The 56,241-nt window shown below is 49.4% G+C and carries 57 protein-coding genes and 2 pseudogenes (1 of these 59 running past the window's edge); 31 read left to right on the top strand and 28 right to left on the bottom strand.

From position 1 onward, the window contains the following. A protein-coding gene (locus BSZ32_RS01650; protein ID WP_105041802.1) for a lysophospholipid acyltransferase family protein crosses the window boundary here: on the top strand, positions 1-564 show its 3' portion. 54 nt of this gene lie to the left of the window's left edge; only the last 564 of its 618 coding nucleotides appear in the window; the start codon falls outside the window, past its left edge; its stop codon occupies positions 562-564. 101 nt (positions 565-665) lie between these two features. On the opposite strand, the gene BSZ32_RS01645 is transcribed toward BSZ32_RS01650, so the two are convergent. From BSZ32_RS01645 to BSZ32_RS01630, 3 genes are all read right to left on the bottom strand, one after another. Continuing rightward, entirely contained in the window at positions 666-1,127 is a 462-nt protein-coding gene (locus BSZ32_RS01645) for an NlpC/P60 family protein (RefSeq protein WP_276308447.1), read from the bottom strand. Between the two features lie 75 nt (positions 1,128-1,202). Further along, positions 1,203-1,388 carry a hypothetical protein gene (locus BSZ32_RS01640; RefSeq protein WP_129589531.1) on the bottom strand — a complete coding sequence of 62 codons (186 nt, stop codon included), beginning with the start codon at positions 1,386-1,388 and terminating at the stop codon, positions 1,203-1,205. Positions 1,389-1,700: 312 nt separating this feature from the next. Next, on the bottom strand, positions 1,701-2,528 hold the full coding sequence (locus BSZ32_RS01630) for a hypothetical protein (protein ID WP_105041798.1): 828 nt from the start codon (positions 2,526-2,528) through the stop codon (positions 1,701-1,703). Positions 2,529-2,615: 87 nt separating this feature from the next. On the opposite strand from BSZ32_RS01630, the gene BSZ32_RS01625 reads away from it, so the two are divergent. Beyond that, entirely contained in the window at positions 2,616-2,975 is a 360-nt protein-coding gene (locus tag BSZ32_RS01625; RefSeq protein ID WP_105041797.1) for a DUF3147 family protein, read from the top strand. A gap of 16 nt (positions 2,976-2,991) precedes the next feature. On the opposite strand, the gene BSZ32_RS01620 is transcribed toward BSZ32_RS01625, so the two are convergent. Together BSZ32_RS01620 and nspC are read right to left on the bottom strand one after the other, a co-directional pair. Continuing rightward, positions 2,992-3,729: a dienelactone hydrolase family protein gene (locus BSZ32_RS01620; protein WP_105041796.1), complete on the bottom strand. Its 738-nt coding sequence runs from the start codon at positions 3,727-3,729 to the stop codon at positions 2,992-2,994. 580 nt (positions 3,730-4,309) lie between these two features. Then, the gene (nspC, locus tag BSZ32_RS01610) at positions 4,310-5,494 is read right to left on the bottom strand and encodes a carboxynorspermidine decarboxylase (RefSeq protein ID WP_105041794.1); all 1,185 of its coding nucleotides are present in this window, start codon (positions 5,492-5,494) and stop codon (positions 4,310-4,312) included. Positions 5,495-5,772: 278 nt separating this feature from the next. Between nspC and BSZ32_RS20270 the strand changes: the two genes are divergently transcribed. Beyond that, positions 5,773-5,925 carry a toxin-antitoxin system HicB family antitoxin gene (locus BSZ32_RS20270; protein ID WP_206018691.1) on the top strand — a complete coding sequence of 51 codons (153 nt, stop codon included), beginning with the start codon at positions 5,773-5,775 and terminating at the stop codon, positions 5,923-5,925. 224 nt (positions 5,926-6,149) lie between these two features. On the opposite strand, the gene BSZ32_RS01600 is transcribed toward BSZ32_RS20270, so the two are convergent. Further along, positions 6,150-6,485 carry a hypothetical protein gene (locus BSZ32_RS01600; RefSeq protein WP_105041793.1) on the bottom strand — a complete coding sequence of 112 codons (336 nt, stop codon included), beginning with the start codon at positions 6,483-6,485 and terminating at the stop codon, positions 6,150-6,152. 69 nt (positions 6,486-6,554) lie between these two features. Next, positions 6,555-7,817, bottom strand: a complete 1,263-nt coding sequence (locus BSZ32_RS01595; protein WP_105041792.1) for a M48 family metallopeptidase — start codon at positions 7,815-7,817, stop codon at positions 6,555-6,557. Positions 7,818-7,940: 123 nt separating this feature from the next. On the opposite strand from BSZ32_RS01595, the gene BSZ32_RS01590 reads away from it, so the two are divergent. Next, positions 7,941-8,555: a hypothetical protein gene (locus tag BSZ32_RS01590; protein ID WP_206018690.1), complete on the top strand. Its 615-nt coding sequence runs from the start codon at positions 7,941-7,943 to the stop codon at positions 8,553-8,555. A 6-nt stretch (positions 8,556-8,561) separates the two neighbouring features. On the opposite strand, the gene BSZ32_RS01585 is transcribed toward BSZ32_RS01590, so the two are convergent. After that, complete coding sequence (locus BSZ32_RS01585; RefSeq protein WP_276308389.1) at positions 8,562-8,975, bottom strand: RrF2 family transcriptional regulator; 414 nt, start codon at positions 8,973-8,975, stop codon at positions 8,562-8,564. 20 nt (positions 8,976-8,995) lie between these two features. On the opposite strand from BSZ32_RS01585, the gene cysE reads away from it, so the two are divergent. Further along, positions 8,996-9,829 (top strand): serine O-acetyltransferase, encoded by an 834-nt coding sequence (gene cysE, locus BSZ32_RS01580; protein WP_105044742.1) that lies wholly within the window; start codon positions 8,996-8,998, stop codon positions 9,827-9,829. On the opposite strand, the gene gluQRS is transcribed toward cysE, so the two are convergent. The 4 genes from gluQRS to BSZ32_RS01560 all read right to left on the bottom strand — a co-directional run bounded on the left by gluQRS (position 9,826) and on the right by BSZ32_RS01560 (position 14,027). Beyond that, on the bottom strand, positions 9,826-10,686 hold the full coding sequence (gluQRS, locus tag BSZ32_RS01575) for a tRNA glutamyl-Q(34) synthetase GluQRS (protein WP_240610539.1): 861 nt from the start codon (positions 10,684-10,686) through the stop codon (positions 9,826-9,828). The two genes, cysE and gluQRS, sit on opposite strands and share 4 nt — an antisense overlap. A 13-nt stretch (positions 10,687-10,699) precedes the next feature. Beyond that, entirely contained in the window at positions 10,700-12,541 is a 1,842-nt protein-coding gene (rho, locus tag BSZ32_RS01570) for a transcription termination factor Rho (protein ID WP_105041789.1), read from the bottom strand. Between the two features lie 423 nt (positions 12,542-12,964). Next, a complete protein-coding gene (locus BSZ32_RS01565) occupies positions 12,965-13,633 on the bottom strand; it encodes a L,D-transpeptidase (RefSeq protein WP_105044740.1) in 669 nt (222 codons plus the stop codon). 76 nt (positions 13,634-13,709) lie between these two features. Further along, positions 13,710-14,027, bottom strand: a complete 318-nt coding sequence (locus BSZ32_RS01560; protein WP_105041788.1) for a hypothetical protein — start codon at positions 14,025-14,027, stop codon at positions 13,710-13,712. 237 nt (positions 14,028-14,264) lie between these two features. Here BSZ32_RS01560 and BSZ32_RS01555 point away from each other — a divergent pair, with 237 nt between their 5' ends. Next, entirely contained in the window at positions 14,265-14,555 is a 291-nt protein-coding gene (locus BSZ32_RS01555; RefSeq protein WP_105041787.1) for a 4a-hydroxytetrahydrobiopterin dehydratase, read from the top strand. Positions 14,556-14,628: 73 nt separating this feature from the next. Beyond that, positions 14,629-15,204, top strand: coding sequence for a hypothetical protein (locus tag BSZ32_RS01550; RefSeq protein ID WP_105041786.1), 576 nt, complete (start codon positions 14,629-14,631; stop codon positions 15,202-15,204). A 14-nt stretch (positions 15,205-15,218) separates the two neighbouring features. Here BSZ32_RS01550 and BSZ32_RS01545 read toward each other — a convergent pair whose 3' ends face one another. Beyond that, positions 15,219-15,713: a GNAT family N-acetyltransferase gene (locus tag BSZ32_RS01545; protein ID WP_206018689.1), complete on the bottom strand. Its 495-nt coding sequence runs from the start codon at positions 15,711-15,713 to the stop codon at positions 15,219-15,221. A gap of 187 nt (positions 15,714-15,900) precedes the next feature. Here BSZ32_RS01545 and rpmH point away from each other — a divergent pair, with 187 nt between their 5' ends. The 7 genes from rpmH (at position 15,901) to aqpZ (ending at position 20,797) form a co-directional block, all read left to right on the top strand. Then, complete coding sequence (rpmH, locus tag BSZ32_RS01540) at positions 15,901-16,083, top strand: 50S ribosomal protein L34 (protein WP_105041785.1); 183 nt, start codon at positions 15,901-15,903, stop codon at positions 16,081-16,083. Between the two features lie 80 nt (positions 16,084-16,163). After that, complete coding sequence (gene rnpA / locus BSZ32_RS20470) at positions 16,164-16,520, top strand: ribonuclease P protein component (protein ID WP_105041784.1); 357 nt, start codon at positions 16,164-16,166, stop codon at positions 16,518-16,520. After that, complete coding sequence (gene yidD, locus BSZ32_RS01530; protein WP_105041783.1) at positions 16,517-16,771, top strand: membrane protein insertion efficiency factor YidD; 255 nt, start codon at positions 16,517-16,519, stop codon at positions 16,769-16,771. Before rnpA ends, yidD begins: the two co-directional genes overlap by 4 nt. A gap of 26 nt (positions 16,772-16,797) precedes the next feature. After that, positions 16,798-18,699 (top strand): membrane protein insertase YidC, encoded by a 1,902-nt coding sequence (gene yidC, locus BSZ32_RS01525; RefSeq protein ID WP_105041782.1) that lies wholly within the window; start codon positions 16,798-16,800, stop codon positions 18,697-18,699. Positions 18,700-18,953: 254 nt separating this feature from the next. After that, entirely contained in the window at positions 18,954-19,085 is a 132-nt protein-coding gene (locus tag BSZ32_RS19960) for a hypothetical protein (protein ID WP_276308388.1), read from the top strand. A gap of 139 nt (positions 19,086-19,224) precedes the next feature. Next, positions 19,225-19,446 (top strand): hypothetical protein, encoded by a 222-nt coding sequence (locus tag BSZ32_RS01520; RefSeq protein WP_105041781.1) that lies wholly within the window; start codon positions 19,225-19,227, stop codon positions 19,444-19,446. Between the two features lie 661 nt (positions 19,447-20,107). After that, on the top strand, positions 20,108-20,797 hold the full coding sequence (gene aqpZ, locus BSZ32_RS01515) for an aquaporin Z (RefSeq protein ID WP_105041780.1): 690 nt from the start codon (positions 20,108-20,110) through the stop codon (positions 20,795-20,797). A gap of 72 nt (positions 20,798-20,869) precedes the next feature. On the opposite strand, the pseudogene BSZ32_RS01510 reads toward aqpZ, so the two are convergent. The 9 genes and pseudogenes from BSZ32_RS01510 to BSZ32_RS01465 all read right to left on the bottom strand — a co-directional run. Then, positions 20,870-21,163: pseudogene (locus tag BSZ32_RS01510) on the bottom strand (TlpA family protein disulfide reductase); the annotation flags it as partial. Between the two features lie 12 nt (positions 21,164-21,175). Next, the gene (locus BSZ32_RS01505) at positions 21,176-21,397 is read right to left on the bottom strand and encodes a hypothetical protein (RefSeq protein ID WP_105041778.1); all 222 of its coding nucleotides are present in this window, start codon (positions 21,395-21,397) and stop codon (positions 21,176-21,178) included. Positions 21,398-21,465: 68 nt separating this feature from the next. Then, complete coding sequence (locus BSZ32_RS01500; protein WP_240610538.1) at positions 21,466-22,962, bottom strand: DUF1501 domain-containing protein; 1,497 nt, start codon at positions 22,960-22,962, stop codon at positions 21,466-21,468. Between the two features lie 9 nt (positions 22,963-22,971). Then, positions 22,972-24,468 carry a DUF1553 domain-containing protein gene (locus tag BSZ32_RS01495; RefSeq protein WP_105041777.1) on the bottom strand — a complete coding sequence of 499 codons (1,497 nt, stop codon included), beginning with the start codon at positions 24,466-24,468 and terminating at the stop codon, positions 22,972-22,974. Beyond that, positions 24,417-26,216 (bottom strand): DUF1549 domain-containing protein, encoded by a 1,800-nt coding sequence (locus BSZ32_RS01490; protein WP_165788576.1) that lies wholly within the window; start codon positions 26,214-26,216, stop codon positions 24,417-24,419. Before BSZ32_RS01490 ends, BSZ32_RS01495 begins: the two co-directional genes overlap by 52 nt. 543 nt (positions 26,217-26,759) lie before the next feature. Continuing rightward, positions 26,760-27,698, bottom strand: a pseudogene (locus BSZ32_RS01485) (DUF1553 domain-containing protein). A gap of 125 nt (positions 27,699-27,823) precedes the next feature. Beyond that, positions 27,824-28,192, bottom strand: coding sequence for a LamG domain-containing protein (locus BSZ32_RS19955; RefSeq protein WP_165788575.1), 369 nt, complete (start codon positions 28,190-28,192; stop codon positions 27,824-27,826). Further along, a complete protein-coding gene (locus BSZ32_RS01470) occupies positions 28,189-29,646 on the bottom strand; it encodes a DUF1549 domain-containing protein (protein ID WP_105041772.1) in 1,458 nt (485 codons plus the stop codon). Before BSZ32_RS01470 ends, BSZ32_RS19955 begins: the two co-directional genes overlap by 4 nt. A 15-nt stretch (positions 29,647-29,661) precedes the next feature. Continuing rightward, the gene (locus BSZ32_RS01465; RefSeq protein WP_105041771.1) at positions 29,662-29,856 is read right to left on the bottom strand and encodes a c-type cytochrome domain-containing protein; all 195 of its coding nucleotides are present in this window, start codon (positions 29,854-29,856) and stop codon (positions 29,662-29,664) included. A 280-nt stretch (positions 29,857-30,136) separates the two neighbouring features. On the opposite strand from BSZ32_RS01465, the gene BSZ32_RS01460 reads away from it, so the two are divergent. Beyond that, positions 30,137-32,257 (top strand): thioredoxin domain-containing protein, encoded by a 2,121-nt coding sequence (locus BSZ32_RS01460; protein ID WP_105041770.1) that lies wholly within the window; start codon positions 30,137-30,139, stop codon positions 32,255-32,257. Positions 32,258-32,339: 82 nt separating this feature from the next. Next, a complete protein-coding gene (locus tag BSZ32_RS01455; RefSeq protein ID WP_105041769.1) occupies positions 32,340-32,630 on the top strand; it encodes a hypothetical protein in 291 nt (96 codons plus the stop codon). A 230-nt stretch (positions 32,631-32,860) separates the two neighbouring features. Here the strand turns inward: BSZ32_RS01455 and rpsI are convergent, their stop codons facing one another. Next, positions 32,861-33,259: a 30S ribosomal protein S9 gene (gene rpsI, locus BSZ32_RS01450; RefSeq protein ID WP_105041768.1), complete on the bottom strand. Its 399-nt coding sequence runs from the start codon at positions 33,257-33,259 to the stop codon at positions 32,861-32,863. Positions 33,260-33,286: 27 nt separating this feature from the next. Next, on the bottom strand, positions 33,287-33,718 hold the full coding sequence (gene rplM / locus BSZ32_RS01445; RefSeq protein WP_105041767.1) for a 50S ribosomal protein L13: 432 nt from the start codon (positions 33,716-33,718) through the stop codon (positions 33,287-33,289). Between the two features lie 240 nt (positions 33,719-33,958). Here rplM and BSZ32_RS01440 point away from each other — a divergent pair, with 240 nt between their 5' ends. Both BSZ32_RS01440 and BSZ32_RS01435 read left to right on the top strand, forming a co-directional pair. Next, complete coding sequence (locus tag BSZ32_RS01440; protein WP_105041766.1) at positions 33,959-34,183, top strand: hypothetical protein; 225 nt, start codon at positions 33,959-33,961, stop codon at positions 34,181-34,183. Continuing rightward, positions 34,180-36,831, top strand: coding sequence for a GNAT family N-acetyltransferase (locus tag BSZ32_RS01435; protein ID WP_105041765.1), 2,652 nt, complete (start codon positions 34,180-34,182; stop codon positions 36,829-36,831). Before BSZ32_RS01440 ends, BSZ32_RS01435 begins: the two co-directional genes overlap by 4 nt. On the opposite strand, the gene BSZ32_RS01430 is transcribed toward BSZ32_RS01435, so the two are convergent. Genes BSZ32_RS01430 through BSZ32_RS01420 form a run of 3 tightly spaced genes read right to left on the bottom strand, consistent with a single transcriptional unit; the run spans position 36,828 to position 39,535 of the window. Next, positions 36,828-37,715, bottom strand: coding sequence for a DUF3500 domain-containing protein (locus BSZ32_RS01430; RefSeq protein ID WP_105041764.1), 888 nt, complete (start codon positions 37,713-37,715; stop codon positions 36,828-36,830). The genes BSZ32_RS01435 and BSZ32_RS01430 overlap by 4 nt on opposite strands. Before the next feature lie 45 nt (positions 37,716-37,760). Next, positions 37,761-38,360, bottom strand: a complete 600-nt coding sequence (locus BSZ32_RS01425; RefSeq protein ID WP_105041763.1) for a 3'-5' exonuclease — start codon at positions 38,358-38,360, stop codon at positions 37,761-37,763. An 8-nt stretch (positions 38,361-38,368) separates the two neighbouring features. Continuing rightward, entirely contained in the window at positions 38,369-39,535 is a 1,167-nt protein-coding gene (locus tag BSZ32_RS01420; RefSeq protein ID WP_105041762.1) for a hypothetical protein, read from the bottom strand. Between the two features lie 166 nt (positions 39,536-39,701). On the opposite strand from BSZ32_RS01420, the gene trpE reads away from it, so the two are divergent. The 13 genes from trpE to BSZ32_RS19950 all read left to right on the top strand — a co-directional run bounded on the left by trpE (position 39,702) and on the right by BSZ32_RS19950 (position 53,555). Beyond that, a complete protein-coding gene (gene trpE / locus BSZ32_RS01415) occupies positions 39,702-41,204 on the top strand; it encodes an anthranilate synthase component I (protein WP_105041761.1) in 1,503 nt (500 codons plus the stop codon). A gap of 11 nt (positions 41,205-41,215) precedes the next feature. Further along, positions 41,216-41,779 carry an aminodeoxychorismate/anthranilate synthase component II gene (gene pabA / locus BSZ32_RS01410; protein WP_105041760.1) on the top strand — a complete coding sequence of 188 codons (564 nt, stop codon included), beginning with the start codon at positions 41,216-41,218 and terminating at the stop codon, positions 41,777-41,779. Positions 41,780-41,913: 134 nt separating this feature from the next. After that, complete coding sequence (locus tag BSZ32_RS01405) at positions 41,914-43,185, top strand: hypothetical protein (protein WP_165788574.1); 1,272 nt, start codon at positions 41,914-41,916, stop codon at positions 43,183-43,185. A 197-nt stretch (positions 43,186-43,382) separates the two neighbouring features. Next, entirely contained in the window at positions 43,383-44,339 is a 957-nt protein-coding gene (locus BSZ32_RS01400) for a mechanosensitive ion channel family protein (protein WP_105041759.1), read from the top strand. Between the two features lie 281 nt (positions 44,340-44,620). Further along, complete coding sequence (locus BSZ32_RS01395) at positions 44,621-45,160, top strand: TetR/AcrR family transcriptional regulator (protein ID WP_240610537.1); 540 nt, start codon at positions 44,621-44,623, stop codon at positions 45,158-45,160. Positions 45,161-45,175: 15 nt separating this feature from the next. Continuing rightward, complete coding sequence (locus tag BSZ32_RS01390; RefSeq protein ID WP_206018688.1) at positions 45,176-46,213, top strand: DUF1214 domain-containing protein; 1,038 nt, start codon at positions 45,176-45,178, stop codon at positions 46,211-46,213. A gap of 76 nt (positions 46,214-46,289) precedes the next feature. After that, on the top strand, positions 46,290-46,865 hold the full coding sequence (locus BSZ32_RS01385; protein ID WP_105041757.1) for an MBL fold metallo-hydrolase: 576 nt from the start codon (positions 46,290-46,292) through the stop codon (positions 46,863-46,865). 136 nt (positions 46,866-47,001) lie between these two features. Next, positions 47,002-48,138 (top strand): alkyl sulfatase dimerization domain-containing protein, encoded by a 1,137-nt coding sequence (locus tag BSZ32_RS01380; protein ID WP_105041756.1) that lies wholly within the window; start codon positions 47,002-47,004, stop codon positions 48,136-48,138. A 68-nt stretch (positions 48,139-48,206) separates the two neighbouring features. Further along, positions 48,207-49,691: a DUF1254 domain-containing protein gene (locus BSZ32_RS01375; protein ID WP_105041755.1), complete on the top strand. Its 1,485-nt coding sequence runs from the start codon at positions 48,207-48,209 to the stop codon at positions 49,689-49,691. A 9-nt stretch (positions 49,692-49,700) separates the two neighbouring features. Next, the gene (locus tag BSZ32_RS01370; protein ID WP_206018687.1) at positions 49,701-50,747 is read left to right on the top strand and encodes a DUF1214 domain-containing protein; all 1,047 of its coding nucleotides are present in this window, start codon (positions 49,701-49,703) and stop codon (positions 50,745-50,747) included. Positions 50,748-50,829: 82 nt separating this feature from the next. Beyond that, entirely contained in the window at positions 50,830-52,536 is a 1,707-nt protein-coding gene (locus tag BSZ32_RS01365; RefSeq protein ID WP_105041754.1) for an alkaline phosphatase family protein, read from the top strand. 58 nt (positions 52,537-52,594) lie between these two features. Further along, the gene (locus tag BSZ32_RS01360; protein ID WP_105041753.1) at positions 52,595-53,413 is read left to right on the top strand and encodes a bestrophin-like domain; all 819 of its coding nucleotides are present in this window, start codon (positions 52,595-52,597) and stop codon (positions 53,411-53,413) included. 7 nt (positions 53,414-53,420) lie between these two features. Then, a complete protein-coding gene (locus BSZ32_RS19950) occupies positions 53,421-53,555 on the top strand; it encodes a hypothetical protein (RefSeq protein ID WP_276308385.1) in 135 nt (44 codons plus the stop codon). Between the two features lie 292 nt (positions 53,556-53,847). On the opposite strand, the gene BSZ32_RS01355 is transcribed toward BSZ32_RS19950, so the two are convergent. Next, positions 53,848-55,392: a CIA30 family protein gene (locus BSZ32_RS01355; protein WP_165788572.1), complete on the bottom strand. Its 1,545-nt coding sequence runs from the start codon at positions 55,390-55,392 to the stop codon at positions 53,848-53,850. Between the last annotated feature and the right edge of the window lie 849 nt (positions 55,393-56,241).

Here is a 56,241-nt window from a genome sequence, read left to right as displayed (position 1 = left end):
TTCTTTAACCGCAGAGTTATCAACGATCATAAGCTCCTAGAGGAGGGTGGCGTACTCATGTGCGCCAACCACGAAAGCTTTTTGGATCCACCATTGATCGGTATTGTCCATCCACTCAATGTGACCTACCTCGCCCGAAAGACGCTTTTTACAGGCTTCGGTAAGTGGCTCTACACCCAGTGGGATGCTATCCCTATCGATCAGGATAATCCTGATATGACAGGTCTCAAAAATATCATCAGAGCCCTCAAGGCCGGCAAAAAAGTCGTGATGTTTCCTGAGGGTGAACGCACGCTTCACGGTGGACTCAATCCTGGTTTGCCTGGTGTCGGCTTAATTATTTCAAAGGCTCAAGCAGTTGTTCAACCAATGCGTATTTTCGGAGCTTATGATGCACTACCGCGTGGATCAGGAAAGATGAAGTGCAACCAAATCGACATCGTTGTCGGCGACCCAATTCATTTCACTAAAGAAGAGTTCAAAGAGCTCCGCGGCAAAGATGGTTACCAGAAAATTTCTAACAGGGTCATGCAGGCGATCAGCGAGCTGACTCCTGAAGGGTAGTTCAGCAGTTAGAAGAAACAGTTTCTACCGCGAAAGACGCGAAAGTAACGAAAAATGGCAGAACTCTGAAGTCGCCAGATCTTAAATAACGCACATAGAGTTTAGTCTAACAGAATACAATGGAGGATTTCCACTGGCATGTGGAACCAAATACTGTCACCTGTGTTTGATGAAGTGTGTACTTTACCCTCTGCTGGATCGGCTTGAATCCAGCGAGAGTCACCAAGGTAGACGATCACGTGGAGGCCGCTTTTTGTGACTGCTAGGTCTCTGGCTTGGGCGTCATTAGGTTCAAAATTCTTGATGAGGCCTGAAGTCCCTCGGGCTGTGGTATTATTTCGGTAGCTGCCTAATAATGACTTGGCGCTAGTATCTTGCCACCATTGTAAGAGCGCTTCGCGGCCCAGTGCTGGATTCATTTGCTTAATCGACTCTGCGGCAAGAGCGTCACGATAAGCTCGCCTAGGGAGTCCAGAGCAATCAATCCCTTGGTGGTTCTCTCCTCCCCAGTGGTAGTCAACGCCCTCATACTTTACTAGGTTTTGTAGGTAACTCGCATGGATAGCTTGCTTGTCGTAATGAGCTAATGGCCAGAAGAGCAGCGCTGCTACAGTGAGTGAAGAGAGAGAAATGAGAGTCTAGAATACTTTTCTATAGGTCGAGAGGAGTTGTAGTGCACAACACCAGACGATGAGCGCACTCAGGACCACGCTGATGCATAGCCGCTTGCTGTGCAAAGCTACCTGATAGAGAAGGCTGATACCTGCAATACCTAACAATAATAAAACCCAGGCAAGATTTTTCGATGGGAGTAGCTTAGTCATGAGTTTCATCTTGAGTCTGCATCCATCTAGTCGGAAAATGAAACACCGAAAGCAGAAAATCTTAATGCCTTGGCGTAAGTCTAACAACGATTATGCCAGACCGTTCTCCAGAAATCTGTGGTGAAAGAAACAACCTAGCCCCGCGTAGAACAAAGAGGCTGGAAGCACTCTTCTACGAATCATTAGCCGATCCGTGCTTTACTGGGCTTATAGTGCAAAGCTTTCGTTCCTTTCGAATCTTTCGCGGTAGATCCACTTCATCGTCCACTAGCATCTTCCGAGTCGGAAAAGGGAACACTGAAAGCGGAACACTTAAAAAGCTCTAGCGTAAGTCTCACAACGATTATGCCATCCCGCCTTCCAACGTTTCTCACCACGCTCTGCTGGGGAGTTTTTGATTCTTTGGTTGAGTGTGAGTTTGGCGCTGTCAGCGAATGCTCTGGCTGAGTCCTGACCACCTTTGCTGGGGCGCATGTTAGATAGCACTTGGAGGAGCCCCCATCCTTGATTGTTGTAGCGCTCACGTGGATTGATTCCTTCTCCCTTAAAGTTGACGTAATCGATGAGGGCGTAGGTGCCATTGGTGGTCGTGGCGACTAGGTGGTAGTTCGTCTGGGTGCGCTGGCGGTTTGCAGCTGGAGCGGCTTTGAGCATTTTTGGCAGAGCTGCCTGAGATTTCTGAATGATGAAATCGGTTTGAAGTGTGACGCTGTTAGCTAGGAAAGTTCTGAGGCCGCTGAGTTTGGCACCATTGAAGTCGGCTTGGAAGGCAGCCTTACTATTCCACGGGCAATCTTTGGCTTGGAGCACCCATGCTGGGATGTCCTTGCGGCCAGAGGCTTGGGCGTAGCGTACGAAATCCGGGAAGGATTCGGTCCAGCGTCCATTGAAGCCTTTAGGGTACCAAATGAAGTGGCCAATACCCATCGATGGAAATTCTTCACCTGTGTTCCAAGTGGTGAGTCCATTGATTGAGCCACCAGATTCATTTTGCCAGATCTTGTTACCAATCTTTTTCTTCTGAGATGGACTTAATTTTGACCCACTGTTTGTCTTAACTAGAACGGGCGAGGTGGCCTGAGTGGAGGAGCAGGAAAGCAGCGGTAGTAGGCTGAGGGCAAGAATGGGAACGAATTTCATGAGGTAGCAGTTGAAGGCTTTGAGATAAAGAGGTAAGAGTCTTCTAATTGCAATTGCACTGGATTTCAAATTCCTAATCTCAAAGTTATGCCAATTTTTCTAAAATACCTTATCACCGCTGGCATTATTGTGCTCGTTTCAGAGTTTGCCAAGCGTAGTGATAAGCTCGGAGCCTTGATTGCAGCCTTACCTGTCGTGACTACGATTGCGATGATCTGGATGTTTGTAGAACTGCGTGGGCAGGAACAGACTGACAAGATTGGCAACCACGCTTGGTTCACGTTCTGGTATGTGCTGCCGACTCTACCGATGTTTCTTGTGATCCCTTGGATGCTGAAAAGGGGGATTCATTTCGGCTGGACCATGGCGGCTTACTGCGTGGGCACGATGGTGCTTTTTGGCCTTCTCCATCTAGTGATGAAGAAGTTTGGGGTGCCGTTGATGTAGTGAGAAGTGAGAATTCCTAGCGCAGGGACCTGTGGAATAGATCGACAGTTAGCCTGTGGCAGATTGTGGCGAGTTCTGGATCATAGCGATCTCCCTCGTCACGCATGAAGGCGTGTTGGGCATTGAATTCGTGCCATGTGTAATTCGCATTCACTTCGTTCAAAGTGCTATAGAGGAGTTTGCGGCCCTTTAACGAAACGTGTGGGTCTTGTCTTCCCCAGATGAACATGATTTCGCCGGAGATATTTTCTAAAATCTCAATGGTTTGAGGTTTTGTGCCGGCAGGCATGGTCGAAGAATGGATGTCAGTAGCGTACAGGCAGGCTGCGGCTTGGACCCGTGGGTGGAGCGCGGCGCGGCAGGCTAAGTGACCACCTAGACAGACGCCGAAACTACCGATGCGGCCATTGCAAAATGCTTGCGTATCGACCCAGTCGACGATGGCTGCTGTGTCTGAGTCATGGCTGGTGAGAGGTTTGGTGAACTTGTCATCGTTACCTTTGTCCTTACCGACATCATCGTAGGCTAGAATGGTGCCGATCTCATTGAGTTCGTGAAAAACCTCAGGAACGATGACGACGTATCCGTGGCCAGCTAAATAGGAAGCTGTACGGGCAATAGGTTCCGTGATTTGGAATATTTCGGAGTAGAAAATGACAGAGGGAAATGCACCATCGTTGGTTGGTCTCACCACGCTGCAACGCATGGTTCCTGTGCTAGTCGTTAGATCGATGGATGATTGAGTCACGGTCATGTGCCTAAAAAGCACAATCCACAGTGAACTTACGATAAAAAAATTGAAGATTGCCGTGCGTGGTTTTCTGATTTTCTATTGGGGGACGCTGATAGGTGGAGTTTTTTCACCACAGATTACACTGATTTTACAGATGCCGTTGCAGTGGTTTTTTGACACGATTTACAAGATGAACAGAATTTTTATGCTTGAGCTGTGCGAGCTTCGCTCGCACTGGCTGAGAAAAAATCTGTGTAATCTGTGTAATCTGTGGTTGGAAGTCGCTTCATCGTACCAAGCCCCTTGACCGCCCGCACGATGAAATCCCGCCGGTCGTCAAGCCGACCCTGCCGCAGAGCTGTGTCAAGCCACGGCAGTCCAGATGCTGATTGCTGCCGAGCTGGGGCTCTGCGCTTCGAGGGAGTTTACTACAGATTTCACTGAATATACAGATTCGGGTGCAGTGTTTTTTTTGACACGATTTACAAGATGAACAGAATTTTTATGCTTGAGCTGTGCGAGCTTCGCTCGCACTGGTTGAGAAAAAATCTGTGTAATCTGTGGTTGAGACTTTTATTTCGTTTTGGAGCCGAGAGTGGGTCTAACAAAGCCTATCTCGAAAGTCTGAGTAGCTGAACTCTCGGACTGTTTCTATGCTGCCGTCTTCGTGTTTGAGGGCGATGGCAGGGTGGGGGACTCCGTTGAATGTGGTGGTTTTCACCATGGTGTAGTGCGCCATGTCATCGAAGGTGAGGGTGTCGCCGACCTTTAGGGCGCTTGTAAATGCGTAGTCGCCGATGATGTCGCCCGCGAGACAGCTCGGACCGCCGAGTCGGTATAGGTGTTCTCCCGCTGTGGTGGCTAGTGAGCCATCGGGTCCAAAGAGACCTGGGCGATAGGGCATCTCTAACACGTCGGGCATGTGGCAGGTGGCTGAGACATCGAGGATGGCAATCTTCAGTCCTGCGTTTTCAACGATGTCGATGACTGAAGCTTCTAACACGCCTGTGTGGATGGCGATGGCTTCACCAGGTTCGAGCCAGATTTCATCGAGTCCATAGCGCTCGCGAGTTTGTTGGATGAGTCGGACAAGGCGTTCGCGGTCATATTCGGGTTTGGTGATCCAATGTCCACCTCCCATGTTGAGCCAGCTGATCTCTGGTCGGCGAAGCAGATCACCAAAATGTGCATCGAGTGCATCGAGGGTGGTTTCGAGGGCGTTAGAGTTTTGCTCGCAGAGTGTGTGAAAGTGGAAACCGCTGATGCCAGTGAGATCGACGCCTTCGAGGGATTTGGCTGTGGCTCCAAGACGTGATCCTGCAGCGCAGGGGTCGTAAATGGGGGTCTGGCCAGTCGAGTGTTCGGGGTTGAGGCGGATGCCGTATTTGAGTTCGCCAGAGATGTAGCGTGGGTGGCTGGTGGCCATTTCACGGAAGCGTTGCCATTGGCTGGCCGAGTTGAAATCGAGATGGTGAGTAATTTCTAACAACTCAGCGACTTCTTGTTCTTTATAGGCGGGCGAATAGCTGAGGGTGTGCTTGCCGAATTTTTGGTGAGAGAGCTTCGCTTCCCACAGTCCGCTGGCACAGCAACCATCGAGGTATTCAGCGATCACTGGAAATGTTTTCCAAAGAGCAAAGCCTTTGAGGGCAAGCACGATCTTACAATCGGCTAGTTGTTTCACCTCGGCAAGAATCGCGAGGTTCCTGCGGAGAGCTGCGAGATCAATGATGTAGCGCGGCGTAGAATAGGCTTCTAGCCTCTTTGGTTGTACGGAAACAGACATGAGGTGGTGTACGAATAATCTCCGACAGCTATACACCTGCGAGAAAGAGGCTGGAAGCCTCTTCTACTAAAATACGATCAAAGCTATGAAGCACATTTAAAACTGCGAGGACGCTGAAAATTTTCTACCAAGGATCTCACTAATCCCACGAATGGTTACTGGGGGTGGGGTGATCTACCGTGAAAAATACGAAAGGAGTAGCCAATGAGAAATACTGTTTTATGTGAACAGCCGTCAGCGCAAGACTCTACTACCGATATTCGACGTTCCTATTAGATTTGGCATCAAGTCGAGATCTTCCACGAAGAGGTGGTTGGATTGAAGGATATGATCACTTTTCAAGGCGCAGTGTTGAAGAGCCAGATAAACCCTATTCAGGTAAATTCTTACTCAGAGTCGAGCCGACTCTCCACAGAAGGTTATCAGCATAGAGTACTGAGGACGGAGTTAGTCTTAATAGCTGGGTTAGTTCAAAACTGAAATTTCTCACAAAATGAAAAAATTATCAGTATTTCTATAGGCCCTACTATCAGTTAGTTGTTTGGCTCGAGGGCTTCTTTTTTCGCCTTACTTTTGAAAGAGTCCTTGATACAGACCAAGTAGTCTACTTCGTTCCACTCAATGACGTAGAGGAGGCAGGTGGTGGGTTTTCCGTTCAATAGAAGGCTGCCAGTTCCCGCGTTGTTGAGTGCGACGTGGCCATTGAGTTCGGCATCATCGTATTTTTGTAGATGTCAACATCACTGGCGTTGACCTCGGCGATGATTGCTAGGATGTCGTCGTTGAGTGTGACCTTCTTGTCTGAGAATTTCAGAGAGACATCTTGTTCGAGAGATTGGGTGATGGAGTCAAAGTCGGTGCCGTAGCTTTTTGATAGAGTGGTGGCATTGGCGCAATCAGGAAGTTTGGATGCCTGATAGGCTGCGACACCAACCACAGTGGCGCATCCACCAATAGTGAGCGCTGTGTAGTCAGCAATGCAAAGAGTCACAATGTTAACTGTGATGAGGAGGGCCTTTACGAACGAGTTTATGGTCAGCGAGGACTGTAGTTGAAACCATTACTTGGTCTCAAACTTTATTTTTCTGAGGGCCTCGATTCTCGTCAACATTGGCGGGTGTGAGTATTCCATGAAGACTGGGAATGGGTGGGGGGTGAGGTTGACTAGATTGTCAGCGGAGAGTTGCTTGAGAGAGCCGATGAGGTGCTCTGGAGATTCTTGGGCGTTGGCGGCGTAGGCATCGGCTTCGAACTCGTGTTTGCGGCTGCTCATGTTGGAGAAAATACTGAGGATCTTGTTGATCGGTGAGAAGAGCATGAAGAAGAAGATGAGGCCGGCGTAGACCGAAATTTTCTCCACGTAGAATGCATCGAAAAGTAGGCGTGAGAATGCTCCGTCCTTGTCGGTTGCGATGCCAATCAGGAAGAAAAGCACGGCACTCTGGAGGATACCTACCACCATGCGCTGGATGATGTGCTTGCATTTAAAATGGCCAATTTCGTGGGCGAGAATTCCAACGAGTCCTTCGGTGGTATGGTTTTCGATCAGTGTGTCGTAGAGGGCAATTTTCTTATTCTTTCCAAACCCAGTGAAGAACGCATTGGATTTGGTAGAGCGCTTGGAGCCGTTCATGACGCAGATCTCGGTGAGAGGGAAGTCACACTTCTTGGCCAGTTCATTGATCGCGGATTTTAGTTCACCCTCAGCCATCGGTTCAAATTTATTGAAGAGTGGCAGGATGTATGTCGGGGCCAGGTAGGTGAGTAGTAATTGGAGGACGGTGAAGGAAATCCATGCCCAGAGCCAAGCGTTATCGATCGAGTTGAAAATCCAGAGAATGAGCGAGAGGATAGGGGCACCGATGAGTACCATCAAGATGAGTCCTTTGATCTGGTCGACGATGAATGTTTTTGAGGTGGTTTTATTGAAGCCAAATTTTTCTTCGATGATGAAGGTGGAATAGAGCTGGAAGGGGATGCCGATGAGAGTTTGACCAACAAATAGAATGCCCATGAAGACGAGACCAGTGATGATTTCGCCATATCCAAGCCCACGAGCCCACTGATCTAGGTAGCCGAATCCTCCGGTGAACCAGAAGATGAGGGTGATTCCGAGCGAAAATGTTGTCTGGATGACATCGAACTTCGAGTTGACGCGGGTGTAGTGCTGGGACTCGGCAAATTTGTCTTCAGTGAAGATCCCTTTGAATTCAGTGGGGAGCTTTGGTTGGAGCGCCTTGAGGTTGAGAAGGGTGGAGATAAGATCGAGATTCCAGAGTGCGAACAGTGAAATGGCGATGATGATGCCCAAAGTGTTATTCATGGCTGGGAGTAGAGGGTATCTCGCAAAGCATGCAAGCCCGAAATATGGTGTTGGCAGACTGCTTTCATTTGTTAACTTCTGACACGTATGAAATGTTTCCTGTTCCTATTGCCTTTATTGTTTGTGAGCTGCGCAACTAATGACCCAGCAACCAGCGGTGTGTGGCGTAAATCTCCAGGAGCCTGGGTCAACGGTGCTGAGGTTTTTAGCAATGTCGAAGCTTTGAAGGGGGTCGGTATGATCGAGAAGGAGAAGTTGATCTATAGGGCTTCCACTCAGAACTTTGACGGGCCGTTGCGTTGGCAGTTCATGGCTGAAGGGACTCAGGGGGAACACCTCACAATGAGAGTCGATAGAATGCAAATATCGACATCTCGCACTAAGCGATCAGTGAAAATTCCTCACTCAATGTTAGGTGGCGAGAGTGCGTTTGTCTTGGAGAAATTGCCAAAGCCGAAACGTAGCTTCAAGAAAAAGTCGAAAGAAGAACTGGAGCGCGATGCTGCTATGCTCGCTAAAAAACCACGCTGGTTGGCGAGCTACACATTGCCAGATACTTTCCAACTCTATCCGAAAGCTGACGGAAAGGTCGTTGTCGCGGCAAAAATTGTAGTCACCACTGAGAAAGGCACTCAGTCGGAGTGGGTCAATTTTGCCCTTTTACCAAACACTAACCGTTCGAAAAGTTTCACCTTCCGTCAGACGATGCTGGAATATGACGGGGTGCCTATTGAATAAAGGAGATTAGATATAAAACATTGGTCCTGAATCAGTCTCGGTCAGATCTGTGAGTTTGATAGTTCTGAGGCTTGCAGCAAAAATTGTACTAGCAGAGCTCCAAGCTTTGTTGACAGCAGCTCCAGAGGCACCCTCTGTATTGGTTGTGTCCTCCAATAATGTTGGTTCTACTGATTGCACAATATCGAAAAGTGTTATATCATCAACCTTGCCAGAAAGTAAATATCCGCCAAATTTGCCGCGCTTGCTCGTCACTAGACCTGACCTCCTTAAATCATTGAGAATTTGCACCAAAAAGTTTGAAGACACAGCTTCGCGTTGTGCTATCTCATCAAGTCGTGTAATGGTCTTAGCATCGGCTTGCTTCGCTAGCTGCGCCATAGCCCGGCATGCGTATTCTAATTTCTGGGATACTCTCACGCACACATCCACACCATATCATGTCCAATAAATCGAGCATTAAACCTCACAATCTCTGTAAGAGTACTAATGTATCAACGGAAGAAGTCTGGCTTCAGGTGCGAGACCATGCTCAGGAGATCGCTGATAGCGAACCTCAGCTAACGGCCTTGCTCTACGATGTTGTGCTTAATCGAGCCAGCCTCGGCGAGGCTCTAGCCGCTCGCCTCTCAAGGAAACTGTCTAGAGAAGAGATGAATCGTGAAGAATTGACTCCATTGTTAGCTGATATTTTTGTGAACCAGCCACGAGTGACACAAAGTGCCGCAGCTGACATGATGGCGATTTTTGAGCGCGATGCTGCGTGTAAGTCACCTTTGGAGCCGATGATATTTTTCAAAGGATTCATGGCGATTACAACGTACAGGATAGCACACCATCTGTGGCATAATGACCGCAAGCCATTGGCTCTCTATTTCCAGAGTATCTGTAGTGAGGTCTTTGGAGTTGATATTCACCCTGCGGCGAAAATCGGCTGTGGATTACTATTAGATCACGCGACCGGTGTCGTTATCGGTGAGACAGCAATCGTCGAAGATAATGTGTCTATCCTTCATGAGGTCACTCTCGGTGGTACGGGTAAAATCAGTGGCAACCGTCATCCGGTTGTTCGCTCGGGCGTTATGATCGGTGCCGGGTCTAAGATTCTTGGACGCGTTGAAATCGGCCGTTGCGCTAAGGTTGGAGCGGGGAGTGTTGTTCTAACTGATGTGCCTGAGCATGTCACCGTCGCTGGTGTGCCAGCAAAAATACGTGGCAAGGCGAATACCCCTGCTCTGGATATGAACCAGTGCTTCGAAAGTGGTCTGATCTAGCAACTGTGTTCGGCAATGTGCTGTTGGAGCTTTGTTAGCGTAATGCCTTCAGCTCTGAGCTGTTTGATGGCGAGCGCATTGTCGCGCTTGGCTAAGCGTTTGCCCTGAGAATCACAGACGAGATCGTGGTGATGGTAGCGTGGCTGGGGTAGCCCTAGTAGCGACTGTAATATTCTGTGAATATGGGTGGACTCTAGCAGGTCCTTTCCGCGTGTCACATCAGTGATATTTTGAAAGGCATCGTCCACGACTACGGCAATGTGATAAGAGGTGCCGATGTCTTTTCTCGAGAGAACCACATCACCTAACATGCTATGGTTCACTCTTTGTTTGCCGAGTCTGCTATCGGTAAAAGTGAGTGCTCCTGTGATTTTTTGCGCTACCACAGAGTCGAGCCGCCACGATGGTTCGATTCCTTCTGAGATGTTTGCGACGATTTCGTCCGGCGTGAGTTGTTTGCAGGTGCCAGGGTAGAGTGGTCCGTCTGAGCCATGTGGTGCGCGTGTTAGGTTGTCGAGCTCGCGCTGGATGTCCCTGCGGCTGCAAAAGCAGGGGTAGACGACACCGAGGACTTTGAGTTTCTCTAAAGCATTTCTATAGATGCTGACACGCGATGTTTGACGCAGAGCTGGGCTCTCCCACTCCAATCCAGCCCAATGAAGGTCTTCTTCTATCTGAGTGTAGTAGATGTCTCTGACGCGCGTGATATCGATGTCTTCATATCGGAGCAAAAAACGACCGCCATTTTTGGTTGCGAGATCGCGAGCAAAAAGGGCGGCGTAAAGGTGACCGAGATGGAGATGGCCAGTAGGGGAGGGAGCAAAGCGAGTGATCATCTGTGCGCTATCCTTGGCCATCTAGTTAGTTGTTCTATCCTTTGATTTCTAACAACATTTGTGCGTTGTTGTGGAATCGTTTGAGGAAGAAAAGGAGTCGCTCCATCGCTTCGTGCGGGCGTGCTCCGGAGAGTCCGCGTCGGATGAGGTGGATTTTATGAAGCAGGTGTTCGGGCATGAGGAGTTCCTCACGGCGGGTTCCTGATTTAAAAATATCCACTGCTGGATAGATGTACTGTTCTGCAATACGGCGGTCGAGTACGAGCTCCATGTTACCAGTTCCTTTGAATTCTTGGAAGATGGCATCGTCAGCACGCGAATTGGTGTGGACCAATGCTGTGGCAACGATGGTGAGTGAGCCTGCAGAGCGTGTGTTACGTGCTGCTGCGAAGAGGCGACGTGGCATTTCTAAAGCGCCAGCGACGATACCACCAGATTGGATGCCGCGACCTTTTCCTTGTTTGCTGCCACCCATCACGGTGTTGTATGAGCGAGCGAGGCGGGTGATGGAGTCCATCATGAGGAAGACGTGTTCGCCGGCTTCGACAAGGCGCTTAGCGCGTTCGATACATAGTTCGGCAACGCGGCAATGGTTCTTTGCTCCTGAGTCGTTAGAGCTGGCGTAGATTTCAGCGCCAGGTAAACTCATTTTAAATTCTGTGACTTCTTCCGGCCGTTCATCAACCAATAAAATCATGAGGTGCATGTCCTCATTGTACTTTTGCTGCATGGCTTCAGCCATATGCATCATCATGGTTGTTTTGCCAGAGCGCGGAGGGGAGACGATGAGGCCGCGCTGGCCTCGGCCGACAGGAGCCATGATGTCGAGTACGCGTGTGGTGAATCGCTCAGATGTTGTTTCAAACGGAATCCGCTTATTTGGGTTTACCGCTTTGAGTTCGTCAAAGTGTGGGAGCCTACGCGCCTTTTCTGGTGGCATACCATTGATCTTCTTAAGCTCAGTGACTTGAAGTCCACGTGGGCCTTGCTGGGCGATTCCATCAATCCAGACACCAACACGTAATCCATTGACGCGAACAACGTCAGGGGAGATGAAAACGTCATTGTTAGATTGCTCTAGATCGCCTGAGAGTTCGCGTAAAAAACCAAATCCTTTCGGGCTGAGTTCGAGAATGCCGCTCACTGCTACAGGTGGGCCTGTGAATACTACAGGTTTAGCTTCTTGGTGCTCTTTAGGTCCCCGACGGTCGTTATTGTTGCGACGGTTGTTTTTGCCTTTGCCGCGGTTATTGTTGTTCCGATCGTTGTTGTTCCGATCGTTGTTATTGTCGCGGTTATTCCGATTGTTGCGGTTACGGCTATTGTTATTGCGATCATTGTTATTGTGATCGTTGTTATTGTGATCGTTGTTATTATCGCGGTTGTTATTATCGCGGTTGTTTTGGTGGACTGGTCCGCCACCTTCCACTCGGCCATTTCGTTGCTTGCGGTTGCGATTGTTCTGTCTGCGTCTGTTGCCGTCTTGTGGCTGGTTGTCAGACTCTGAGCGTGCGGAGCTTTGCTGCGGGGCTTCGTCGGTATTTGAGGAGGTAGGAGTGGAAGCTGGCTTTTGAATAAAAGCTGGCTGAGCTACAGGAGCAGGAGTCGCCACAGGTGTAGAACTGATTACAGGAGTTGAGCTGACCACAGGAGTTGCCTGCTTCACCGCTTTCTTTGCTGTCGCTTTCTTTGCGGTTACTTTTTTAGCGGCCTTTTTAGCAGTCGTTTTTTTTGCTGCTTTCTTGGCCGTTTTTTTAGCAGTAGCTTTCTTCGCTGTTTTCTTCGCTGTTTTCTTCGCTGCTTTTTTAGCTGCCTTCTTGGCAACGGCTGTTTTGACGTTGATTACGTCCTCAGGCTTGGAACCTTCTTCGCTCATAGTGTAATTGTAGATAAAGTGTCACCGTAATGAAAATTACGGTCAGGAGTGATCATTGCCACTCATTGGATTTGGGGCACAAGACGGAATGATACCGGAATGCGTCGGAAATAGAAATATCGTTGGTGATAGATGCAGGAGTGTCACGTATTGTGCTATTGCACGTGTCAGTGGAAATCTTCTTACGCAGTAGGTCATTGGGAATAGTGACGATGCGGTGCAGCTAAAAGAGTTTAGTGCAGGAAATCCCGAAGTGGTTCAATGTCCTCTTCGTGTCGTGACGACTTATACATGCTGCCTGCTGAATCCCATCTTGGCAATTATTTTTTTCAGCGATGAGGTTCTATGTGAATTTAGGACACAAAAAAGCCTACGAGAGTGTCGCAGGCTTTTCAATTTAGATTGTTGAGTTGATTGTTCTTGTTAGTTGAAAATAGGTGATTTGTGTCGCTTGTAGACTTTATTGGTGACCATGTAGTCAAGTGGGAAGTCTGGAAGCGGAGAGGCATCTGGAGGCCGTGGAATATTGCGTCCGATCGTTGCATCTTCAGGCTGTGAGCTAGAAATGCTGACTGGAGTGCCGGTTTTGACGATAGCGAAGAACTTAGGAGCTACGTTGTGGTGCATACGGATACAGCCGTGCGTGCATGGGCGGTCTTTCATCCAGCCAGTGTGGAATCCGTAGGCTGATTTAAACTCCATCCAGTAGGGCATTGGAGTTCCAACAAAGCTAGTACCAGCTGGCTTATTCCTAAGGTAACCTTGTCCGTACTGACCATTACCGTAGACATAGTAGCCATGGGTTTGTGCTCGGCGGTATTCTTGCTTGCTGTAGATCGTGAAGTTGCCCTTGGGGGTCGGGGTCGAGGCCGTGCCAACAGAAATAGGCATTACGAGAAGAGCTTTGTTGCCCTCCATAACGTAGGCCATTTGGTTGCTAGTAGAAACCTTAACTCGGACATTGTTTGGGTTAGATGGCTTGGAAGCTGGACGGTTGTACGCATCGTACGCTCCGAGGCTAGGGGTTTGTTGGCAAGAGCTCAGAAGAGCAACGCAGGCAACACCGAATAGAACAAGTATCTGCTTTTTCATGTTAGAGTGCATTAAAGCTGTATCTAGCAATCGGTGCAATAGAAAAATCGTAGGTAAAGAATATGCCACTCTTTAGCTACCTGGCATTTTCCCAATTGTAGACACGGCCTTTACGGAATTCTACTTTGGATTCTAGTTCGCGGGTGTAATCGTTAGTTCGCGTGATTGATGTGCCATAATATCCTCTGTGGCCGTAGCCACCGAAGAATCCACCTGAGTATGTGGGAGAGTAGAGGTAGTAATACCACTTTTCAAAACTCGTTCCATTGTCAGCGCCCTTTGAGCTACGTGATGGGTCACCCCAGGCGAGGTAAACCGCTTTTTTATCCATGCCCTTTTTGATTTGCCCTTGCTGGACTAATACTTGCTGATCTCGGGTGAGTTGAGTGAACATGTCTTGGTTTTTAGCAATGCGTTTTTGCCGTGGGTTTGTAGCGCAGTTGCTAAGCGTAAAGGCTCCCACTAGAATTATGCTTATGGTTAAGATCCGATGAATCATGTATTTACTTTACATGGATCGGTAGGAAATTTCAATATAGAGTAGCTGGTTCGATCGTTTTTTTATTCGATCTGACTTGTCGAAAGTATTTGACCCATAGTATTATATGAGGTGAATTATAACGCCTATATTATGTCTGAAGAAGTAATTTCCCCTATCGAGCTGTCCTGTAAGCTGAAACGTTGTCCTGAATGGGAAGTGGATGGAGATGGGATTTCTAGGACCTGGGAATTTGAGAGTTTTGGGGATGCTATGGAGTTTGTGAATGTGGTTGCTGATATTGCCGAAGCCGCTTTCCACCATCCTGATATCGATATTCGCTACTCAAAAGTGAAATTACTTCTTATCACTCACGAAATTGGTGGTGTAACAGAAGCTGATATAGAAATGGCAACTAGGATAGATACAGTGACTGACGCGTAAGTTCGCGACTTGGTCGTGTGAGTGCGATTTTGTGTGCTTGCCATGCCAATTAGCATTGGTTACATCGACTGTTATGCGCACTGGGCTTTCAATTTATTACCTGCTGATTCCTATTTTTATGGTTTCCTGTGCAAGTGAGCGCAAAATCACCTATGAAAAGGCTGAAGCTAGAGGTCTTGATAAGTATATGAGTGACGTGCGGTATGTTACCGATGAGGAAGGCAATGTGCGGCCGGATAGCGACAAACGCAGCCAGTTCGATAGCAGGGGAACGTATGCTGGAGCTAAAGGCTATAGTGGCGAAGACTATAGTAAGAAAAACTATCGATCAAAACGCTGGGGGAACAACAAGGATTTCAATGCCAAGAATTTCTCAGGCAACAAGAATGGTAGCCGGTTCCAGCATTCACCTCACTTTGTGCAGCAGCAAGCGAATGCCCAAGGTCAGAATGCCGCTGCGGGAGGAGAAAATTATGCAACTTCCGGCTATGCTGGAAACACTGGAGCGGCTAACCGTGGCAATGCGGTAGTGCGTCCTAGTGATGCTAAGTCAGCCTCAAAAAGTAATTATCCAGCGCCACCCGTCTATAGCCTGGATCAGGCGAATGGAATTGGTGTGAGTGATACCAATTCTATGATGGGCCGCTAAAGTCAGTGAGAGCACTAGTCTAAATTGAGGCGCATGGGGATCATGCTAGAATAATTGAACCCAAGTTTTTGGAAGAACTTCTGTGAGTCTGCGCTGATTTTGTCAGTTAGCAATGTGATGCGAGAAAAGTCCTTGGTGTTGGCGAATTGTTTGACGTGATCCACTAAGATCGATCCGTAGCCTTGACCTCGATGAGTGGGGTGGATGATGAAATCTTCTAATAAGATGACCATTCCGCCGCGGGCTGTTGAGATAGTGAAGAGTAAGTTTACCATGCCGAAAATATTGTGATCATTTCTTAATACGAAGATGCGGCCCCTAGCTGGCTGTTCTAAGATCAACCGTAGTCCTCGTTGCTGGATTTCTCTATCCACATCAAAATCGTCTTGCAGTTCGAAAAGTTCCATTACTAGTTCCGTGATCTGATCGAGATCTTCGATCGTTGCTGTTTCGACGCGTGGGGCGTCGCTGGACTGTATGGATGGGGTGATTGTGTTGGATTCGCTCATGGTTGACAGGGGGACTCTACGGTGATTTTTAGGTTCAGCCACGAAAAACCCGACATATTCGAAAAAAAGAGCAAGGAATGAGAATGACGTGTTGACAAAGGCGTCTAAATACTTAGGTTGCCCGCCATTCCATTTGCCTCTGAGTAGGTAGATTGGAAATCTTTAATATTCCAACAGGAACATCACCATGAGCAAAAGAACTTACCAACCATCTAAGCGTGTTCGCAAGCGTCAGCACGGCTTCCGTGCACGTATGGCTACTAAAGCTGGCCGCGATTGTATTCGCCGTCGTCGTCAAAAGGGTCGCACACGTCTTATCCCTAAGGGCGCTGAAATCCACTTCAAGCGTCACACCAAGCAACACACCTAGTATTGCTTTAGTGTGAATTGAGCGAAGCCACTCTGGTTTCGCTCAGATAGCACTAATCACTACGGTGAGAGAAGCGCCCCATGCGTCTTCCCAGAAAGTTCTCAATTAGTCACCGGTCAGAATTTGCCCGTGTGAGAGAACATGGTAAGTCGCGTCCGGGGCGCTATCTTGTTGTTAGTGTCTTGCGTTCAGACGAGCTTGATCACTTCAAGTACGGACTCATAACCACCAAGAAAGTAGGCAAAGCGCATCAGCGTAATTACTTTCGGCGAGTCTTTCGTTCAATAATGCAAAACCATGGTGAGTTGATCTGTGATGATTACTACATCGTGACTATTGCGCGTTGGCGAGCCTCCGAGGCAAGCTATGAGGAACTCGAGCGCGAATGGCTTAAACTAGCGCGAAAGCTGGGAGTGCTAAAAACCGAACTTTCATGAAACGATTGCCAGTGACATGTATAAAACTCGGAATTCGCGGATATCAGAAATTTCTGAATCCTATTTTGCGAGCAGTGAGTGGGCCATATGGCGGTTGTCGATTTTCACCTTCTTGCTCGCATTATTTTTATCAGGCGGTAAATACCCATGGAGCACTGTACGGCAGTTGGCTTGGGATTTACCGCCTTTGTCGTTGCCACCCGTGGGGCGGCTGTGGGTGTGACCCAGTTCCACCAAAGAAATCATCGTAATTTTAGAATTTTAGATAGTAATCATTATGGATCGTAAAGCATGGATCATCCTCATTCTCTGTGGTATAGGCCTCGTCGCTAATACCATGTTTATGGGAGATACTGACAAGGCTCGCAAACAACTGGAGCTACAAGAAAAGAAACAGGAGCAAATAGCAGAAGTGCAGAAGTCGGGACCAGAAACCGAGTTTGTCACCGAGAAGCCTACGCTCCCAGAACCTAAAGAAGATCAGCCACACACACTGGTCGGTAAAGATGGTGAGGTGGTTGACGTGATCTACACATTCACCAGTTTCGGTGGCGGTGTGAAGACTGCAGAATTTCCGCAACAGAAGACGATTTATGGTGAAGGCCACATCGAACTCAATAAACTATCAAGCTATCCAGTTGGCGCGATTGCTTCGGACTACCGAAAAATCGATGGCTCGTTTTATGAACTCGTAGAGAAGAGCAAAAGTTCTGTGACCTACAAGGGGAAGCTAGCTAGTGGCCTAGAGGTCACAAAAACTTGGAAGCTTGTAGAAAAAGAGGAAGCAAAAGGGTATCAACTCACACTTAATGTACATTTCAAGAATGCATCATCCGCTGCAATCAATCTAGCTGACTATGGAGTTTACACGGGTACTGCAGCGCCATTGCACGGCAAAGAAATGCAGGACAAAGCGGGCTGGTTCTATTACGAAGATGGATCTTTTGAATTTGATAAACAGGGACCATTCAAAGGGGGCATGTTTAGTGACGCTAAAGCTGTGGAGGTTATTAAGCCTTCATCTCTCGAATATGCAGGTGTAAATAACCAATTTTTCACCACTTTCTTCATGCCTAAAGGCTTTCAAGCTGATTCCATTTGGGCGACCGGTGTCGAGCGTGACATCCAAGAGGATGAGAAGATGCTCAAGCGCTGGGTCTTCACCATGGGAGTAAATTTCCCTCACCAGATGCTCAATGCTGGAAGCGAGCAAACTTACAGTCTCGATGTTTACATGGGGCCAAAGCAGCGTGAAATAATCAGTAATGTAGCTGTGAATACGGAGGCGGTTATGAACTACGGATGGTTCATTTTTATACCTGTAGCTACGTTTATGAGTTGGGCTCTCAATACCATTCACGGATGGTTTGGTGCTGCTAGCTGGGCATGGGGTGTTTCAGTGATCCTTCTCACAGTCTTCATCCGTATCATTATCTGGCCGCTGCACAACAAGTCCACACGCACCATGAAGCGTATGGGCAAGCTGCAGCCGATCATGAAGGAAATGCGTGAGAAGTATGCGGACAACCCGCAGAAGCTCAACCAGGAGACAATGAAGCTCTACAAAACCTATGGGGTGAACCCGATGGGTGGCTGTCTTCCGATGTTGGTGCAGATTCCTATTTTCTTCGGTGTCTTCAAAATGCTTGGTTCCGCGGTGGAAATACGTGGAGCTGAATTTCTCTGGGTGAGTGATCTTGCTCGTCCTGACACAGTAGCACACATCCTCGGTTACCCTATCAACCTTCTGCCGATTGTGATGGCTATCACAATGGTGTTCCAGATGCGTCTCACACCTCAGTCTGGAGATAAGATGCAGCGTCGTATTTTCATGTTGATGCCGCTGATGTTCTTCTTCTTCTGTTACAACTACGCCGCAGCGCTCGCGCTCTATTGGTCGACTCAGAACATCGTGTCTATCGTTCAGACGCTACTCATGAAAAAGCTTCCTGAGCCAGAGCTTAATGAAAAGTCTGAGAAGCCAGGCAAAGACGATGGCAAGCCACGTAAGAAGGGAATGTTTGAGAAGCTTGCTGAGCGGATGGAAGATGTGCAACGCCAGCAGGAAGTTGCAGCCGGCCGCAAGCCAGGAGGAAACTCACAAGCGTCGAATCCCGCAGCCGGTGAGATGAAACAGGCGAAGAAGCCTAAAAAGCAGAACCCTAAAACTGGCGGCTAAGTTCTAGCGCTTTGTTTAAAGCGAAGTGACTCTTTAATACCCTCACTCTTATTGGAGTGGGGGTATTTTGTGTATTTGCGGCCAGTTTTGTTGAGTGGAGTAGTGTTACTTTTTGAGATGCTAGAGCACCTTCGATCACTCGCTGAGATTTTGGTGCTATAAGTTAAAGAACTTTTGTGAATGGGTAGAATACTCGTCCAGGTTGGTGCGTTTACTGAAGACGAAGCTCTGAGCGCCTTTAAACATTTACACATATGAGTAGATACTCAAGAATCATCGCAGAAGCAGTACTTGACGGATCTGAAGTTACAATGGCTGAGACTAGAAAGTCCGCATTGGTGGAGTACGACGGACGTGAGTATGATTGGCTCGCAAAGCGCGCATAACTGACAGGCAAAAGGTTCAAAATTGGGCAGTCCATTTTAGTTGAAGGGGTATAAGGATATTTTTGAAGAGTCACTTTCAGCCATTCAGATTAACTAGCCGCCACTCGCTTACTGATCGGCTTGTTAGACTTCTTTGGAAATGGCACTTAATATGAAGCATCAACCAGAAGTGATCTTCTTTATGGCTGATGGTGCTTGTGGTGCTTGTGGTGCTTTTTTTGAGAAAATTTCGAAAAGAGTTGCACAAAATCTAAAGTGCATTAATACTAGTCTTACCATCGCGAATGATTCATTAGCACCTGACGCCATGAATTCTCTCGCTGATTTTACTGGCGACCAGTTTATGGTCGGTAAATCGTAGGTAAGGAATACGACAAGTAATCCGTAAAAGCAATTTTTCATATAGTTGGGGGAAGTCTCGTGCCTTTATGGCACGGGGCTTCTTTTTTTTGAGTGTAGGATGTCGGACAACTTCTACCGGAGTCTTAACTACTTGTTTTTGTCGTTCAATATAAGACACAAGGGTGAAATGTTCAGTGATGTGAAGGCAGTTGAAGTTATTAAGCCTTCTTAGCTCGAATACCCAGATGTGAATTATCAGTTCTTTACTACTGTCTTGATGCCGAGGCAAAAATCCTGGTGAATACTCTCAACCGTCAAATGGGGCAGCCCCAGGCGAGATGAAGTAGGCTGAAAACCCCAAGAATCGTACGCCCAAAACAGGCAGCTAAGTTCTGGCGAATTGTTTAAAGCGAAGTGCTTCTTTAATACCCTCACTCTTATTGGAATGGGGCCTTTTTGTGTATTTGTGTCCAGTTTTGTCGAGTGGAGGAGTGTTTAATTTGGAGACACTAGCAGGGCGATTAGTTAGGTGGTTACTAAGTCTTACCTTAGCGAACTAGAACTCATTTTGTTTTCTTTGGTGAAGCGTGACTGGGTTGTTTGTAAATGCTTCTGGTGTGCATTCATTTTTTTGTTAGTTGTAAGTCAGTGGGGGTTTTCCTTGCAACACAAATAGAGATATGAACAAATATATAGCAGAGTCCTTTGGGACATTTTGGTTGGTCCTGGGGGGCTGTGGTAGTGCCGTATTGGCTGCGGGTATTCCCGACGTGGGTATTGGTTATTTGGGAGTGGCGTTGGCCTTTGGCTTGACTGTGCTGACGATGGCATTTGCGATTGGCCACATCTCTGGTTGCCACTTAAATCCAGCAGTCTCGATAGGTTTGATGCTTGGTGGTCGTTTTGATAAAAAAGAACTGGTTCCCTATATCGTGGCGCAATTGGTTGGTTCGATCGTTGCAGGAGGGGTTCTTTATTTGATTGCTTCAGGAAATGAAAATTTCAGCCTTGATGGTGGTTTTGCCTCAAATGGCTACGGTGAGCACTCGCCTAATGGTTATTCGATGACTGCGGGTTTTATCTGTGAAGTCGTGATGACGATGATGTTTTTGATCATCATTCTTGGGGCGACCGACAAGCGTGCTCCGGCTGGGCTAGCGCCGATCGCGATTGGGCTAGGTCTTACTTTGATTCACTTGATCAGTATTCCTGTGACAAACACTTCGGTGAATCCAGCCCGCAGTACAGGTGTTGCAATCTTTGCGGGCGGTTGGGCAGTCAAGCAGCTTTGGTTATTCTGGGTCGCTCCCATCATTGGTGCGGCTCTAGGAGCTTTGGTCTACCGTTTGATGGGCAGTAAGAAGAAGTAATAAATTTAAAAAAGGAAAACCCCTACCTAGTGGCTGCTAGATAAGGGTTTTGGTATAAACTTCAAAGCGCGATTAGTTGGTCTCTTTCATCTTAGCTATTTCGGCAAATATTTTTTCCTTGCCTTTGGTGACGACTTTTCCGTCTTTATCGAAAAGAATATAAGTGGGAATACTGAGCACCTCTACGCTGCCGAAGTGGACTTTTTCTTTGTCTTCACCAAGAACAGTAGGCCATGGGAAGGACTCTTCCTTGGCCCATGCTAGAGCATCATCGCTGGATTTGTCGTAGCTCATCATTACGAGCTCTACATTTTTGAGAGGGCCGATTTTGTCGTTATAAGATTTCACTAACTGTGAAACCGAGGCGCGGCAGGGTGGTCACCAACTCGCGGTGTAATAGACCACGTAGTGGCTGACTGCTGGGTCGACCTTAGCTGGCGCGTATTTATCGCCGTCAAGGATCTGGAGATTGCCTTCTAAAGTCTTGGCTACGTCGACTGCAGCTTGCTCGGTGGCGGGTTTCTTGGCGTCTTCCGCTTGTGCTAAGCCCGATATAATGGCCACGGCGGAAATGAAGCCATAGAGTATGGGTTTCTTCATAGTGTGCGTAAGATACTTAAGATTGCAAATTATTCCATCAACTTGATGGGATGTGATTGATTTAATCGCTAATGCTTGGCGAGGTGTGATCCGTTGAGGATGTCAGTGACGACTCTGGATGGTTCCACGCCAGTGAGCTTTTGTTCGAGTCCTTGATAGAGGTAGGAGAATTTGTGGTAGTCTAGACCGCAGCGTTCAAGGATGGTGGAATGGAGGTCGCGGACGTGAACTTTCTGGTCTGGAGTGGTGATGTTGAAGGAATAATCGTCAGTGTCACCGTAGACCATGCCGCCTTTGACACCTGCACCAGCCATCCAGAGTGAGAAGGCGCGTGGGTGGTGGTCACGGCCATAGTTGGTATCAGTTAAGGCACCCTGTGAATAGACGGTGCGTCCAAATTCACCGCCGCAAATTACGAGCGTGTCTTCGAGCAGTCCACGCTGTTTGAGGTCTTGAATCAAGCCATAGCATGCTTGGTCGATGTCGCCACATTGTGACTTAATATCACGAGGGAGCGAACCATGTTGGTCCCAGCCTCGGTGGAAAATCTGGGTGAATCGAACTCCGCGTTCCGCCAGTCTGCGTGCCATGAGAGCGGTGTGTGCGAAGGTGCCGGACTTTTTAGAGTCTGGTCCGTAAAGCTTGTAGGTGCTTTCAGATTCGCCTGACATGTCGGTGAGCTCTGGGACTGACATTTGCATCCTGTATGCCATCTCATATTGTTGGATACGGGTTTGGATTTCCGGGTCGCCAACACTTTCAAGAGTTTGTTGGTTGAGGTGGGATAAGCCATCGAGCATGGAGCGGCGCATGTCACGGTCAATGCCTGGGGCATCCTTGAGGAAGAGAACTGGATCTCCTTGCGAGCGAAGGTTGACGCCTGAGTGCTTGCCTGGGAGGTAGCCTGAGCCCCAAAGGCGTGATGAGATTGCCTGGACGTTTGAGTAGGGGCTGGAGTGCTGGGCGTGGAGCACACAAAAGGTGGGGAGGTCGTTATTGAGCGAGCCCAGACCATATGAAAGCCATGAGCCCATAGAGGCTTTACCGTTTTGCATTGAGCCAGTGTACATCAATTGGTTAGCTGGCTCATGGTTGATGGCGTCAGTGTGCATCGATTTGATGATACAAATGTCATCGACCATTTTAGCAGTATGCGGCAAGATATCTGAAACCCAGGCTCCGGATTCTCCGTGTTGTTTAAAGTCGCAGAATGCTGGGGCGACTGGGAATGCGGTTTGGTTGGCAGTCATACCAGTGAGCCTCTGACCAGACTTGACGAGGAAGTCTTTGATGTCTTTCTTGAATTCCTTTTTCAAGTGAGGCTTGTAGTCATACATCTCAAGCTGAGATGGAGCACCAATGAGGGAGATGTAGATGACCCGCTTCGCTTTGGGTTCAAAGTGTGATTTGGCTGTTGCTTGGTCGTAAGCTCCCATCATTTCTTTGGGGAGCAGTGAGGAGAGGGCCGCCGCGCCAAGGCCCATGGCATTGTGACGGAAAAATTGGCGGCGACTGACAGATTTGTTCTGAAGGTCGACTGATTTGATGATGTCTTCGAAATTCATGGCAATCGTTTATTTGTTAAGAGTTTCATCCATGTTGAGGATTTGGTTGGCGATGAGTGTCCAGGCCGCAAGTTGAGCGGGGTCTAGTTCTGCTGGTGCTTTAGATTCACCAACTGAGATGAGTGCTTTGGCTTTATCTGGAGCTGCTTTGAACTTGGCGTAGCTGAAGTCGAGAGTTTGATTCACAATCTCTATCTCTGTGGTGTTGAGTTCACGGTTCAGTAGGCGAGCCGTGATGAACTGCAGGATTGCGGGGTTCTCCTTGCTGTTGAGCAGAGCGTTTGCCGCGAGTTGGCGTGAGCTTTCTACAAATTGTGGGTCATTCATCACCACAAAGGCCTGGAGTGGTGTGTTTGTTAGATCGCGCCTTACACAGCTTACTTCCCGTGATGGAGCATTGAGAATCTCCATCGATGGGTGGGGGGCTGTTCTCTTCCAGAAAGTGTAGAGTGAACGACGGTAGAGTTTTTCGCCAGTGTCTTGTTTGTAGTTTTTGGTATTGGACTGAGCCATGGCGACTGACTCCCAGATGTTAGTCGGCTGATACGGTTTGACTGATGGCCCACCTATTTTGGTATTAAGTAATTCTGACGCACTGAGTGCTAGATCTCGGATTTGTTCAGCATCGAGACGGTAGCGTGGGCCTCGGGATAGAAGCTTGTTGAGTGGGTCTCTTTCCAGTTTTTCATCTGTGAATGTGGCCGATTGGCGATAGGTAGATGAGCTGACGATTGTTTTGAGGAGGTGGTGGAAGTCCCATCCATTTTCAACAAAGTCGGTAGCCAGCCAGTCGAGTAGCTTCGGGTGGCTTGGACGGGCGCCCATGACGCCGAAGTCATTAGTGGATTCCACGATGCCATTACCGAAGAGGTAGTACCAATAGCGGTTGACTGTGACCCGGGCTGGCAGTGGGTTCTCTGGAGCTGTAAGCCACATGCCTAGGCCAAGTCGGTTTCTTGGCATTTCATCCGTCATTGGTGGAAGTGAGGCGGGAACTCCGGGGCTCAGAACTTCTTTATCCTTCACGGCGTATTGGCCGCGGATGAGGATGTGAGCTGTGGGCTTAGTGTCAGCTTTCTCTTGCATCACCAGAGTGAAAGTACCACGTTTTTCGATCGCTGATTTTTCGTTTTTAATAGCAACCAATTTGTCATTGAGGTCATTGGCTGCCTTGTCTTCGTAAATGAAGTAGTAGTTACGGGCTTGATCGACCAGCTTGGGGGAATGTTTTGCAGATTTCTTGAGCTTGTTGATGCGACCATTGATTGAAGTTGCGATAACCTCTTCTTCTGTAAGTGCTCTATTGAATAGCTGAAAACTGTGGAGTTGGCCATTGGTGAAGTATTGTCCCTCATGTCTAGATCCCAACAAGAAGGGTGCTTTTGTTTTGATTGTTTTAGTGAGTTTATTGCTATTTTTAGTGACTTCCTGTTTTTCGCCGTTGATGTAGATTTTCACGCCCCAGACTTTCTTCGATCCTCTGTAGGTGATGAGACGTGGTTCCATTCATTGTCAGGGAGTGCTTTTTTGGTGGTTACTTTAACATGGTTCTGTGGAAACGCGTGGATCAAGTGGACAGCAATTTTACCATTTTCGGCATAAATATCATAGCCGCGGTATGAGTTCTCGATGTCCATTTTTGAGATGATACCGGCCCTGTTTTTTCCTGGGTTTTTTATCCAGGCACCGAAGCTGAAATGGTCGTCATTTTCGAAGTCACCGACATTTCCGAGGTTGATGTTGTTTTGAGCGTTGAAGAGTACGGCCTCACCGTCTGGACTGCTGACCCACTCGAGAGGTTTTTTGCTCTTGTATGTCTTCCCTGAAGTGTCGACTAGTCCCTTTGATTTGCTCGTGAGCTGGAGCTTCATGACTAAAGCATCTTTCGCGACATCGGAGTTGTCAGTTTTTTTCTCAGATTTGAGCCAAGTCTGAAACTGAGTTTCGTGCTCAGATTTATATTTTTTGTATGCTTCTTCAGCTGTCTTGATGTCTTTGTCGATGTTCTCGTAACGCGTCCTGTCTTCGTCGGTTGAGATGAGGATGTTTGGCGGGTGAGTGGCGCTATTTCGGTCTAGCGCTGTCATTGTGGTGTTGCGGAAGAATGCCGTGAGCTGGTAGTTCTCTTTGGTGGAGATAGCGTCGAACTTGTGGTCGTGGCAGGCTGCACAGCCGGCGGTGAGACCTAGCCAAGCTGACGAGGTAGTGTCGACTCGATCCTGAGCGTAAATGACGTCATATTCTTCAGCGATGGCTCCACCTTCACCAGTGGTGGGGAGACAGCGGTGGAAACCGGAGGCGATTTTTTGCTCGATGGTGGCATTGGGCATCATGTCGCCCGCAATTTGTTCGCGGGTGAATTGGTCAAAAGGCATGTTGCTTTTGAACGCGTTGATTACCCAGTCACGGTAGGGCCAGATTGAGCGGTAATTATCGATGTGAATGCCGTGGGTATCCGCGTAGCGTGCCACATCGAGCCAGTGTCGAGAGAAGTGCTCGGCGTAAGCGTCAGTTTTGAGGAGTTGATCTACTTTTTCTTGGTAGACGGTCTCGGAGTCACGTTTGTCATTGAGGAAGCTTTTTGCCTCTTCAGCGGTGGGCGGGAGGCCTGTGAGGTCAAAGTTCAGGCGACGCAGAAGGCGGGCTTTATCTTGATCACCATTTGGCTTGAGTCCAGCTTCTTCAAACTTGCTAGCGATGAAGTGGTCAATTGGGGTGCGCGCCCAGTCTTTAGATTGAATCGCCGGCAGGGGTTCTTTTTCTGGGGCGATGTAGGCCCAGTGCGCCTCAAATTCTGCACCTTCTTTAATCCACTGGCGGACCATCGCAATTTCCGATGGGTCCATGATTTTGCCATGTGGGCTCTTGCTCGGGTGTGGCGGCATGACAACGTCCGGATCCGGGCTCTCCATCAGTTGGAGTAAAAATGAGTTGTCCGGATCACCCTTGATAATGACAGGTTTACCGCTTTCTCTGACGCTGAAGACTCCTTTTTCTTGATCTAGTCGGAGTGGTTCGTCCTCGGGGAAGCGGGTGCCAGAGTCTGGTCCGTGACAATGGTAGCATGAAGCCGAGAGGATGGGCTGAATGTGCTCGTTGAATGATATCCTTGAGGGGAGCTCAGTCACCTTTTTTTGCGCTACTTCGCTACTCGGTTTTTGTGCGCTGGTGTCCTTGGTATGGGTCGTGGGCTTATCTGAGCAGGATGCTAAAAACAAGGTGCCACAGGCAAGGGTGAGTAGTCGGTTCTTCATAAAAGGTGACAACATTCGAAGTTTATGACTTAGACTACAGGCTTTAGCTGTTTATTCTATCATTATTTTTGTGCCTAGCTGTGAAATTGAGATGTTCCTTTCAGGGTGATTTTTTTTAAAAAAACATGTGGCTCTAGGAGTTAGGCTTATTGAGGCTATTAGTCTGTTTGTTTATTCGTTTATTTATTTAGTTCATCGTGGGCGTGGCGCCGGAGTCTTGAAGTCGAGAGGGCGGAAATGGCGAATTAGCCAAAGACCCAAAGAATGACGAAGTCCTAAATCCGAATCATCAAGTTTTGCTCTGCGCCTCTGCGCCTCTGCGCCTCTGCGCGAGAAATGAATTCAAAGCCTTGCGCAGAGCCGCAGAGCCGCAGAGATTTTTGATGAGAGCCGGAAGTGCACTAAGGGGCAGACCTCTGGGGCCGCGCTGTTTATACCTCGGCTTTGAACCGTACTCCATTTGAAGACGTCATTTGTCCGATGTCTCTTGTTATTGTTTTTTGGAGGTAGTAGGGTGGGGCAATCGATTATTTGTTAAGCGTTTCATCCATATTGAGGATTTGGTTGGCGATGAGTGTCCAGGCCGCAAGTTGAGCTGGGTCTAGTTCTGCTGGTGCTTTGGATTCGCCGACTGAGATGAGCGCTGTGGCTTTGTCGGGGGGCTGCTTTGAACTTGGCGTAGCTGAAGTCGAGAGTTTGATTCACAATCTCTATCTCTCTGGTGGTGAGTTCACGGTTGAGTAGGCGAGCTGCGATGAACTGGAGGATTGTGGGTTTTTCTTTGCAGTTGAGGAGGGCGTGGGCAGCGAGCTGGCGTGAGCTTTCGACAAACTGTGGGTCATTCATGACCACAAATGCCTGCAGTGGTGTGTTTGTTTGCTCGCGCCTTACACAGCTTACTTCCCGTGATGGGGCGTTGAGGATCTCCATCGATGGGTGGGGGGCCGTTCTCTTCCAGAAGGTGTAGAGCGAGCGACGGTAGAGCTTGGATCCTGAGTCTGGCTTGTAGTGTCTAGTGTTGGAGCCTTTCATGGCAACGGATTCCCAGACGTTGATTGGTTGGTACGGTTTGACCGAGGGGCCACCCATATCCTTGCTGAGGAGTCCTGACGAACTGAGTGCCAGATCGAGGATTTGTTCTGCCGCGAGACGGTAGCGCGGGCCGCGAGAGAGAAGCTTGTTGAGCGGGTCCTGCTCCAGTTTCTAATCCGTGAAGGTGGCAGACTGACGATAGGTGGATGAGGTGACGATCGTTTTGAGGAGGAGGTGGAAGTCCCATCCATTTTCAACAAAATCGCTAGCCAACCAGTCGAGTAGTTTCGGGTGGCTAGGGCGGGCTCCCATGACGCCGAAGTCATTGGTGGATTCCACGATGCCATTACCGAAGAGGTAGTACCAATAGCGGTTGACTGTGACACGAGCGGGAAGTGGGTTACTTGGTTCGGAAAGCCACATGCCTAGGCCAAGACGATTTCTTGGCATTTCAGCGGTCATTGGAGGAAGTGAGGCGGGTACATCAGGGCTCAGTACTTCTTTATCTTTCACCGCGTATTGGCCGCGGATGAGGATGTGTGCAGTGGGCTTCAGGTCTGCTTTCTCTTGCATCACTAGGGTGTAGGTGCCACGTTTTTCGATCGCTTTTTTTCGCTCTTAAGGGCAATGGATTTGTCATTGAGCTTTTTGGTGGCTTTGTCGATGTGTGTGAAGTAGTAGCTACGGATCTGTTCGACGAGCTTTGGATCCTGTTTGGATGACTCGCGAAGGTTGTTGATGCGACCATTGATGGATATCGCAACAATTTCTTCGGTGGTGAGGGTTTTATTGAAAAGCTGGAAGCTGTGAAGCTGGCCGTTGGTGAAGTGTTGTCCATCGTGGCGAGACCCTAGCAATAGAGGGGCCTTGTTCTTCATCGTTTCAGTGAGCTTGTTGCTCTTGATCTCTAGCTTTTGTTCTTTGCCGTTGATATAGATCTTCACGCCCTGGCTTTTTTGGAGCCATTGTAGGTGACGAATGCGTGGGTCCATTCATTCTCAGCCACTTTTTGTTTGGTGGTGACTTTGATGTAGTTTTGCGGCAATGAGTGGATCAGGTGGACTGCGAGCTTACCGTTTTCAACCCAGAGGTCGTATCCGCGGTGAGAGTCGCCAATATCCATTTTAGAAATGACTCCAGCGGAAATGTTATGAGGGGTCTTGATCCAAGCACCGAAGCTGAACTTGTCATTATTCTCAAGGTCACCTTGGTTGCCAAGGTTGATGTTGTTTTGCTTGTTGAATAGCACGGCTTCGCCACCGGAGCTGCTTACCCATTCGAGTGGCGATTTGCTGGTGTAGCTTTTGCCAAAGGTGTCGACTAGTCCTTTTGTTTTGTTTGTGAGTGGGAGTTTGATGAGGCGAGCTTGCTTGGCAATTTTTGAGTTATCCGTTGTTTTGTCGGATTTAAACCAGCTCTGGAATTGTGGCTCGTTTTCCTTCTTATATGATTGGGTGGCTTTGTCAGCCTCGCTGATTTCTTTATCGATAACGGTATAGCGGTTTAGGTCGTCTGGGGTGGGAATCAGAAGGTTTGGCGGGTGAGTGGCGCTATTGCGGTCCAGAGCTTTCATCGTAGTATTGCGGAAGAATGCTGTGAGTTGGTAGTTCTCTTTGGTGGAGATCGCGTCGAACTTGTGATCGTGGCATGCCGCGCAGCCTGCGGTGAGTCCCAGCCAAGCTGCCGAGGTGGTGTCGACGCGGTCCTGAGCGTAAATAGCGTCATATTCTTCAGCAATAGCACCACCTTCACCAGTGGTGGGGAGGCAGCGGTGGAATCCAGATGCGATCTTCTGGTCCATGGTGGCGTTGGGCATCATGTCGCCCGCAATTTGTTCGCGGGTGAATTGGTCAAAGGGCATGTTGCTTTTGAACGCGTTGATGACCCAGTCACGATAGGGCCAGATCGAGCGATAATTGTCGTTGTGAATACCGTGGGTGTCCGCGTAGCGCGCAACATCGAGCCAGTGTCGAGCGAAGTGCTCAGCGTAAGCGCCAGTTTTGAGTAGTTGGTCCACTTTTTCAGCGTAGACGGACTCGAAGTCACGTTTGTCATTGAGGAAGCTTTGTGCCTCTTCGGCAGTTGGAGGGAGCCCAGTGAGGTCAAAATTCAAACGGCGAAGGAGTCTCGATTTGTCTTGTTCTTCATTTGGTTTGAGCCCCGCTTCATCGAGTTTTTTCCCGATGAAGTGGTCGATCGGGTTACGCGCCCATTCTTCAGATTGAATGGCCGGTAGGGGTGCTTTCTTCGGGGCGATGTAGGCCCAATGCGCCTCAAATTCTGCACCCTCTTTAATCCACTGGCGGACCATGGCAATTTCCGCTGGATCCATGATTTTTCCGTGTGGGTTCTTGCTCGGGTGTGGTGGCATGACGACATCCGCATCCTGGCTCTCCATCAGTTGGAGTAAAAACTAATTGTCTGGATCGCCCTTGATGATGACGGGTTTACCGCTTTCTCTGGCGCTAAAGACTCCTTCTTCTTGGTCGAGCCTGAGTGGTTCGTCCTCTGGGTAGCGGGTGCCAGAGTCCGGTCCGTGGCAATGGTAGCATGAGGCCGAGAGGATGGGCTGGATGTGCTCGTTGAAAGATATTCTTGAGGGGAGCACAGTCTCCTTTTTTTTGAACTACTTCGCTACTCGATTTTTGCGTGCTGGGCTGCTTGGGTTGAGTAGTGGTTTTATCTGAGCAGGATGCTAAAAATAAGGTGCCGCAGGCAAGGGTGAGTAGTCGGTTCATTATAAGGTGGGCAGACGGTGTCTAGCTTTCAATACAGGGTAGCGGTGGATTTTTTATCGTGATTTTATGGATAGTTAAGCCTAGATTAAAAAACGTGAGAACTCGGAGAACTGGACTTGTGGACAAAGATGCTAGCGCTATGTTCAAAGCATGAAGGCTGTACGACATTTATTGGGGGTTATTGCGCTGATTTTTTTGGCGGTGAGTTGTGATGCCGATCCAGCCGCGGATGCTGGGCAGGTGAAAGAGAATCGATTGGCTAAGGAAGCTTCGCCGTATTTGCGCCTGCATGCCAAGAATCCGGTTGATTGGTACCCGTGGGGTGAGGAGGCATTCGCTAAAGCAAAGAAGGAAAATAAGCCAATTTTACTGAGTATTGGTTACTCGACTTGTCATTGGTGTCATGTGATGGAGCGTGAGAGTTTTGAGAATAAGGAGATCGCTAAAATTCTGAATGCGCACTTCGTGGCGATCAAGCTGGACCGAGAAGAACGGCCAGATGTGGATAAAGTGTATATGACGGCATATCACACAATGACGGGTCAGACTGGTGGCTGGCCATTGAATATGTTTCTGACACCGGATTTGACGCCCTTTTTCGGTGGGACCTATTTTCCGCCAACTGACCGTGGTGATCGTGTTGGATTTAAGAATGCTCTGCTGCAGCTCAAGGATGCGTGGGGTAATAAACAAGAGCAAGTGCTGGCGTCTGCCAAAGAGCTCCGTCAGCACATGCTGGATAGCTCTGTAGCCGGTAAACTGACTAAGACTGTGCCAGATGCTGAGGTTTTAGGTATGGCGGCTCAGTTGTTGATGGAGAGTGGCGATGCCCAAAAAGGGGGATGGGATAAGGGCCCGAAGTTTCCTATGCCGTCGCATCTTCGTTTCCTGCTGCGTTCTTGGAAGCGTAGTGGTGATTCTAAGGTGCTTGATTTCGTTGAGCTAACAGCCAGAGAAATGGCTAAGGGTGGTATCCATGACCATCTGGGAGGTGGCTTTCATAGGTACACTGTCGACGGCAAGTGGTTGGTGCCACATTTTGAAAAGATGCTCTACGATCAGGCTCAGTTGTTAGATTTTTACCTGGACCTGTATCAGGTTTCTAGAAAGCAGAAATACGCAGATGTCGCGGATTCGATATGTGGGTATGTGCTACGAGCTATGCGTGCTGAAGGTGGGGCGTTTTACTGTGCTGAAGATGCACAAAGTGAGGGGAAGGAAGGTAAGTATTTCTGCTGGACTACTAGCGAGCTGAAGTCGCTGTTAAATCCTGACGAATTCACTGAGATCTGTGCGTATTTTGGAGTCACGGATGAGGGGAATTTTTATGACCATAGTGACCCAGAGGCATTGAAGGCACAAAATGTACTTTCTCTGGTGAAGGGAGAAAAGTGGCTAGGTGAAAAACCCGGGCGCGAAGCATTGGTTCTGAGCGGGATTAAAAAAATGCAAGTGGCGCGATCTAGCCGTATTCGTCCGAGCACCGATGATAAGGTTTTGGCCTCTTGGAACGGGATGATGATCGGGGCGTTACAGCGAGCTGGCATAGTGCTGGGTGAAAAGAAGTATTCTGCTGCGTCTAACAAGGCTATGGCTTTTGTGAAGAAGGAAATGTGGGACGGTAAGCGACTAGCGCACCGCTGGCATGCTGACGGCTTAGACGCGTCGGAACAGGCTGAGAGCTATTTGCTTATGTTGCAGGCGAGTCGCCGTTGTTACGAAATGACCTTGGATCCTGAGTTGTTGGAATTTGCTGTCGATTTGGCTGAGGCTTCAATTGCTTTATTTCACGATTCTAAAAAGGGTGGATTTTTTGGAAGTGCGGTAGCGGATGATGTGATTGTGCGCTTGAAAGGGAGCTATGATGGAGCGATGCCCACTGCGAGCTCGATTGCTGTGATGGAGTTTCTGAAACTCTCTGAGATTACTGGGAGAAAAGATTTCCAGAAGATTGCTGAGGGGACTTTTAGGGCGCATGGTGAGCTGATGATGCTTGCACCGACTTCGCTGACAAGCATGCTTCAGGCTTTGGATTTATACCACTCGAAGAGGCAGCGCTTGGTGCTGGCTGTGGGGGCCAATGGAGACGCTGGGTTTTATGCTAAAATAGCCGCTGGATACCGACCAAACCTCACGCTGATGGGGAATAAGGGGCTGGTGGATGACTTTGAAAAAGGTTTGAAAGCGAAGGGTGAGAAGACGACGGGCTACCTTTGCGAAGGCGAAACTTGTCAGGCCCCTGTCACCGATCCGAAATTGCTCTGGAAGTGATATGTGTGCGTGGACTTCCTAGATTTCTATTCCCACATGCCTTCTAGGGTGCTATGTATATGGTAATCATTGATTTAGAGCCATGGAGATATCGACGCTGAAATATTACGATGTGAATCGAGAGGGATGGTTGGGTATTACCAGTTCACTGGTCGAAACCAACCGTCGCTTGGAGTGGTGTGATGTGCGTGAGTGTGAGTACCTAGTGATCGATTCTGATGGTTGGGTCTACGAGGCTCGTGAAGATGACGAGTCGCGCTGGGGTTACCGCTGGAAGCGCACGGAGCGGCAAGACATAGATGCGAAAATGGTGTTGGTTCAGTATGTGCATGGCGAGCACCTCACTGAGGATGAGCTCAACTTTATCCGTTAGAGGGAGTGATTGATACGATTATTTCTCATTTGGGAGGATCAGAGGAAATCCTGAGTTGTGCCGTAGAAGCGTGCTTCCAGCCGCTTGCATCATGCTTGCATTTCTGGTTATAAGAAAAAAGCGGCTGGAAGCACGCTTCTACGTAGGTTTTTAAACGAAAAAAATCCACACCTGCGAGCAGATGTGGATTTTTGTAAAAGAACCGGAGTGATCCGTGTCCGTGTTGCGTATTATCGCTTGGAGAACTGGAAGCGCTTACGTGCACCAGGACGACCAGCTTTTTTACGCTCTTTCATACGTGGGTCACGACGAAGGAGGAGTGCAGCTTTGAGAGCTGGACGGAGTTCAGGATCGAACTGGATGAGTGCGCGTGAGATGGCAAGGCGGATTGCTCCGACTTGGCCGTTGAGTCCGCCACCATTGGTGGAGACGCGTACGTCAAACTTCTTACTGAGGCTGCTGATCTCGAACGGTGCGAGAATTGCATTTTGCTGAGTAAGTGTAGGAAAGTATTCTTCGAACTGGCGCTTGTTGATGGAGATTTCTCCAGTGCCTTCAGTTGTGATCCATGCGTGTGCAACGGCGTTCTTACGACGGCCTGTTGCGCTATATACGTTTGCTTCGCTCATAGTGATAAAATGTTAGTGTATTAAAAATTAAGCGATTTCAAAAGCTTCTGGATTCTGTGCCACGTGAGCGTGCTCAGTACCTGCATAGACGTGGAGCTTCTTGTAGATAGCGCTTCCAAGTCTGTTGTGTGGGATCATGCCCTTTACCGCGCGCTCAACGAGGAGCTCTGGGTGACGCTGACGGACTTTCTTAGGAGTCTCGATTTTCTGGTTACCAACGTATCCAGTGTAAGCGGTGTAAATTTTCTGAGTCTCTTTGTTGCCTGTAAGGCGAACTTTCTCAGCATTGATGACGATGACGTGGTCTCCACAGTCAACGTGGGGTGTGAAGATTGGCTTATGCTTGCCACGAAGTAGAACTGCGGCTTCACGTGCGACTTGACCGAGCACTTTGTCTGCTGCGTCGATCACATACCATTTGCGCTCAATGTCCTGAGCTTTGGCTGAAAATGTTTTCATTATTATAAATTTCTTGTTTGTCCTTATGTCGAGGCTAAGACGAGTTGTCGTTCTAGTCACGGGGAAGGGCGGGCAAACTAGGAGCCAGCTAGTGAACTGTCAATTGAAATCTCGGTGGATAACTTGTATTTCTTTTAACTTTCCCTAATGGCTCTGAGTTTGAGTGGATTAGTGGCAGATGAGTTCGAAGATAAATCATTCAAGATGGTCGATGAGATATCTACGTGTTAGTTCATTTGTATGCAGTCATTGCCGTGGAAAGAAATTGTGCCGAATGGCGGTCGAGTTTTTATTGGAGGTGGAGCGATGGTTCCCTTTGCGCTGATGGATAGTCTGCTGTCTAAGCATGAGTCCTTTCAGGATGTGGAGCTACTGCATATTCACACACTTGGCGATCTGCGTGGGTGGACCCCAAGTATGAAGGCAGTTTCCGAACCAACAGTTTCTTCCTTTCTCGCAGGATGAGTGAGGCCGTGGGGGAGGGCTGGGCTGACTACACTCCGTGTCCGACATCAGAGATTCCGCGCTTATTTCAGAGTGGGGTTATCACACTTGATGCTACTTTGATACAGGTGAGTCCACCTGATGCTGACGGTTATGTGTCGCTAGGTCTGAGTGCTGATGTGATCTGCGCCGCAGTGAAGTCTGCGAAAAAGGTGGTGGCACAGATCAATAAAAACGTACCGCAAACGTATGGTGACACGCGGATCTCGATGGCTTCGATTGATTATTATGTCGAGCAGGACGCCGAGCTTCCTACTTTAGAATCTTGGGATTATGCTGATCACCATAAAAAAATTGGTGAGTATGCAGCGCAATTGATTGAAGATGGATCCACTTTGCAAGTCAGCATGGGAAATAGTCCTCAAGCAGTTTTGAGGTCTTTGACTAAGCATAAACATCTGGGAATTCATACGGGTTGTTTTACGGATGAGATGATGGAGCTAGTGAAGGCTGGTGCTGTTGATAATAGTATGAAGGCTTATCATAAGGGGGTAAGTGTCGCCAGTCACTGCCTCGGCTCTCAAGCTCTTTGTGATTTTGTGAACCAGAATAAGGAGATTGAGCTTCATAAAAGTGAGTGGTGTAACGACCCGCATAGAATTGCAAAAAATAGGCAAATGGTTTCGATCAATGGTGCGCGTGAAATTGACCTTACTGGTCAGGTGGTGCGTGATTCCCGTGGCCATCGGTTTTATGGCGGTATTGGAGCCACTCAGGATTTTATTCGTGGGGCTGCTATGAGTAATGGCGGGCGCCCTATTATAGCGCTTGCATCAAGGGATGCCGACGGATCCAGCCGTATCGTGACTGGACTGACCTCGGGGAGTGGTGTCTGCAGTTCACGGGGAGACGTGCACTATGTGGTCACTGAATACGGTGTGGCTAATCTAGTGGGGCAGACGATTAGGCAACGAGTTCTTCGACTCGTCGAAATTGCACACCCAGATGTGCGTGAGTCCTTGCTAGAGGGAGCCAGAATGCAAAAATGGATCCCAGAAATCTATGGATTTAATCCATCAGGTATCCATGATGAGGATGCTGGAATCGACATCAAACGGGTGAGTTTTGGCAGTATTCAATACATGAGTAGGCCTATGCATCCTAGCGATGTGCGCTCGTTGCAGCAGTTTTTTTATGCGCAGGACGAAGAAACCATTCGTTTGCGTTACGGCCACGCGATGCCGATGTTAGACGAAGGTTCTGCTTATAGGATGTCGGCAGTGGATCAGTCAAAAGACCTCGCAATCGGGGTGTTCTATCGCGACAACCACCGCGAGTTATTGCGTGCCGTTGGACGATTCTATCTGGATGGTGGAGGGAAGACGGCGGAGGTTGCTTTCTTGGTGCATGAGAAAGCGCGGAGAAAAGGGATTGCGAACTACTTGCTTTCAGAAATTGCAAAAATTGCGCAGGAACGAGGAGTCAAAACGTTTTGGGCATCAGTTCAGAAGCGCAATAAACCAATGGTAAAGCTCTTCATGAGTCGCGGGGCTGAGCGTGAGCGGATTGCGGGTGATGACAGCGATGAGTTCACCATGGACGTGGACGATCTAGTGAAACAGGCGATAGCTTGGGAGGAGAAAAAGGCGAGTGAAACGCGCAAGAATATTGAGGTGAATGAGCCTAGGAAAGCTGCGGTGAAGACGCGCGCTACGCCGAAGAAGAAGAAAAAGGCATCAAGAGTTGCCATTTGGAGCTCTGAAGAATTGCTCAAGCACGATACTGGCCCGGGGCATCCTGAGTCGCCAAGGCGTTATCAATCTGTGCTGGATCGGCTCGAAAATGCTTTCTCTCAGTTGGAGAGGATCGACGACCGAATCGCGTCGGTTAAGGAAATCACTTTAGTGCACTCAGCGCATTATCACGACATGGTGAAGATGGATGTAGAGAATTTCGCTGAGAATTTACGCACTGGTGACACCGCCATTGGTGAACACTCCTATGATGCTGCAGTGTTGTCGACTGGGGGTGTGTTGAATGCTGTGGATGCAGTGATGAGTGGCGCCGTCGATAAAGTTTTCTGTGCCGTGCGTCCACCGGGGCACCACGCGACTCCAGACTTAGGAATGGGGTTTTGTATTTTCAATCACGCAGCGATTGCCGCCCGCTACGCGCAAAAAGAATATGGCATAAAGAAGGTGGCGATCGTCGACTGGGATGTGCATTGCGGAAATGGTACTGAAGAGACGTTTTACAGTGACCCGAGTGTCTTCTATTTCTCAACACACCAAGAAGGGCATTTTTATTCATGTGGAGACCCCGATGATATTGGTGAAGGAGAAGGCAAAGGAACAACTCTCAATATCCCACTCAAGGCGGGAGCTGGAGACGAGGAAATTCTGTCTGCTTGGAGAGAGCCATTGAGAGACGCTTTGGAGAGTTTTCAGCCAGAGCTAATCCTCGTTTGTGCAGGCTTTGATGCTGCCGCTGGTGACCCTCTCGCGGAGATGTTGGTTACCCCCGCTGGCTTTGCCGAGCTCACCAAATTGGTCTGCGGCTACGCGGAGCAATATTGTGGTGGTCGCTTGGTGTCGGTTCTTGAAGGTGGATACGAACCAACGATTCTAGCAAACTGCGTAGAGGCACATGTGAGGGCCTTGGGGCTTTAGTTAGGCTTTATCCAGAGGCTCAGGTGAATGTGGCCTCGGCTGCCTTCATAGTCCCAGACCATACCGGGGAGTCCGCATTTGAAGTCCCATTTACCGCCGTCGGTGCAGCGTTTGGTGGGTGGCTCGTTGTAAAATGCGATGCGCGAATTTTTGAGGCCGCCTCGGCTGTTATGCAGGGTTTCAATTTTTTGACGCATCGCTGGAGTAAAGATGCTGAGTCGTTGCTTCCATGTGTGGGCTAGTTGAGCTTGTGCCTTTGGATTGAGTTCAGAAAAATCGACGCCTTGGTCTTCAGCCATGGCTTTACTAGCGATTGCTTTCTTGTTTTTGACCAATACTGCTGGGTCATTGATGGTTTGCCAGAGTTTGAGTAATGCTTCTTCGTCTTTTTTCCACAGTTCTGGAGGGTTGGCTCCTAATAAGATGGGACCAAATTCATTAAGTGTTCCCTCAGCGACTGAAAAATTGACGATGGTGAGATGGTGTTCCGCGAGTCGGAAAGCAAAGCCTTCCTTTTTTCTAGGGTCGCCAAAGCAAGCGACAAAATATTTGCCTAGGCCTATTTCGCCATCCTGCTTAGCTACTTTATTAGCCATTTCCCAGCCCTCATTAGAGAGGACGAGCTTTATGGTGGATTCGAAGAGAGTGCGTTGTTTGTCATTAAGCTTACTTATCTCGAGACCAGCTCGTTTGCCTCCGGTGTATTGCATTTTCCAGCGGAGTGGGTCGTCATTTGCTAGCAAGCATTGCTTACTTTGTGTGGCATCTAGGCTGTCTAAAAAGAGCCCGGTCTGCTTTGCAAAGTGCGCTTCGAAATTCTCCGCAGATAACTGAGTGAACAGACAGAGGAATAGCGTAATAGTGTGACGTAAGACTAGCTTCATAAGTGGAGAGAGTAGGAGCAAATGGATTGCCTATCCAGAGAATTTTTATCCACGTAGTTTATGCCAGATGCGGGTATCCGGATTTTCTAAATGGCTGAGTGGCTCGTTTGTCAGTGCGAAATCCGCGATGATTTTTTCTAGTAAGATGATAGAGGCCACGGCGTCATAGAGTGCATCATGCCAAGTTTTCTCAGGGACGATTTCACTCACTTTATCTTCGAGTTCGAGTGCTACGCAGAGGTCGCCGAGTGAATGGCTAGGGAGCTCTGGCCATGCAGCTCTGGAGAGCTGAAGAGTATCGATCCATGGACCAAAGCCATGTCCGGGGAATGCGTGGAGGAAGCGTTTCTCTGTGCCGTGGCCGTGAGCAACCACTGCGCACCCCTTCAGTCGGCGCTTTATTTTAGGCCAGAGTAGCATGAGTTTTGGTGCATCACGCAGGTCTACGTGGGTGATACCGTGGACTTTTTGAGCAGACCAGGTGATGTCTTGGATTGTGTGGATATAGGAAATCCAGGTATCGCTCACACCCTGCTCGGTGTTCCAAGTGCAGGTGCCAATCTGTACCGGAGCGTCGGTTTTACCGGGGGCTGTCCCTGCCGATTCAAAGTCGATAGCAGTAAAGGTTGTTTCGGAGATGCGCATGAAGGATGTTAGTTTTGCAGCGCAATAGCTAACAGTATTAGAATGCTGGGAAAGGGAGCTTTCAGACTCATTATTTGCTGGTCCTTTTTACTCACATGGCTGAATGCAATTCCTGATGTAGAGCTATTGAGATCATGTATGAGCTGAGATATGATCGCTTGATTGGCTAGAAATTGCGGGTTATCTGTCCATTCTTCCTTGAGGGCTCGCTTATAGATCTTTTCGGTGCTGTTGAGTAGACGTTTTGAAATATAGAGTTGAGCCGAGCTTTTGGCTGGCATTTTTTGCCATGTTTGGAGGAATTGTGGGTCGTCTGCCAGCGTTGTTTTGGAATTACGTACTCGGTCTAACACCATTTGTGAACTTGCTATAGTAGTGGTGTTGGCGGTCGGGTCTAGGGTGATGACTGGTAAATATCCAGCACTAGCGAGTATGAAATATTTGGGAAGTCGGTAGACAATATGGCCGTTTTCCTCAGTTCGTTTGAGTAGGACATTGCGCGTTTTGATGTAGTGTTCAATCAGTTCCTCAATGAGTGGATTGATGCCATCGATTCGCAGTAGCACATGTGGTCGGCCAATTTGCACACGACCGAGGTTGAAGGGGACCTTGTCGTCGAAATCAACGGCAAGATGAAGGCGGGCACGGTTCTTCTCGAGGAGGTCCTTGAGCGTTCTCTCCCCAATTTTTTGTTCGAGGAAGGTCTTGGTCTGTTTCTGTTGCTGGGTTTGCTCACTGATTGCGGTGAGTAGGCCTGGAAGGTGGCCGAGTTCGAGAGAAAGCTGCGCTGCTATATCACTGCTGGCTGGAGCATAGAATGGCTCATTGAGTTCTGGCGAGGCTGTACCTAACAGTTTGAATATTCCAGGTTTAGGCTGTTTTGTGTGCAGCCGTAAGGTGTTGATCCATGTGTCCGCGACTTGACGGTTGCTGTGCTGGATGGTGTTCAGGTTCTTAAGGCCTGTAGCGGCAAAGAGGCCGTCGACATCGACGGGTTTTTCGGTGTCTTCGAAAGCACTCTGAATATATTTCTCTAAGATCTTGAGAAATGGAGCTGCCTGCATTGTGGCTTCATAGGCGGGGGGAGCGACACTACTATGCTTGGCCGCTGGGACTTCGGCGTGGCTGAGCGGGCTGAACAGCAATAAAGTGGTGGCTATAGTGAGTGGTCGCATCGTTTGATCTACTATTAATGAAAATTGGCGAATCTCATAGCACTTAGTTGGAAAAAACGGGGCATTTTTAAAATTATAGAGGAATGAGCGGGTCGTGAATGGTTAAATCATTGCCAAGACTGAATTCTCACTTGCAAGTTTTGGGAGGAAACGCATTGTTTGGGGCGTGAACCAACTGCCTGTAAAACCTGGTCTCGACGAGTTTCGTACGCTTTCTAAGCGCGGAAATGTCGTTCCTGTGTATGCTCAGCTTGCTGCCGACTTTGAAACTCCAGTCTCCGCGTATCTTAAGATCGCTGGTGAAAATGGAGCATTCTTGTTAGACAGCGCTGAGAGTACTGACGCTGGTGGTCGCTATTCCTTTGTAGGTAGCGAACCCCGTGCTGTATTTAAAGCGTATGGAAAAGAGATAGAGTGGCAAGTTGGTAATGACACTCAATTTTTTACAGCTGAGCAAGATGTGCTCGCTGAGCTAGAGAAGCTCATGGCTCCATACAAGCCGGTGACTCACGGCGATGCCCCTCCGTTCTATGGCGGCATGGTCGGTTACTTGGGTTACGATGCTGTGCAGCAATTTGAGCCAACGATCACGGAGACGCCTGAAGATGATTTGGGCCTGCCTGACGCGGTGTTCATGCTTGCTGAAACGATGCTCATTTTTGATCACAAACTTCGCCGTTTGTTGGTTGTATCGAATGCGTTGCTCGATGCGTTCGAATCTCCAGATGCAGCCTACGCGGATGCTGTGACAAAGATTGAAGCATTGATTGAGAAGCTCGATGTGCCAGTGCATGTGGCTCCTCTTAACGGTTTGGTGGAATACGCTAAACCTGAAGCGAAGAGCAACACGACGCAAGACGAGTACGAGGCAATGGTGCTAAAGGCCAAGGAATATATCGCTGCGGGGGATGCCTTTCAGGTGGTTCCTAGCCAACGCTTCGAGGCTGACTACACGGGTTCTTCTCTGAATCTGTACAGGGCGCTTCGCCATGTGAATCCATCTCCCTACATGTTCATTCTCCAGCTCGACGGGTTTTGCTTAGTCGGCAGTTCTCCTGAGGTGCATGTGCGCTCGGTCAAAGGTCGTATTGACATTCGTCCGATTGCTGGCACTCGCTGGAGAGGGAAGACGGAGGAGGAAGATGATGCGCTTGCTGCTGACCTTCTAGCCGACGCTAAAGAGTGCTCCGAGCACTTGATGTTAGTCGACCTTGCTAGAAATGATGTTGGACGGATTGCCAAGCACGCGAGTGTGACGGTGGACGATTTCATGATCGTCGAGCGCTACAGCCATGTGATGCACATTGTTTCTAATGTCCACGGCGATCTAGCAGATGGCTTCAGCGCCTACGATGTCCTTCGTTCCACGTTCCCCGCTGGAACAGTGAGTGGTGCACCTAAAATCCGCGCCATGCAGATCATCAATAGCCTCGAGAAGAACAAGCGCTGTACCTACTCTGGAGCGGTTGGCTACTTCGGCTGGGATGGTAGCCATGACGGCTGTATCACGCTGCGGACTTGCTTGGTGAAAGACGAAAAAGTCTACGTGCAAGCGGGTGCTGGTGTGGTGGCGGACAGCAATCCAACCTACGAATTTGAAGAAACTTGCAACAAAGCGATGGGAATGTTGCGTGCTGTAGAGCTAGCTAAAACCATCAAGAGCGAATAACCGAACGAACCATGCTTTTAGTAATCGATAACTACGACTCCTTTACCTACAACCTCGTCCAGTATTTTGGCGAGCTTGGTCAGGAGATGAAGGTGGTGCGTAATGACAAGTTCAGCATCGCAGACATCGAAGCGCTCGCGCCGACACATATCTGTATTTCACCAGGTCCATGCACACCTACTGAAGCGGGCATTAGCTGTGAGGTGATAGAGCACTTTGCTGGCAAAATACCAATCTTTGGGGTCTGTCTTGGACACCAGTCTATGGGACAGGTCTTTGGTGGTGATGTGATCCGTGCTGAGAAATTGATGCATGGCAAGACTTCTAAAGTCTACCATCAGGGGAAGAGTGTCTTCAAAGGTCTTCCTAGTCCATTCACTGCGACCCGCTACCATTCTCTGATCGTGAAGCGTGAGACGCTTCCCGATTGCTTAGAGATCACTGCTGAAACAGATGATGGAGTGATCATGGGCTTGCGCCACAAAGAACTAGAAATCCACGGAGTGCAGTTCCATCCAGAGTCGATCCTTACCGAGCACGGTAGAGAGATGCTTCAGAATTTCTTGGATATCTAAGGAATACTCTGTTGGCCACGAATTTCACAAATAGACACGAATAGTTAGATGTGTATTTACTATTAGTGGAATTAGTGTGATTCGTGGTAAGAATACTTCTTTGAATTATTCATTTTTAGCGACCAATATATAAAGTGAAACTCTCATTATCTGACATCCAAAAGGCGCTGCCCGACTCGAAACTTCGAGATGGAGCGCAATGGTTGTTTTCTCCAAAACCTTTCGTGCTGAGTAAAAAGGAGGCGCGTAAAGTGTCCTCGCTCGGCCATGTATTGGCGAACTTCCAGCGCGCAAGTGACACGCTCTATCAGCGATCTGCGATGGGGAGAGTCCCACGCTGGATTTCTGAGGTGTTAGATGCAGGGAAGCCGCAATGGTTGATCGATCAACAACGCTCAGAGAAGCTGCGCGATGCATTGCCGGGGGTGATCCGTCCCGATCTGATCCTCACGGAAAATGGTTTCGCGCTCACCGAGCTGGATAGTGTTCCTGGTGGTATGGGAATCACCACTTGGTTGAGTCACCTTTATGCAGACGCGGGCTTTGATATCCTTGGTGGACGCGATGGTGTCACCGAGGGCTTTAAATCACTGATGCCAGACGGTGGACGCATTTTAGTCTCCGAAGAAAGCGCTGACTACCGACCTGAGATGGAATGGTTAGCCGAGCAGTTAGGGGACGGCTTCCGCGTCGAAACCGCAGAAACAGCCGAGGCAACGGATGAGGCTTCCTACCGCTTCTTCGAATGGTTCGATTGGGAAAATATTTCTGCCGCCAAAGAGCTGGCCGCTCAGGCGAATCTCACTACGCCATGCAAACCGCACCTTGAGGAAAAGCTATGGCTCGCCTTGCTTTGGACGCCAGCGCTAAAATGGTTTTGGCAAGAGGCCATGCGCGGCAAGCACCTTGAACGTGTCAAAGAGATTGTTCCTTTTGGTTGGATGATGGATCCGGTTGAGCTTCCACCACACGCAGCCTTGCCTCGACTTGATGTCAACCAATGGTCGGACGTCGGCGAGTTTAGTCAAAAAGACCGACGCCTTGTCGTCAAGATTAGTGGCTTCAGCGAGCTAGCTTGGGGCTCCAAGAGTGTGAAGATAGGTCACGACATGCCACGTGATGAATGGGCCGCTGCTATTAAGCATGCAACCTCAGAATTTGATCACCAGCCATGGGTCATGCAGCAGTACCACGCAGGCCGCGTGGTCGAGCATCCGTACTTCGATCAAGAAACCGGCGAAGAAAAAATTATGAAGGGCCGTGTGCGACTCTGTCCCTATTATTTCACCGACAAAAACGGAGAAACAAAGCTCGGCGGAACACTGGCCACTATCGTTCCTGCGGATAAGAAAAAAATCCACGGCATGAAGGATGGTATACTGGTGCCTTGTGTGATCGAGGAGTAGTAGCTAATATAGAATGTGTGGTTAAAAACACAGACCTGTTCTTCGATAAGGCTCAACAATCTGAAAATATAATTCCATATTCTATTGAGGATTAATGTGTCATGTTATATTTAAGGTAATTTATTGAAACTGTTGACGGAGACTCCCTTGAGTTTACCAATGACAATCGATTCTAGTTTAGTTAGTGTCATATTGTTATGGTGAAAATGACCAAATTCTTTTTAACTCCACGCATTTGGGTTGGCATGGTGTTTATTCTATGTGTGGTGGGAGGTTCACTGTTTTTGGGGGCTCTCAATTATATTAACCCAGTGAGAGAGCTTTTGGACTCTGATCAAATGTCATTTTGGCTAGGTGGCATGCGTTTTTCAGCGTTCATGGTAATAAAAAACCTGTTAGTGATACTGGTGCTTTTTTGGGTGACTAGTATTATTGCTAAATTTGGAAAAAATCGAATCCGCTCCATTCGAAAGATCAATAGCAATAGCCGATCATTATTAGCCAAGGCTTATCAAGCCGCAGTGTATTTCACAGCATTGCTGATCGGGTTACAGGTGTTAGGTATCGATTTTACGGGGCTCGCTATTTTTAGCGGAGCAATTGGTATAGGTGTGGGTTTCGGCCTCCAAAAAATCACATCAAATTTCATCAGTGGCCTCATCATACTTTTTGAAAAATCGATTAATGAAGGAGATCTGATTGAGATGAATGAAGGGTTATCAGGTTTCGTAAGGGAAACGGGAGCTAGGTATACCTTGGTTGAGACGTTCGAAGGAAGAGAGGTCATGATCCCTAATGAGGACTTCATAACTAACAGGGTGACCAGTTGGACATTTAGCAGCAATCAGGGGCGAATATCCATTGATGTTGGGGTTTCGTATGATTCGGATTTAAATCAAGTCTCTGAACTGATTTTGGAAGCGGCGAACGAAAATCCCAGATGTAGTCAAAACCCTGCCCCAGAGTGTTTTCTGGTTAATTTTGGGGATAGCTCGGTGGATTTCACGCTCAATTTCTGGGTCGATGACATTGCCGTAGGCCGCAGACGACCACGAAGTGATGTCCTCTTTTCCATATGGAAGAAATTTAAAGATCATGACATCCAGATACCTTTCCCTCAACGCGATGTTCACATGATAACCCCAAAATCATAAATGATGAGTTGCCGTATTTTACAAGTCTATGACTTTGATGGTGACGGCGTTGGCTCATCTCTTTAGGTGGAGAGCTCGATGGCCTTGTGGTGTCGTTGATACGCCGCTTAGAAACTTGACAATGAATGTCGTTTTCTGACACTGTGTCAGATATGTAAAATGGTTCAGATCATTTACGTGTCAATCCGAAGTCAGCTGAGAGGATCATCAAATCTGATCGGACGCGGGCAGACATTCTCAATGCCGCGCTCGAGTTTGTATGGTCGCGCCCGTTTCGTGAAATGAGCGTCAGCTCCCTGATGGCCACAACGAGCATCAGTCGCTCAGCATTTTATCAGTATTTTGAGGATATCCACCAGTTGATGAAAGAGCTGCTTGATATGTTGGCAGAGGAGATTTTTGCTGCCGCGAAACCATGGATTGCAGGTGTTGGAGATCCTGTTGCTTTGACCCATGAGAGCCTAGAAGGAATGGTTCATGTTTGCTACCAACGAGGTCCTTTTCTCCGAGCCATATCTGACGCAGCAACGACCGACGACCGCTTTGAACAGGATTGGTCGGATTTTCTCGGAGCCTTTGATGACGCCGCTTGTTCTCGGATTGAAGCTGACCAGAAGCAAGGTTTGATTGCTAGGTTCGAGCCTCGCCCAGTTGCCTTCGCGCTCAACCGTCTCGATGCCCACACGGTTATTGAAGCGTTTGGTAAACACCCAAGAAGCAAGCCCGAGCCAGTCCATGAGGCTCTAGTGAGAATCCGGATTTCCACCCTCTACGGAAGTGAGTGGGTCGAAAAACGCAGCTCGAATCTCGTAAGAACATAAATACCAAAAAACATCATGAAAACACAAATGAAACGACAACGAACCCTACAAGCCCTGTTTGCAGCGGGGATCTCAATCTCCGCCTTGGCATCGGCTCATACGGCGGATGCCGTCAAGGTCACCGCCGACAACTACGTCCGTGCCGAGACCGACCTTCAAATCAAGGTTTACGCCGAGGGGATGGACTCCTTCGGCAAGTTTAATCACAATCGGGGGCACTATGACGTCGATAATCAGGTCACCATTCGCGGGAATCGTGACACGATATACTCCTTCGGGACCTTCGACCTGACCTCGCCCCTCACCATCACACTGCCGGATCCGGGAGATCGTTTCCAGAGCATGGCGGTGGTCAACCAGGATCACTCCATCCTGCCCACCATCTACGGCCCGACCAAAAAGACCTTCACGATGGAGGAAATCGGATCCCGCTATATCCTGATTGGAATTCGAACCTTTGCAGCTGCCAATGACCCCGCCGACATCAAGGCCGCCCATGCGCTGCAGGATGCAATCAAGGTTGAACAGGCCGACATCGGCAAACTCGTACTCCCTAATTGGGACAAGCAGGGTGTCGAGACCTTGCGCGAAGCGGTCAACGTTCTGGCCGCCACAATCACGGATACCACCGGGTATTTTGGCAAGAAGGAAGATCTCGATCCCATCCACTGGATGATGGGCTGTGCCTATGGATGGGGTGGAAACCCGAAGGAAGCCGCAATCTATATCAATGCTGTTCCGGAGAAGAACGACGGCAAGACACCCTATACCCTCACTGTGAAGGACGTGCCGGTGGATGGCTTCTGGTCGGTGACCCTCTACGACAGTAAGGGCTTCATGGTGAAAAATGATCGGGACATCTATGCCTTCAACAACATCACGGCCAAGAAGACTGCGGATGGCAGCATCACGATCCACTTCGGAGGTGACCCCAAGGCGGACAACCACCTTTCCATCATGGAAGGCTGGAATTACATCGTGAGGCTGTATCAGCCGAAGAAGGAGATCATCGATGGCACCTGGAAGTTCCCGGCTCCGAAAGAGGTCAAATAGGAATTATCACTTCGCGGCGACGCCAGCGCGTCGCGGGGATGGTCCGGCCATCCACACAAAAAAGAAAATTATCACAATGAAAACAAAACAAACCATTACAACAGCCCTGCGTTGTGCGATGGGCGCCGCCCTGAGCCTCTGCCTGGGATCTCAATTAGGCGCCCAGACTGAAAAGCCCTTTTACCGAGGTGGGTTAGATGACCAGATCGTCGAAGCTCCCAACGGCGCCAAGGCCAATGCCCAGTATGAGAAGTTCGTGTCAGAAGGCTCTTTTGGTGGTACGCAGATCATCGAGGTTAGCAAAGGAGTTTGGAGCGTTGCCGGCTACAGCCTGAGCAACTACACCTTTGTCGAGGGCAAGACGGGCCTCATTGCGTTTGATACTGGCGCTAACATCGGAATGGGGCAGACGGTGTTGAAAATGATTCAGGAAAAGGTGAACAAGCCGGTCGTGGCCATCATCTACTCTCATTTCCATTATACCGGCGGTGCCAAAGCCTATGCGGCAAGCAACCCAGACAAAAAAATGGATGTCTACGGTCACCCTGACGTTGACAAAAATCTGGCATCGTCTTCCGGTCTGTTAGGCCCTATGCAAAACCGCCGGACCGGAATTCAAGCTGGTCTTTATCTGCCCCTGAAAGGGTCCTGACGCGGCCTATGGTCCGGCTGAACCTCATTTTAAGGATGCCGCACTCAATGCCCACGGTCACCTGCCAGTCACCCACCCGGTCAAAGATGGTGAGGAAGTCATCATCGATGGCCTTAAGGTCGTTTTTCACCACGTGGTGTCAGATACTCGCGACAGTATTATTGCTTACTTTCCGGAGCTGGATCTGGCGCTGCACAACACCGCCGTCACGGACCTGCTATTCTCGCTCTACACTCTGCGTGGCGATTACTATCGCACCCCGGTCGATATGGTGGCCAGCATCGATAAATTGCGCAGCCTGAATGCAAAATATGTGATTGGAGTCCACGGACTTCCGCTCAGCGGCAAGGACGCGGCGGAGCACTTGACAGCTCAACGTGACGCCTACGCATTTACCTTCAACCAAGCGGTCCGCAGCTTGAACAAGGGGATGAACGCCGAGCAAATGGTCGAGGCAGCCCGTCTGCCCGCGCATTTGCGCGACAACCCCGGGCTCTTCCCCGCCTATGTCGATCACGAGTACAACGTGCGCGGCCAATATCGTGGAATCGCCGGTTGGTTCCAGGAGGATACGGCCGACCTTCATCCGCCCACGGACAAGGAGATGGGGGAAACAATCATCAAACTTTCCGGCGGAGTTGATCAATTAATCGCCGAGGCGAAGTCGGCCTTTGCTGAGAAGAAATACAACCTGTCTGCCAAGCTGCTTTTCTACGTCATCGCTGCGGAACCAGAGAACAAGGAGGCGAAGCAACTGAAAGCCGATGCTCTGCGTCAAATGGCCTACACGACGAAATCCGGCATCCAGACGCGCAATTTCATGCTGACGGAGGCTTTGCACCTGGAAGGCAAGCTGGATTGGAACAAGCCGCCTGCCATGCTGTTATTTGGAGAAGCGACCGTGGACAGCATCTTGGCGGCTGATCCTCTCCAGACGCTTAAAATGCTTGAGATCAACATCGACCCGATCAAGAGCGTAAAGGTTAACCGCATCGTTGAGATTAAACTCACCGACAAGAAAGCATCATACGCCGTTCACGTGCGACGGGGTGTGGCGGAGGTGAGTGCGACTGTGCCGGAGAAAGTCGATGCCACCATCGAGATCCCCTTCCGGAATCTTGCTGAGATCATGGCCGGTGATACCACGTTGCCCAAGCAGATCGAAGCGGGCGCCGCCAAGGTCAAGGGTAGCCGTGAAGCATTAGACGAAGTCATCGGTTCCTTTGATAAGATCGCCAAGAATACGGTCGCTCCTGATCACCTGCACAACTAAGGGCTCAGCTTGATTCACCTTCACCTCAGCCAGAAAAACACCCTGAAAGCAAAAAGGAAACTGTCCCAATGAAAACAAAACGAACTATTACAACCGCCCTGACTGCGCTGACTGCGCTGATGTGCGTCAGCATGCTGACCTCAGCGTCGGCGCAATCATCCAAGATAGCAACCGATCCGATCGGCGGCCAACCGCCAGCGGGGTCAAAGCCTTCGGTGAAGGATCTGGACTACCAGCTGAAGTACCAGCGCGCCTTCGAGGCCGTACTTTGGGGTATTCCTGCCGTTGGCATCTATGGCTTTGAAAAAGGCACGAAAGAGTTGGGATTCGGAGACAATGTCATTTTGGCTTATTCCGGTCCTGCGAGACAGAAAGCTGAACTCCTGACTGCGAACACCGTCACTCCTTACATTCTTGCTTATACTGATCTGCGCAATGGCCCAGCGGTGCTGGAACTTCCTGCGGCATCTGAAGATGCCAGTTTGTTTGGCCAGGTGGTGGATCACTGGCAGGTCACTATAGCCGATGCCGGCCCTTCCGGTATCGACAAGGGCCAGGGAGGAAAAATCCAGCTAACTCCTCCAGGATATAGCGAGAAGATCCCTGAAGGTTACATCCATGTGAAGAGCCCCAGTTACAAAGTGAACTTTGCGTTTCGCTCAATACCAGGGCCGGACAGCACCGTCGAGCGGGCTTACGAGTATTCTAAAACACTGAAGATGTACTACTTGTCGGAGCTTCCGAATCCCAAACCCACCCAGTTTGTGGATCCCATCGACATGCGTTTTTCAACCTTACCACCTTATGATGAAGACTTCTTCGACGATCTGTATCAGATCTTCAGTGTTGAGAATGCCTATCCTCGCGACAAGGTGATGATGGGGATGCTGGCCTCGCTGGGCATTGAAAAGGGCAAACCCTACAAGCCGGACGAGAAGACCCAAAAAGCGATGAGGGCCGCGGCCGCCGACGCCTTCTTTTATATGAAAGAAACGTTTTTGGTGGGAGAGCCTGATGAACCGTATTACGAAGACAGGCAATGGCGTTGGGCCCAGTATTCCGATTCCAACAGAGGGTTTTCCTGGGAAACGGATGACCTGCTCGATACCGAGGCACGGGCTCTTCACTTCTACCATTGGGCGACCTACGCGCCGAACAAGCTCCCGGAAAAGCCGGCCACCGTATATCTGGGTGGGGTTCTTGACAAAGACGGGAATGAATTGGAGGCAGGCAAAACCTATTCGCTCAACTTTCCCGCCGATATGCCGGTGAAGCAGTTCTGGTCGCTGACGATCTATGATTATTACACCATGGCGTTCATCTATAACAAAGAAGATCGCCATGGGCTTTCCTGCTACGACATGGAAAAGAAGAAGAAGAACGACGATGGAAGCGTCACCTTGTACTTCGGCCCGAAGGCCCCTGAAGGGCTTGAGGATTACTGGATTCCAACGGCAGGCAAGAAACCGACTCTGTATGTTCGCTTCTATGGCCCTACCGATGCTTTTTTCGACAAAACGTTCAAGATGCCGGACCTGGAGTTGGTCAAGTAAACAACGAATATGAAAACGACAATGAAAACGACAATGAAACGACAACGAACCCTACAAGCCCTGTTTGCCGCAGGAATTTCCATCTCTGCCCTGGCGACGGCTCATGCGGCGGAGGCCCCCAAGGTCACGGCCAACAACTACGTCCGTGCCGAGTCGGACATCCAAATGATCGGCTACGTCGAGAGCTACAAGAACTTTGGAAAGTTCGAGCATTTCCGGAAGCCCTACGACGTGGATATCCAGGTGACCGTTCGGGGCAACCGGGACACCCTCTACTCGTTTGGGGTGTTTGACCTGAGGTCTCCGCTCACGGTCACGCTTCCGGAAACCGAAGGGCGCTATCAATCCTTGATGATCGTGAGCCAGGATCATTCGATCTGGGGGCTCTACGGCCCGAAGACAGGTGTCCTGACCGAGGAGAAGGTGGGAACGCGCTTTGTGTGTCTGGTCATGCGGACCTTCATGGATCCGAACGATGAGAAGGACGTGAAGGCGGCGCACTTGCTCCAGGATGCGGTCAGCGTCAAGCAGGCTGATATCGGAAAATTCGAACTGCCCGCTTGGAATAAGGAGGAAGTGGAGAAGATGCGAGCCACGATCAATGTGGTTGCCTCCACGGTCACGGATGCGGGAAAGATGTTCGGCAAGAAAGAGGAACTGGATCAGGTCTACTGGTTGCTGGGCGCTGCTCTCGGCTGGGGCGGGTTGCCGGCAGAGGCTGCCAGTTATGTGAATGTGGTCCCCGAAAAGAACGACGGCAAGACCGCCTACACCCTCACCGCGAAAGACGTCCCGGTGGGCGCCTTCTGGTCCGTGACCCTTTACGACGAGGAGGGTTGGATACCACTCAACAAGTACAAGGCCTACTCGTTCAATAACGTCACCGCCAAGAAGGACAAGGACGGCAGCATCACCATTCACTTCGGCGGCGATCCCAAGGCGGACAACTTCCTGCCGATCGAGAAGGGCTGGAACTACATCGTGAGGCTCTACCGGCCGAAGAAGGAGGTCCTCGACGGCAGTTGGAAGTTCCCGGCTCCGGTCGAGGCAAAGTAATCCCATTACGTCCCAAGAGCCAAGATCCGCCAAAGCATAGAGACCAACCTATCAAAAGCTAACATAAAACCATCAATCAATCATGACGAAACACCTGACTTTGGTATCCATGCTCGGCGTGGCCTTGGCTCTCCCGTCCGCGGCGGCACCATCTCCGACGCACGAGAAACCCCGGCTTATTGTCCAGATCACCGTCGACCAGTTACGGGGCGACTTGCCAACGCGCTACATCGACCGACTCGGCAAGGGTGGTTTACGATATCTGTTGGAAAAGGGGATTCACTACAACAACGCCCATCATGCCCATGCCAACACAGAAACCATTGTCGGCCATGTGACCTTGGCAACGGGCGCTCACCCCGCGGCCCACGGAATGATCGGCAACCTCTGGTTTGATCGCGCGACGGGTGCCACCACCTACAATATCGAGGACCCCGACTATCACCTTCTAACCAAGGGCGCGGATGTGGACGCGGCTACCGAGATCGACCCCACTCAGAAAGCTGCCACCAGCGACGGCCGCTCGCCTAAGGCGATTCTAACCACCACTTTCGCCGACGAGCTCGCCGTGCTCACTGCAGGCAAGGCCAAGATCTTCAGCGTCTCAGTCAAGGATCGAGGAGCGGTTTCGATGGCGGGTCATGCAGGCAAGGCTTTCTGGTTTTCCAAGGCATCGAACCAGTTTGTAACCAGCAGCTACTACTACGATAAATACCCCCAGTGGATCGTTGACTGGAACGCCAAAAAACTTCCTGAGAGTTATGCGAATACTGCTTGGGAATTGATGCTCCCGATCGAAAGCTACCTTTTTGGTGACCGTGATGATCAGGAGTGGGAATCCTCACTCGATAGCTACGGGCGCACCTTCCCCCACAAGTTCACAACACCCAAGAATCCGTATTTCTCGACCTTTCTCACGATCAGCCCCGTGGGCGACGAGATGACCACGGATCTCGCTAAAACCGTCATCGACAAGGAGGGTCTGGGGGATGACCCGATCACAGACTTCCTCGGCGTCAGCTACTCCGCGACCGACTACATCGGTCATTTTTTCGGCCCCTCGAGCCTCGAGGCCGAGGATAATATCCTGCGACTCGATCGGACCCTCGCCGATCTCTTTGCCTACGTGGATAAGGAGGTTGGTCTCGAGAACACCCTGATCGTGCTCTCTGCCGATCATGGCTGCCCCGAGTCACCGGGATACCTGAAGAGCCTGGGGATCCCCGCCGACTATGTTTCGCCCGACAAATGGGACAAGAAACCGGTGATCGCACGGATCAAGAAAAAGTTCGGCATCGAAGGCAAGATGATCGAAGGCTACGACCATCCCTATATCTACCTGACCAGCGAGATTATCAAAGACCCCAAGATCGACCTCGCAGCGCTGGAGACCATGATCGCCAAAGAGCTCGTTGCCTTTCCCTCCGTGTCCTACGCGGTGCCCAGCACCTCGCTCGAGCGAGGCACGGTTCCTGAAAACATACTAACGCGAGCCGTTCTTAATAACTACAACCCTGCGCGATCTGGAAACATCTACGTCGTTTTCAATCCCGGCTGGTTCATCAACGATCTAGACGGGCTATCGGTTGCGTGTGTGCACGGCTCACCCTGGCGGTATGACACCTATGTGCCGATCATTTTCGCCGGGAACGGGATCAAGCCACAGAAAGTTTCGCGCCGCGTCCATACCGTAGATGTGGCGCTCACTCTGGCCACAGCCATCGGAACGCGACCACCTTCTGGTGCTGCTGGCGAGGTGCTATTGGAAGTAGTGGGGCAGAAGCCTTGAGTGTCACTCAAGATCATAAAAATGAAGAAGCCATCACATAAGAAAGGAACATAGATCCATGAATTTCGACGTGGAATTTTACCTGGTAGACCACCGACTGATTGTCTTCGCAATGGTTGCGCTGATCGCAGCTGCTGGTGAAATTGGATTCCGTCGAGGGGCCCAGAAGCGCAAATCGAAGGATTCCTTCCGATCTCTGATGAGCGGCACGGGTGCCGCTATGCTCGGGCTGCTCGGACTGCTACTCGGTTTCTCCCTGTCCATGGCGGTTTCCCGCTGGGATGCGCGGCGTGACGTGATTGTCAACGAGGCCAACGCCATCGGCACCCTCTGGTTGCGGGCCGGACTACTTGAACAGCCATTGCGCGACGACCTGCGGGATGCGCTGCGCACTTACACGGACGCCCGTATCGCGCTAGGTGGGTCCAGGACAGACCTCTCCACCCTTCGGAACGCCCGTAGTAAAAGTGAATCTATGCACGCCACGCTGTGGTCAACGGTCGAGCGAGCCAACCAACCTGACCGAAGCAATGCGGTCATGGGCTCGTTGATAACCGCCACCAACGAGGTGATCGACATCCACGAGTTACGGCTCGCGTCCATTGAGAACTATTTACCGGCACCACTGATTATACTGCTCTTTGCTGTCGCGGCTCTATCAATAGGGTTTCTGGCTTGGGCCTTCGGCGCGGCAAATCAAGGCGGGCGCAAAGCGATCATGGCGCTGGGACTTCTCATCGGAGCCATCCTCATGGTAATCATGGACGTGAACCGACCGCAGCGTGGAAGGATTGGTGTCGGTGTTGAAAGCCTGGAGCGCATCGGCGAAACCATAGCGGCGTTACCCCCGCATCAGCGGCCAGAAAACGGTATGTAAATGGCAAATGTCCAAATGTTTCACCGCCAAGAACGGAGGAAACAAACTCGGCGGCACACTGGCAACTATCGTTCCCGCGGATAAGAAAAAAATCCACGGCATAAAGGATGGGATCCGAGTGCCCTCTGTGGTCGAAGAGTGAATACTATTTTAGAATGTTAAGTCTTTGTTGGAGCCCAGATGAGCGTCATCAGTACGCCAGTCCGAAAGAATAACTCATAATTCGACGGTAAATTTAGAAGATTATTCAGAAGTTTGAGTCAACCTAGCCGTGCGTTTCGGAGAAACATCCCAGTCCATAGGTTCGTGGAAATTCGTGCTAGCCGTGATGAAATTCTTTCTAAAAGAATCAAAAGAAATCTATTTCCCTGCGAGTATCGAATAGGCTTTATCGAGCCCTTTTCTCAGCACCCACGCACGTTGGGTGTCGTCATTCATTTTTTCAGCACGCTGTAGCACCTCATCAAGCATCTTTGCGGCACTGGCGTCAAGTTCTGAGCCTTTGAAATAGCCAGCAGACAGTCGCGGTAAATATCGGCGCATTTGCCAGGGTTGCCGCCGTTGAAGATTGGCACGCCTTTATCAATCGCTTTTTTGATGCGCTTTATGGCTGATATTTCAGGCGCAGCCTTCATTTTAGGCAGAAGTACGGAATCAATCACGTGAATCACCCCGTTATCACAAAGAACATCCGTCTTGACGATCGTGGCGTTGTTCACCTTAAAGACTCCATCGATGATTCCAAATTTCAAAGCACCATTACTAAGGGACTTCGCTTTCTTTGTATTCAATGCGTCACCGGCAGAAACCTTGCCAGAAACAAGGTGAAGACTCAAAATGGCAATCAGTTGGTCACGGTTTTCAGGTTTTAAAAGTGATTCTACTGTGCCATCAGGTAAGGCTGCGAAAGCTTGGTCGGTAGGTGCGAAAACTGTGACAGGCTTTTCACCAGTAAGGACCTTCGTTAAGCCGGCAGCCTCGACGGCTGCTAGCAGAGTCTTAAAGCTACCGGCTTCCTTAGCCACGCTAGCGATATCATTAGAAGGTTCAGGTGGGAGAATAACCGAGTCGATCACGTGGATTATTCCGTTCGAACACCTGATGCCAGCATTGAGTATGGCCGCGTCGTTGACCCGGACTCTGCCATCACTAAAACCAATTTTAACATAGGCACCTTGAACAGTCTTAGCCTGCTTTGCTGCGAGCGCTCCAGCCAGATCGACTGAACCAGAGAGGACGTGATAGGTGAGTATTGCTTGGAGTTGCTTACGGTTCTCTGGTTTTAGAAGAGTAGCAACGGTATCTTTAGGTAACTTGGAGAAGGCTTTGTCGGTTGGAGCAAAAACCGTGAATGGGCCTTTGCCCTGCAGAGTTGCCACTAGTTTTGCCTCGGTAAGGGCGGTAGCGAGTGTTCCAAATCGTCCGTCGGCGAGAGCCGCTGAAACGATGTCACTGGAGCCAGCCTTGTTTCCGTAGGTTCGAATCCAATCAACTTGGAGTTCAAATGGTCCAGCTTTTTTATCCCCAAGTAAAAGACCAATCCTTTGGATCTTGGCCGGATCAAACTTCTCCTTCTTAAGGTTCATCCCGCGAAAGCTTCCTGAGAAATCCTCAAACGGAACTTTGATTTCGATCCACTGATTCTTCTTGGTCTCAAAATCTGACTTGAAAGAAACTTCCCTACCGCGAAATCGAGCATCAGTGTTGAATCTCATCTGATAGGTGCGTCCATCGCCTTTGACTCGTGCCACCAAACCTTCGGCACCACTTAAATTTAAATTCATTTTGCTCGTCCTTAGGGAGGAAAATCCGCCGTTGTTATCAAGGGAGAGATTGCCATAGAAATTTAAAATGCCATCTTTCGAGATCTCGATTTTCCCTTTGGAAAGTCCACCCATCACACCATCATCAACAACGCGCCATCCTTGAGAGTCAGCCTCCTTTGGAGTGAATTCAGCAATCGAGTTTTTTTCGGCCATAGCAGGAAGATATGAAAGTGACAGACAAGCTACTGTCCAAATTTTTTTTTTGAAACAGTGCCTCATAATTCAAACAACGCACTGGATATCCGTGTGTCAAAGGATAATTTGACAGTGAAGAACCCACTGGCCGAATCAGTCAAAGCTAGACGTGAACGGAAAGCTACGAAGCGATGTGCAGAAAAACTTTTCATCCAGGATAGGTACTCTTTTTATACCAAACTTCGCGCTGCTATTTTTTCAGTTATACGAACGGATCTATACTGCTACGCTCCATCGTTTGTAATTTCCACACCAAGGGTGGGCATAACACTTAAAACCCAACACCTCTCGGAGCTCAATGGAGTTGCTATAATACCACTTAGAGTTTGAAAAGAGACTAATGCCGGAGTGATTTCTTGATGAATCAAGGCACGACGAAGGAGTGGTGCGGGCACCATGACTGAGGAGAAACGCTGATTTAGCAAGAAAGCCACCGGTATCTCATTCGTTCCGCGAAGCGCACTTCCCTTAAAACCCAAAAAAACAACGTTTGTCTCTTCTGGAGCTTTAAGTGGTATAATATCAGATTTAGTCCTCCCTTTAGCTGGTGAGGCGGGGCGGAGGTGACAATTTCTGCTTTTTAGAAGGCTGGACTATTCAAATAATGGTGTAGACGTGATGATAGTTTTAGAATATGGGCCCGGTATTGTGACTATGAATCATTTAAACAGACGAGACTTCACCAAGGGACTATTATCATCTTGCCTAGCATCATTGGCTTGCGGTCATGCAATGGCAGAAGAGGGCGAACATGCGAAGGAGCTATTCACCGAGTTCGGGGTCTGCACTAGTCTTGATATTAACCTG

Source organism: Rubritalea profundi (assembly GCF_002954445.1).
GTDB lineage: Bacteria > Verrucomicrobiota > Verrucomicrobiia > Verrucomicrobiales > Akkermansiaceae > Rubritalea > Rubritalea profundi.
Note: the sequence above shows the minus strand (reverse complement) of the source record. Positions and strands in the feature narration are given on the sequence as shown.

Coding starts and splice junctions, on each gene's coding strand:
- BSZ32_RS01640 (WP_129589531.1), bottom strand. CDS start 1,388: ATGACTAAGCTACTCCCATCGAAAAATCTTGCCTGGGTTTTATTATTG.
- BSZ32_RS01630 (WP_105041798.1), bottom strand. CDS start 2,528: ATGAAATTCGTTCCCATTCTTGCCCTCAGCCTACTACCGCTGCTTTCC.
- BSZ32_RS01625 (WP_105041797.1), top strand. CDS start 2,616: ATGCCAATTTTTCTAAAATACCTTATCACCGCTGGCATTATTGTGCTC.
- BSZ32_RS01620 (WP_105041796.1), bottom strand. CDS start 3,729: ATGACCGTGACTCAATCATCCATCGATCTAACGACTAGCACAGGAACC.
- nspC (WP_105041794.1), bottom strand. CDS start 5,494: ATGTCTGTTTCCGTACAACCAAAGAGGCTAGAAGCCTATTCTACGCCG.
- BSZ32_RS01595 (WP_105041792.1), bottom strand. CDS start 7,817: ATGAATAACACTTTGGGCATCATCATCGCCATTTCACTGTTCGCACTC.
- cysE (WP_105044742.1), top strand. CDS start 8,996: ATGTCCAATAAATCGAGCATTAAACCTCACAATCTCTGTAAGAGTACT.
- gluQRS (WP_240610539.1), bottom strand. CDS start 10,686: ATGGCCAAGGATAGCGCACAGATGATCACTCGCTTTGCTCCCTCCCCT.
- rho (WP_105041789.1), bottom strand. CDS start 12,541: ATGAGCGAAGAAGGTTCCAAGCCTGAGGACGTAATCAACGTCAAAACA.
- BSZ32_RS01565 (WP_105044740.1), bottom strand. CDS start 13,633: ATGAAAAAGCAGATACTTGTTCTATTCGGTGTTGCCTGCGTTGCTCTT.
- BSZ32_RS01560 (WP_105041788.1), bottom strand. CDS start 14,027: ATGTTCACTCAACTCACCCGAGATCAGCAAGTATTAGTCCAGCAAGGG.
- BSZ32_RS01555 (WP_105041787.1), top strand. CDS start 14,265: ATGTCTGAAGAAGTAATTTCCCCTATCGAGCTGTCCTGTAAGCTGAAA.
- BSZ32_RS01550 (WP_105041786.1), top strand. CDS start 14,629: ATGCGCACTGGGCTTTCAATTTATTACCTGCTGATTCCTATTTTTATG.
- BSZ32_RS01545 (WP_206018689.1), bottom strand. CDS start 15,713: ATGAGCGAATCCAACACAATCACCCCATCCATACAGTCCAGCGACGCC.
- rpmH (WP_105041785.1), top strand. CDS start 15,901: ATGAGCAAAAGAACTTACCAACCATCTAAGCGTGTTCGCAAGCGTCAG.
- rnpA (WP_105041784.1), top strand. CDS start 16,164: ATGCGTCTTCCCAGAAAGTTCTCAATTAGTCACCGGTCAGAATTTGCC.
- yidD (WP_105041783.1), top strand. CDS start 16,517: ATGAAACGATTGCCAGTGACATGTATAAAACTCGGAATTCGCGGATAT.
- yidC (WP_105041782.1), top strand. CDS start 16,798: ATGGATCGTAAAGCATGGATCATCCTCATTCTCTGTGGTATAGGCCTC.
- BSZ32_RS19960 (WP_276308388.1), top strand. CDS start 18,954: ATGAGTAGATACTCAAGAATCATCGCAGAAGCAGTACTTGACGGATCT.
- BSZ32_RS01520 (WP_105041781.1), top strand. CDS start 19,225: ATGGCACTTAATATGAAGCATCAACCAGAAGTGATCTTCTTTATGGCT.
- aqpZ (WP_105041780.1), top strand. CDS start 20,108: ATGAACAAATATATAGCAGAGTCCTTTGGGACATTTTGGTTGGTCCTG.
- BSZ32_RS01505 (WP_105041778.1), bottom strand. CDS start 21,397: ATGAAGAAACCCATACTCTATGGCTTCATTTCCGCCGTGGCCATTATA.
- BSZ32_RS01500 (WP_240610538.1), bottom strand. CDS start 22,962: ATGAATTTCGAAGACATCATCAAATCAGTCGACCTTCAGAACAAATCT.
- BSZ32_RS01495 (WP_105041777.1), bottom strand. CDS start 24,468: ATGGAACCACGTCTCATCACCTACAGAGGATCGAAGAAAGTCTGGGGC.
- BSZ32_RS01490 (WP_165788576.1), bottom strand. CDS start 26,216: ATGAAGAACCGACTACTCACCCTTGCCTGTGGCACCTTGTTTTTAGCA.
- BSZ32_RS01470 (WP_105041772.1), bottom strand. CDS start 29,646: ATGGAGAGCCAGGATGCGGATGTCGTCATGCCACCACACCCGAGCAAG.
- BSZ32_RS01460 (WP_105041770.1), top strand. CDS start 30,137: ATGAAGGCTGTACGACATTTATTGGGGGTTATTGCGCTGATTTTTTTG.
- BSZ32_RS01455 (WP_105041769.1), top strand. CDS start 32,340: ATGGAGATATCGACGCTGAAATATTACGATGTGAATCGAGAGGGATGG.
- rpsI (WP_105041768.1), bottom strand. CDS start 33,259: ATGAGCGAAGCAAACGTATATAGCGCAACAGGCCGTCGTAAGAACGCC.
- rplM (WP_105041767.1), bottom strand. CDS start 33,718: ATGAAAACATTTTCAGCCAAAGCTCAGGACATTGAGCGCAAATGGTAT.
- BSZ32_RS01440 (WP_105041766.1), top strand. CDS start 33,959: ATGCAGTCATTGCCGTGGAAAGAAATTGTGCCGAATGGCGGTCGAGTT.
- BSZ32_RS01435 (WP_105041765.1), top strand. CDS start 34,180: ATGAGTGAGGCCGTGGGGGAGGGCTGGGCTGACTACACTCCGTGTCCG.
- BSZ32_RS01430 (WP_105041764.1), bottom strand. CDS start 37,715: ATGAAGCTAGTCTTACGTCACACTATTACGCTATTCCTCTGTCTGTTC.
- BSZ32_RS01425 (WP_105041763.1), bottom strand. CDS start 38,360: ATGCGCATCTCCGAAACAACCTTTACTGCTATCGACTTTGAATCGGCA.
- BSZ32_RS01420 (WP_105041762.1), bottom strand. CDS start 39,535: ATGCGACCACTCACTATAGCCACCACTTTATTGCTGTTCAGCCCGCTC.
- pabA (WP_105041760.1), top strand. CDS start 41,216: ATGCTTTTAGTAATCGATAACTACGACTCCTTTACCTACAACCTCGTC.
- BSZ32_RS01400 (WP_105041759.1), top strand. CDS start 43,383: ATGGTGAAAATGACCAAATTCTTTTTAACTCCACGCATTTGGGTTGGC.
- BSZ32_RS01395 (WP_240610537.1), top strand. CDS start 44,621: ATGAGCGTCAGCTCCCTGATGGCCACAACGAGCATCAGTCGCTCAGCA.
- BSZ32_RS01390 (WP_206018688.1), top strand. CDS start 45,176: ATGAAAACACAAATGAAACGACAACGAACCCTACAAGCCCTGTTTGCA.
- BSZ32_RS01385 (WP_105041757.1), top strand. CDS start 46,290: ATGAAAACAAAACAAACCATTACAACAGCCCTGCGTTGTGCGATGGGC.
- BSZ32_RS01375 (WP_105041755.1), top strand. CDS start 48,207: ATGAAAACAAAACGAACTATTACAACCGCCCTGACTGCGCTGACTGCG.
- BSZ32_RS01370 (WP_206018687.1), top strand. CDS start 49,701: ATGAAAACGACAATGAAAACGACAATGAAACGACAACGAACCCTACAA.
- BSZ32_RS01365 (WP_105041754.1), top strand. CDS start 50,830: ATGACGAAACACCTGACTTTGGTATCCATGCTCGGCGTGGCCTTGGCT.
- BSZ32_RS01360 (WP_105041753.1), top strand. CDS start 52,595: ATGAATTTCGACGTGGAATTTTACCTGGTAGACCACCGACTGATTGTC.
- BSZ32_RS19950 (WP_276308385.1), top strand. CDS start 53,421: ATGTCCAAATGTTTCACCGCCAAGAACGGAGGAAACAAACTCGGCGGC.
- BSZ32_RS01355 (WP_165788572.1), bottom strand. CDS start 55,392: ATGGCCGAAAAAAACTCGATTGCTGAATTCACTCCAAAGGAGGCTGAC.